The sequence below is a fragment of the Sphingobium fuliginis genome (genome assembly GCF_004152845.1).
GTDB classification, from domain to species: domain Bacteria; phylum Pseudomonadota; class Alphaproteobacteria; order Sphingomonadales; family Sphingomonadaceae; genus Sphingobium; species Sphingobium fuliginis.
In genome coordinates, this window is the sequence record NZ_SEON01000001.1 from 274,363 (window position 1) to 330,043 (window position 55,681).

Here is a 55,681-nt window from a genome sequence, read left to right on the forward strand (position 1 = left end):
AAGCATATATAAGAAAAGGGCGAGCTTCGCAGCCCGCCCTTCCCTGTTTCCCGCCGTTCGCGCGGCTTAGTAAACGCGCGCCTTGGGCTTGATATATTCCGCCTCGTCCGTGAGCGTGTAATCGTGCACCGGACGGTAGTCGAGCGTCACCTTGCCGCCCTTGCCGCCCCAGCCCTCGAACCAGCTTACGGTGTGCTTCATCCATTCGGCGTCGTCGCGGTTCGGGAAGTCCTCATGCGCATGGGCGCCGCGGCTTTCCTTGCGGTTTTCCGCGCTGACCATGGTGCAGACAGCCTGGGACATCAGATTGTCCAGTTCCAGCGTCTCGATCAGGTCGGTGTTCCAGATCAGCGAGCGGTCCGAAACCGCGACGTCCTGCAAGCGGCCATTGACCTCTGCCATCTTCGCGACGCCCTCCGCCAGCAGCGCGCTGTCGCGGAACACGGCGGCGTGCTTCTGCATGGTGTGCTGCATTTCCAGGCGGATCTTCGCCGTGGGCGAACCGCCCTTTGCATTGCGATAGTGATCGAGGCGGCCCAGCGCCAAGTCGGCCGCGTCCTTGGGCAGCGGACGATGCGAGCCGTTGGGCTTGATCGTTTCCTTGAGGTGCAAGCCGGTCGCGCGGCCGAAGACGACGAGATCGATCAACGAGTTGGAACCCAGGCGGTTCGCGCCATGGACCGAAACGCAGGCCGCTTCACCCACGGCATAGAGGCCCGGCACCACGACTTCGGGATCGTCACCGACCTTCGTCACCACCTGCCCATGATAATTGCAGGGAATGCCGCCCATATTATAGTGGACGGTCGGCGTCACCGGCAGCGGCTGGCGGGTCAGGTCGACACCGGCGAAGATCTTGCCGCTTTCGGTGATGCCCGGCAAGCGTTCCGCCAGCACCTTGGGATCGATATGATCGAGGTGCAGGTAGATATGGTCCTTGTTAGGACCCACGCCGCGCCCTTCGCGCATTTCCATGGCCATGGAGCGCGACACGACGTCGCGCGACGCCAGATCCTTCGCGGAAGGCGCATAGCGCTCCATGAAACGCTCGCCCTCGGAATTGGTGAGGTAACCGCCCTCGCCCCGCGCGCCTTCCGTGATGAGCACGCCCGCGCCGTAGATGCCGGTCGGGTGGAACTGCACGAATTCCAGATCCTGCAAAGGCAGGCCCGCGCGCAGCACCATGCCGCCGCCGTCGCCGGTGCAGCTATGCGCCGAAGTGGCGGAGAAGTAAGCGCGGCCGTAACCGCCCGTCGCCAGCACGACCGCCTTGCTGCGGAAGCGATGGATCGAACCGTCTTCCATGCAGATGGCGATGACGCCCCGGCATTCCTTGCCGTTCGGGCCGTCTTCCATGATCAGGTCGATGGCGAAATATTCGATGTAGAAGTCCGCGTCATACTTCAGGCTCTGCTGATAGAGCGCGTGCAGCATGGCGTGGCCGGTACGGTCGGCGGCGGCGCAGGTGCGCTGCACCGGCGGGCCGGCGCCCATATTCTGCATGTGGCCGCCGAAGGGACGCTGGTAGATGGTGCCATTGTCGTTACGGCTGAACGGAACGCCCGCATGCTCCAGCTCGATCACGGCGGCCGGCGCCTCGCGCACCATATATTCGATGGCGTCCTGGTCGCCCAGCCAGTCCGACCCCTTGACGGTGTCGTACATGTGCCAGGTCCAGTGGTCGGGCGAGTTGTTGCCAAGGCTCGCCGCGATGCCGCCCTGCGCCGCCACCGTATGGCTGCGGGTCGGGAACAGCTTGGTGATGCAGGCGGTCTTCAGGCCCGCTTCCGCGCTGCCCATGGTGGCGCGCAGGCCGGAGCCGCCGGCACCCACGACGACCGTGTCATAGGTGTGGTCGATGATCTTGTAGGCTTCGCTCATTATTTGACGATCCCCGTGAAGGCGATCTTGGCGATCGCGAAGATGCCCGCGGCCGCGCCGCCAATGGCATAGAAGTTCAGCAGCAGGATGCAGAAGAAGTTGAGGCCCTTGTCGTGGACATAGTCCTCCAGCATGATCTGCATGCCCAGGCGCAGGTGATAGAAGATGCTGACCAGCATCAGCATCAGCGGCACCGCCACCAGGGGCTGCGCGATCCAGTTATGGACGCTCTGATAGTCGAGGCCGGGCAGGGCGATCAGGCTGAACAGCAGCCACAGGACCAGCAACAGGTTGCCGACGGCGGTATAGCGCTGCGCCAGCCAGTGATGCGCGCCATGCCTCGCCGATCCAAGACCGCGGACGCGGCCGATTCCGGTTCCGGTTCCCATCAGAATTTCCCCGTGCAGATGGCGGCCCAGAAGGCGATGGTGAGGAGCATCGAGAAGACGAAGGTCAGCAGCGACCAGATCTTGTTGTTCTTGAGCTCATAGCCCGCGCCCAGATCGAGCACGAAGTGGCGAAGACCGGAGCAGAGATGCTGGAAGAAGAACCAGCTAAGGCCGGCCATCACCAGATAGCCGATGGGCGAAGTCGCGCATTTGACGAAGGTTGCATAGGCATCCGGCCCCATGGCGGCGGCCATCAGCCACCAGACCAGTCCCATCGCGCCGACCGTCGCAAGACCGTTGCCGGTCACGCGGTGCATGATGGAGACGGCCATGGCTGGCCCCCATTTCCAGATCGTCAAATGCGGCGAGAGCGGCCGGCTCGTGGTTCGCGCCATATCTTCCCTACGTCCCTGATGTTTGTCCCTCGAGTCCCGTCCCCTTAGGAGCGATACGCCAAGAGGGCAAGCCGCCCTGACCACGCGACGGGGCGATCCCCGCCAGGCCGGCGGAACATTTCCGGGATGAGGAACCATGCAGGCCGGTTTTCGGCGGTCGATGACGGGTAAAGCGCCAAAGGATCGGGATCGGGGCCGAATGTCCGCCGATCCTAAGAAGTGATTAACCAAATGGCGCTATCACCCGACGGGACAATGAGACCAATCTGGGGTTTTGCCGCACATGAATTCCGCCGCCACGCCCAAAAGCACCGTCCTTGCGATGATGAGGGAGGTCGACCCGCATGGCGAGCTGGCGCAGGGGTTGCGCCAGATTCGCGACCTGCTGGGCGAACAGGTGACCCTGGCGGCGCGCACTTTCTACGATGCCTATGTCGAGCAGACGGGGCTGCGGTCGAAGCTCAACCCCTCCACGCTCGCCAAGATCGAGACGGAAGCGCATGAATATGTGCGCCAGAAACTCGGCTATTACGATGCGGGCGAATGGGCGATTTCCTCCATCGCCTGCGTACGCCACGCCCGCAAGCACGGCTCCCCGCTGCGTGCGGTGCTGATGCCGGTGGCTGCGGCCAACGAGAAGCTGATCGACCTTATCTGGCATCGGATGGAGGATGAAACGGGGCGTCGCCGTCTGGTGCATGTCATGATGCAGGTCGGCATGGTCGACGCCGGGCTGATGGCGAACGTCATCGCAGGCGACGAGGCGGAGGCGCAGCGCAACGAGCGCCAACGCTTCGGCACGATGTTCGAACAGCGGATCATGGGAGAGATCGACGGCGCGTCGCAATTGGGCGAATCGCTGCGCGAACAGGCGAAGGACGCATCGGCCGCGACACGCGGCATGCTGGGCAAGGCGTCGGAAGTCGCCGCCGCCGCCGAACAGTCCGCCCTTGCGATGCGCGAAGCCGCCCGCACCTCCGCCGGCCTCATTCGCGCTATCGAGGATGCGCGGACGGAGGTGGAAAGCGCGGCCGACGTCGCCCAGCGGGCGGCCCGCCAGTCGGGCGACGCGGTGGCCATGTCGACCACCCTGTCCGACCATGCGAAATCCATCGAATCGATCCTGGGCCTGATCCGCGACATTGCCGGCCAGACCAACCTGCTTGCGCTCAACGCCACGATCGAGGCGGCCCGCGCGGGCGATGCCGGCCGCGGCTTCGCGGTGGTCGCGCAGGAGGTGAAGAGCCTCGCCAACCAGACCGCCCGCGCCACCGATGAGATCGCGGGCAAGATCGCGGACATCCAGGCATCCACCCGCCAGTCGGTGGAGACCAACGAGCGCATTCGCGACACGGTGGGCGAGGTCCAGGCCAGCGCCGAACGCATCCGCCACGCCATGGATGCCCAGGCGCAGACGGTGACGATGATCACCGCCGCTGTCGACGAAACCGCGCTGGCCGCCGACTCCATGTCGTCGACCATCAGCGCCATCCGCCAGGATACCGAGGTGGTCGCATCCGAAATCGACCAGCTCGAACGCGGCTTCATGAGCGTGGAAGGCAAGCTTTCCAGCCTGCGCGCGGCGTCATCGGACTTCGGACGCCAGGTGGCCTGAGGAAGAGCGGCGGCCGGCGGGGCGGAACTGCCCGCCCCGCCCCCCTTACCGCCAGTCGAAGGTCAGCGGCGCTTCCCTGAAGGCGAAGCGGTCGAGATGGTCCGCCACCACCTGCTTGAAGCGTTCGACATCGGTCCCCTCCCCCGGTTCGATCGTGACGGTCAGGGCGTCAGCCCCGGCCGCCATCCGGATCGGCCCCATGGGAAAGGCGATGCTTCCCTGCCGCGCGTCGAAATCGGTTTCGAACTTGTGCCCCCAATGCTTGCACAGCTGCTGGAGATAGCGGCTGGCGCTGGCGGTCGGCACATGCGCCGTCAAAGCCATGGTCAAAGCCTTTCGATCCTGCTGGCCGCCTCGTCGATCAGCGCGGCGACGTCGAACATGGTCTGCGCATCCGCCCCCTCCTTTTCAAGCCGCGCCCGGACCGCCATGCCCAGATTGTGCATGGCCCGCCGGATCGGCGCGCCGTCGGTGCGCTCCGCCTTGCGCGCCAGCGAGCCCAGCCGGTCCATGACCAGCGCCACGCCTTGTTCATGGTCGGCAAGATAGGCCGTGCCCGCCTCCGTGATCGCGAACAGCTTGCGGCTGCTTTCGCCCGGCTGCTCCGCGATCAGATCCATGTCCGCAAGCAAGGTCAGCGTCGGATAGACGACGCCCGGACTTGGCACATAAACCTCGCCCGACAGGGTTTCGATCTCGCGGATCAGATCATAGCCATGGCGGGGCGCGTCGGAGATGAGCTTGAGCAGGATGAGCCTGAGCGCGTCATTGCCGAACAGGCGGCGACGGCCGCCACCCCGCCCGCCGCCAAAATGCCCGCCCCGGCCGCCGCCGAACGGACCATCCCCGAAGCGACCGCCAAAGCCGCCGGGTTCGCGGCCGTCCGGTCCGAACATGCGGTCATGGCCAAAACCGTGGTGCCCGCGAGCGCGATGATGAAAATGCATGGATGATTCTCTCAACTGTTTCTTGATAGTTTGAGATATATCTTAAAAAGATCGAACGTCAAGAGTTGCGATATATCTTTATCGCGGATCAGGGCTATTGCGGGAACTCCCCAAAAATCTGGGCCGGCCTTCCGCCCCACCAGTGCCTGAATCCGGCTCAAGCATGACCCGGCCATCCCGGCGCGGTTCTGCCGGCGGACCGCGCGGGCCCGTGAACGAAAAAGGCCCGCCGGACGGTGGTCCAGCGAGCCCTTGCATGCTTCAGGTGCAACCGATCAGTCCGGTTTCTTCGCCACGCTGACCAGCGCCGGGCGCAGCAACCGGTCCTTGATCGTATAGCCTGCCTGCATCTCCACCAGCACCGTACCCGGCTCGGCATCGGCGGAGGGTACTTCCATCATCGCCTGATGCTTGTTGGGGTCAAGCGGCTGGCCGACCGACACCAGCTTCTCAATGCCGTTGCGGCCGAACACCGCCTCCAGTTCCCGCCCGGTGGCTTCAAGCCCGGCGACCAGGCCCTTGAACTTCTCATCCTCGCGCAGGTCGGCGGGGATCGCCTGAAGCGCGCGGCCCAGATTGTCCGCCACCGACAGCATGTCGCGGGCAAAGGCCGTCGCGGCATAGGCGCGTGCGTCGGCCAGTTCCTTTTCCAGCCGCCGCCGCACATTCTGCGCTTCGGCATGGGCGTAGAGCACCTCCTGCTTCGCGGTCGCCAGCTCGTTTTCAAGGCTCGCGATCCGTTCCGCCGCCGCGTCGCCGGCGGGCGACGCATCCTCGGGCAGTTCATCCACGACTTCGGTATTTTCGATATTCTGCTTATCTTCGCTCATCTCATCAATCTCGACAGCGTCTGTGCGGTGAAGTCCACCATGGGGATCACCCGCGCATAGTTCAAGCGCGTGGGGCCGATTACCCCGACCACGCCCACCACCCGGCCGTCACCGCTGCGGTAAGGCGCGGCTATGACCGAAGAACCCGACAGGGAAAAGAGCTTGTTTTCCGAACCGATGAAGATTTTGGTCGCGCTGCCCGCCAGCGCACTTTCCAGCAGCCGGGAAATCTCCTGCTTGCCTTCAAGCTGTTCCAGCAATTGCCTCACCCGCTCCAGATCGGCGGCGGTGCCGTCATCCAGCAGATGCGCCTGACCGCGCACGATCAGCACCGGGCGGTCATCGGCATCCTGCGACCACAGGGCGATACCCCTCGCCACCAGTTCCCCCGCCGCGCCCTGAAGCGCGTTCCGGTCCCCCTCCACCTCGCGCCGGAGGGCCTCGCGCGCCTGCGCCAGCGTCATGCCGCCGAAGCGCGCCGACATGAAGTTGGCAGCTTCGTTCAGCATCATCGGCGTCACGCCCACCGGAAGGTCCACGACGCGATTCTCGATGGAACCGTCCTGCCCCACCAGCACAGCCAGCGCCTGCCGTTCATTCAGGGGCACGAAGCCGAACTGCCGCAGCACCGGCTCCCGCTTGGGCACCATCACGATGCCGGCGCAGGCCGAGAGGCCGGACAGCGCAGCGGTCGCGGCCGACAGCGCCTCCTCTATCGGGCCGCCTTCGCTGATCCCGGCCTCGATCGCGCGCCGTTCCTCGACCGAAGGCTCCGCGGCCTGCATCATGCCGTCGACGAACAGCCTGAGGCCGGTTTCCGTCGGCATCCGTCCGGCGGAGGTGTGCGGCGCGGCAAGCAGGCCCAGTTCCTCCAGATCCTGCATCACATTGCGGATGGAGGCGGGCGACAAGCTGAGCGACGCCATCTTGCTGATCGTGCGCGAGCCAACGGGCAGCCCGGTGCCGAGATAGCTCTCGACCACCAGACGGAAAACGTCACGCGCACGTTCGTTAAGTTCGGTGATCGGGGTGACCGCCATGGCCTTTATCTAGGCAAGCATCGGTCCCGGCTCAAGCCCGTCGTCACCGGCCCTTCGCCGTCGTCGGCTTCACCATGGCGGCGACGTCGAGCATGCTGGGGATCGACGCGATGGTGGCGCGCAGCTTGCCATAGCCCGCATCCATGCAGCCCGACTGGAACTCCAGCCGGGTGGGCGGCGCTTCGCCCCGGGTCCATTCTATCACATAGCCGGGCATGTCCGTGGCGAAGCGGACGCAATTTTCCCCCTGGCCGATTCGCCTGACCGTGCCCTGCGCGGGCCGAAACTGCGCCAGCGCGGCGCGGAAGCGGCGATATTGCGCCGGCGTCACCGTGAAACGGGTCGGGCCGGGAATGGCGGTGAAACGCTGCGGCTCGATCAGCCCGGACCCGTCCGGCGTCACGCGCAGGCTGTAGCTGGGGCAGGCGCCGAAACAGGGACCGGCGGAAAATCTGATGGTATCGCCGGCCAGGGTCGGCTTTTCCAGCTCCGCCTGTTCCATGGCACAGCCGCCCAGCAGGACAGTGGCCGCCAAAATCGATAGTGCTTTCGTCACCATAGGCCGCTCTCTAGCATCTTTCGGGTTCATCGCCACTGGCATGATGGGCCGCCCGACGCTAAGCCCGCTCGACACAACGCTTCGGAGTAGAATATTTATGCGTCCTTCCGGCCGTGCGCCCGACCAGATGCGCGACATCACCATGGAACCCGGCTTCACCATCCATGCCGAGGGGAGCTGCCTGGTCAGCTTCGGTGACACGCGGGTCCTCTGCACCGCCTCGATCGAGGAGAAGGTGCCCCCCTTCCTACGCGGCAAGGGGTCGGGCTGGGTCACGGCGGAATATGGCATGCTGCCCCGCGCCACCCACACCCGCGGCAGCCGGGAGGCCGCCAAGGGCAAGCAGTCGGGCCGCACCCAGGAAATCCAGCGCCTCATCGGCCGGTCGCTGCGCGCCGTGGTCGACCTCCAGAAACTGGGCGAGCGGCAGATCGTCGTCGACTGCGACGTGATCCAGGCCGATGGCGGCACCCGCACCGCCGCCATTTCGGGAAGCTGGGTGGCGCTGCGCATCGCCATCGACAAGCTGCTGGCATCGGGCGCCCTCACCGAAGACCCCATCGTGCAGAAGGTCGCGGCGATAAGCTGCGGCATCTATAACGGCACCCCGGTGCTGGATCTGGACTATGCCGAGGACAGCAATGCGGAGGCGGACGCCAACCTGATCCTGACGGGCGACGGCAAGTTCGCGGAGGTGCAGGCGACCGCCGAGGGCGCGACCTATGACGAGGAGGAACTGCTGCGCCTGCTGCGCCTTGCCCGCATAGGCTGCGCGCGGATTTTCGCGGCACAGGACAAGGCGACCGGGAGATAATTCTTCCTTCCGTTCGTTTTTGGGGCGCGTGGGATATGGGATGACGGAATGAGCGATGAATTCGGGCAGGAACAGGCGATCCGCAAGCTGGGTCCGGGACGACTGGTGATCGCCAGCCATAATCCCGGCAAGGTGCGGGAAATCGGCGAATTGCTGGCGCCCTATGGCATAGAGACGGTATCCGCAGCGGCGCTGGACCTGCCCGAGCCGGAGGAGACCGGCACGACCTTCATCGCCAATGCGGAACTGAAGGCGATGCAGGCGGCGGATCTTTCCGGCCTGCCCGCGCTGGCCGACGACAGCGGCCTGTGCGTGGAGGCGCTGAACGGCGATCCGGGTATCTTCTCCGCCCGCTGGGCCGGCCCGACCAAGGATTTCGGCCTCGCCATGCAGCTCGTCTGGGACAATATCCAGGCGAAGGGGCCGGAAGCGGGTCATGACGCGCATTTCGTCTGCGCCCTGGCGCTGGCCTGGCCCGACGGCCATGTGGAGGCATTCGAAGGCCGCGTCGACGGCACGATCACCTGGCCGCCCCGGGGCGACAGGGGCTTCGGCTATGATCCGATCTTCCAGCCGCATGGTCATGGCATCAGCTTCGGCGAGATGGACCCGGAGAAGAAGCATGGCATGAGCCACCGCGCCGATGCGTTCGCGCAATTGGTGGCGGCGGTTTTTTAAGGAGCGCCTTCCGCCCGATTCGGCTGCCATGCTGCCGCGAAGGCTGCTGGACGAGGTGGGCGGCTCTTGGAAGCCCGGGGCCGGGCCCTGTGGATGATCTCATCGCCTTGACCGTGCTCCCGCCATCGCAGGAGCACGGCATGCATGAAGCCGGCGATCGGCCAGTAGCGGCCGATCCCGGCTTGTCCGTCATCCCGTGTAGAGGTTCGTCGGCAACCCCCGGACGCCGGGAAAGACTTCGAAAAACGCACCGTCATAGTCGCTTTCCGGCAGACCGGTCGCCGCCGAACTGACGAACATCCGGTCCAGCTCGTCCCCGGCGAAGCAGATGTTCGTCACCTGCCTGGCGGGCAGCGCGATCGAGCGGTCGAGCTTGCCCCCGGGCGTGAAGCGGCTGATCCGCCCGCCGCCCCAATGGGCTACCCACAGATGCCCATCCGCATCGACGGTCATGCCGTCGGGATAGCCATCCTCCTCGGCAAGGCGGATGAAGGGCCGGCGATCCGCCAGGCCGCCTTCGGCCGTGCGGGCGAAGCGATATATCTGCCGCCTGGCCGTATCGCTGTGATAAAGCCAGTGCCCGCAGGCGGAAAAGGCCGGGCCGTTGGGCACGCGATAGCCCCCGTCCATCACCGCCCAGCGTCCATCGGGATCGAGCCAGTAGAGCGCGCCCACGTCCTGCTCCTCCGCCATGTCCATCGTGCCGCACCAGATGGCGCCGCTCGCATCGGCCTTGCCATCGTTCATGCGGCTGCCGGGCAGATGCGGTTCGGGATCGCCCATCGGATCGATGACCAGCGGATCGAGCGAGAACCGGGCGAAGCCGCTCTGGAAGCCGCCGATGAAGCCCCCGCCCGCCCGCTCGGCCACCCAGCCGATCGGTTCGGGCATGGCCCAGCGCTGGATGGCGCCGTCGTCCAGCGACAGGCGGTTGAGCGCGGGCGCGAGTATGTCGGTCCAATAGACCGCATTCTCACGGGCGGACCATAGCGTCCCCTCCCCCAGCGCATCGCTTATGTCGCGGTCGACCTTGCGCCATTCACCCATGCCGGATGTTCCTTCAGCGCTTGACGGACAGGCGGTAGATCATCTGGTGATGATAGGGCTTGCCGGGGTCCACCCGCGCCGACAGGAATTTCGGCTGGTTGGGCGAGTCGGGGAATTTCTGCGGCTCCAGCGCGATGCCGTCGCCCATGCGGTAGAGATGTCCCTGCTTGCCGATCAGCGTCCCGTCCAGGAAATTGCCGGTGTAGAATTGCACGCCGGGCTCCGTCGTCAGCACGTCGAGCACGCGGCCCGACGCCGGGTCTTCCAGGCGCGCGGCCAGTTCGGGGGCCCTGGTCGCACCCTTGTCCAGCGCGAAATTATGGTCGTAGCCGCGCCCGGCGACGATCTGCGCGTCGCGGCCGTCGCGAATGCCATCCGCCACGCGGCGCGGCATGCGGAAATCGAACACCGTGCCTTCCACCGGCTTGAGTTCGCCGGTCGGGATCAGATTGGCGTCCACGGGCGTGAAGGCCCTGGCCGGAATGGTCAGCAGATGCCCCAGTGCGCTGTCGGCCGCTCCCTCGCCCGCCAGGTTGAAGATCGCATGGTTGGTCATGTTGACGATGGTCGGCCTGCTGGTCTTCGCGTCGAAGGCAATGCCCAGATTGCCTGCCTCGTCCAGCGTATAGGTGACGGTGGTGTCGAGCTTGCCGGGATAACCGGCGTCGCCGTCCGGGCTGGTGAGGGACAGGACCAGCGTGGCGGTCGGCCCGCTCTTCAGCGAAACGACGTTCCACGCCTGCTTATCGAAGCCCTTGCCCCCGCCATGCAGCGAATTGACCTTGTCATTGAGCGGCAATTGATAGCTCTTGCCGTCCAGCGTGAATTTGCCGCCCGCGATCCTGTTTGCGTAGCGGCCCACGGTCACGCCGAAATAATTGGGACGGTCGACATAGCCGGCAAGATCGTCATAGCCGAGCAGCACGTCCGCGATCTTGCCGTTGCGGTCCGGCCCCTCCAGCTTCTGCAAGGTCGCGCCATAGGTCAGGATGGTGGCCGACACGCCTTGTGCGTTCTTCAGCGTGATCGCCTCGATCGCCGTGCCGTCGGCCAGCGTGCCGGCGGGGGCGCGACTGGCCTCCGCCGCCAGTGCCGCCGTGCTTGTCATCATCAGGACGGCACCGTATGACAACGTTGCCAAAACCGTTCTGTTCATAAAGGCCTTTCGCATGCAGTTCCTCCCGGACGCCATTGACGCGTCGTTGGAGGGGATATACTCCTACAAAATAATCGGGCGCAACCCTGTTCCGGCGGCGCTCCTTTTCGACTCTTCCGGAGAAGGATGAATGGCAGGACCCATTTCCTCAACCGCGGCGCCCGCCGCGGCCCATAATCCGGGCACGCGCTACGGCCCTGCCCTGACGTTGCTGGCCAGCCTCTTTTTCATGTGGGGCTTCATCACCGTCATCAACAATACGCTGCTGCCGCATCTGCGCAGCGTGTTCGAGCTGAGCTACACCCAGACGACGCTGATCGAATCGGTGTGGTTCATCGCCTATTTCGTCGCTTCCATCCCCTCGGCCAAGCTGATCGAACGCATCGGCTACCAGAAGTCGCTGGTGACGGGGCTGCTGATCATGGCGGCGGGCGCGCTGGGCATGATGCTGGCGGCGTCCATCCCCTCCTATGGCGTGACGCTGCTCATGCTGTTCGTGATCGCCAGCGGCATCACCCTGCTCCAGGTCGCGGCCAATCCCTATGTCGCGGTGGTCGGCAAGCCGGAAACCGCCTCCTCGCGCCTGAACCTGGTGCAGGCGATGAACTCGGCGGGCACGATGCTGGCGCCGATGTTCGGGGCCTATCTGATCCTCGGCCGGTCGAAGGGCGGCACCGCCCAGGGCGATGTCGTGCTGACGCAGGCGGAACGGCTGGCCGATGCCCAGTCGGTGATCCTGCCCTATGGCCTGGTGGCCGTGGTGCTGGTGGTGCTGGCCGTCGTGATCGCGCGCTTCCCGCTGCCCGCTATGGGCGCATCGGCCACCCGCCTCGCCAAGGAGGAGCGGAAGAAGCATTCGCTGTGGGCGCATCGCAACCTGGTGTTCGGCGTTCCCGCGATCTTCATCTACCTGATTGCGGAAATCGGCGTCGCCAACCTGTTCGTGAACTTCGTCAGCCAGCCCCACATCGCCAACCTCACCCATGAACAGGCGGGCCGTTACCTGACCTTCCTCTGGGGCGGCATGATGGTCGGCCGGTTCGCGGGCTCCGCGATCATGCAGCGGTTCGACGCGGGCAAGGTGCTGGCCGCCTTCTCCATCGGCGCCTTTATCGTGATGATGATCACCGTCTTCGCCCATGGGGAGGTGGCGATGTGGTCGCTGATCCTGGTGGGCCTGTTCCACTCGATCATGTTCCCGACCATCTTCACCCTCGGCATCAAGGGGCTGGGGCCGCTGACCGAAGAAGGATCGGGCCTGCTGATCATGGCGATCGCGGGTGGCGCGCTGGTGGTGGTGCAGGGCTATCTGGCCGACCGTTTCGGTTTGCAGACCAGCTTCCTGCTGACTGCGGTCTGCGAACTTTACATCCTGTTCTATGCGCTATGGGGATCAAAGCCGACCCATGCGCTGCCCGATCAGCAGATCGGGTGACGGAGCCGAGGGTCGCAAGCCTCGAAACCGGAAAAGGCCGGAGCGGGACGTCCCGTTCCGGCCTTTTTTTCATCCTCGCCATCGGGATTGGAAGGGAAGCCGGCCAAAGGCTGGCGCAAGCGAAAATGGCACGACCTGCGCGTCCTTCCCGTCCACCACCGCTTCGCGCAGGTGAGGATGCGAATCACCGCGTCATCGCGCTCGCCGTATCCTCCAGCGCCAGATCGACAAGCACGCCCATCGCCTCCGCCGCCGCGGCCGCATCGCCTGCCGCAATGGCGTCGAACACCCGCACATGGTCCGGAATCGGGTTGCGCGGCAAGGCGCGCGCCCGCTGCTTGAACTGGGTGGTCCAGTTGACCGCCGCGCCGATGCTGGCAGACAGCGTCTGCAGCGCATCGTTGCGCGTCGAATTCAGGATCGCATTATGGAAATCGCGATCCGCCGCGCGCCCGGCCTCTGTCGCCAGCGTGTGGCGGCGCATCGCGGCCAGCGCGTCCTTCATCAGCTTGATGTCCTCCCTGGTCCGCCGCTGCGCCGCCAGCCGCGCCGCCGCGGGCTCGACGATGGCGCGCAGTTCGAACAGGTCGCGCACGAACTGAACGTCGGGCTCCCCGGCGAAGGCCCAGGCCAGCACCTCGGGATCGAGCAGGTTCCAGCGGTTGCGCGGCAGCACGCGCGTCCCCGCCTTGGGCCGGCTTTCCACCAGCCCCTTGGCGGTCAGCACCTGTATCGCCTCGCGATAGGCGCTGCGCGACACTTCCAGCTCCTCGGCAAAGGCGACTTCGCCGGACAGGACGTCGCCCGGCGCATATTGGCCGGACAAGATCGCCGTTCCCAGCTTGTGCGCGATGGCGCCATGCAGACGCCTTCCGGGACCCCGCGCCTCTTTCGATGCGCCCCCTTCGCCCTCTTCAGCCCCCTTCAAGAGCCGCCTTTCTTCAGCCATTCATGCTCCTCCGGCTCCTTCCTTAGCAGTCCATCAGCCAAGGCGAAACACAATCATTGCCTTCTACGACTAGCTGTAATATGTCGGAGTAATAAGGAGATTCACATGGCGGATAAAGCCCCGACTTTCGAACTTCAGGGCAGCTAGGCCGCCACGCGCCAGTCTCGCGCCGATGAAATGACTGACAATTCGACCTTTAGATGACGTTTGCGAGCGCCGGGAAAGGCGCGCGGGAGGAGATCGTTCATGAATTTGCGCCTGTTGCAACACCGCTCGGGCAATGGGCGGCGTTCGGTTATCGCCGCGCAGGACAGCGAGGCGCATTTCCTCCTCGGGGTGGGGAGCATCCGCGCCCTGGCGCTGGACGCCATCGCCAAGGGTCTTTCGCTGGCGCAGATCGTCGCCGCGGCGCCGAAGGGCGATGCCGTCGACATCGCCGCCGAGTTCGAGGCCGGCCGCCTGATCGCGCCGATCGACCATGAGGACGCGGCCCATGTGCAACTGACCGGCACGGGCCTCACCCATCTCGGTTCCGCCGAAGGCCGCGACAAGATGCACCGCGAAGCCGCCGCCGCCGAAAAGCAGACGGACAGCATGCGCATGTTCCTGGAAGGGCTGGAAGGCGGGAAGCCCGCCCCCGGCGCGGTCGGGCAGCAGCCTGAATGGTTCTACAAGGGCGACGGGTCCCAACTGGTGGGGCCGACCGATCCGCTGACCATGCCCGCCTTCGCACGGGATGGCGGCGAGGAGCCGGAGATCGCCGGCATCTACATCATCGGCCCCGACGGCCGGCCCTATCGCCTCGGCCTCGCGCTCGCCAACGAGTTCAGCGACCATGTGACCGAGCGGCACAATTATCTCTGGCTCGCCCATAGCAAGCTGCGCCAGGCGTCGCTCGGCCCGGAACTGCTGGTCGGCCCCGCGCCGGAACATATCGAAGGCAGCAGCCGCATCCTGCGGAACGGCGAGGTGCTGTGGGAAAAGCCCTTCCTCTCGGGCGAAGGCAATATGTCGCACAGTCTGGCCAATCTCGAACATCATCATTTCAAATATGACCTGTTTCGTCGCCCCGGCGACGTGCATGTCCACTTTTTCGGCACGGCCACGCTTTCCTTCGCCGACGGCGTGCAGACGCAGGAAGGCGATGTGTTCGAGATCATCGCCGCGCCCTTCACCCTGCCCGTGCGCAACCCGCTGAAGCGCGCGGCACCGGTCGAGGTGACGGTGAAGGTCCTCTAGGCCCATGGACCCCATTCGCATCGCCATCGTCGGCATCGGCAAGATCGCGCGGGACCAGCATGTCCCCGCGATCCGGGGCAATGGCGCCTTCAGCCTGGCCGCGACGGTCAGCCCGCAGGATGCGGGACTTGAGGGCGTGCCGCATCATGCCAGCCTCGACGCCCTGCTGGCGGAGGGGCCGGCGGTCGATGCGATCGCCCTCTGCACCCCGCCGCAGGTCCGCCATGCGCTGGCGTCGCAGGCGATCGGCAGGGGCATCCATCTGTTCCTTGAGAAGCCGCCCGGCGCGACATTGGCCGAAGTCGCCGCACTCGAAGCGGAGGCGGACAAGGCCGGCGTCAGCCTGTTCGCGGCCTGGCATTCGCGCTTTGCCGCCGGGGTGGCTCCGGCCCGCGCTTGGCTGGCCGAGCGACGGATCGACAAGGTGTCCATCGTCTGGCGCGAAGATGTGCGCGTCTGGCATCCAGGTCAGGCGTGGATCTGGGAACCGGGCGGGCTTGGCGTGTTCGATCCGGGGATCAACGCACTCTCCATCGTCACCCATATCCTGCCGCGCCCCTTCTTCCTGAAGGACGCCACACTGGTGCTGCCGGAAAACCGCGCCGCGCCGATTGCCGCCGACATCGCCTTTCGGGACACCGGCGGCGCGGCGATCCACATGGACCTCGACTGGCGCCAGACCGGCCCGCAAAGCTGGGACATCATGGTCGAAACCGACGCGGGCATGCTGAAGCTCAGCCAGGGCGGCGCCGTGCTGCACCTGCCCGGCGGTACGGAGCATGGCGAGGACATCGAATATGCGGGCCTCTACCGCCGCTTCGCCGCGCTGATCCGGGGCGGACGCAGCGATGTGGACACCGCGCCCTTGCGGCTGGTTGCCGACGCCTTCCTGCGCGGCAAGCGTCAGACCACCGCAGCATTTCACGACTGAACACATGCCTGGACATAGGGAGAGAGGAATGATCAAGGCCCTGCGCCGCACCACTGCCGCGCTTCTGCTCTGCGCCACAGCGCTCGCCGGCGCGCATGCGCAGACCGGCGGCAGGCCGACCATGGCGACCATCCATGCCGACAAGCCCGGCGCGACCTATGACAAGGCGATCTTCACCCAGTTCGCGGAGCATCTGGGCAATGGCATCTATGGCGGCCTGTGGGTCGGCAAAGACAGGTCCATCCCCAACACCAACGGCTTCCGCAACGATGTGGTGGCCGCGCTGCGCAACCTGTCGGTGCCGATCATCCGCTGGCCCGGCGGCTGCTTTGCCGACGAATATCATTGGCGGGAGGGGATCGGGCCGAAGAAGGACCGCCCGGTCAAGGTCAATACCCATTGGGGCGGCGTGACCGAGCCCAATTCGGTCGGCACGCATGAATTTTTCGAACTGCTGCGGCAGGTCGGCGCACAGGCCTATATCGCCGGCAATGTCGGCAATGGCAGCCCGCAGGAAATGGCCGAGTGGGTGGAATATATGACTGCGCCCGCCGGCAGCCTGGCCGATCTGCGCGCGAAGAACGGGCATAAGGAGCCATGGTCGGTGCCCTATTTCGGCGTGGGCAACGAACTGTGGGGTTGCGGCGGCAATATGCGGCCTGAATTCGCGGCGGACGAGACGCGCCGCTACGCCACCTTCATCAAGGCGCCGGCGGGCACCCGGATCCTGAAGGTCGCGGCCGGGGCCAATGTCGACGATTACAACTGGACCGAGACGATGATGCGGGTGGCGGCCGATCGTCTGGACGGCCTTTCGCTGCATTATTATGTCCACCCCGCGGGCGGCTGGCCGCCCCGCGCTCCCGCCGTCGACTTCGACGAGACCGGCTGGGCCGACGCGCTGGCCGGCGCGATGCGCATGGACGAGCTGATCACGAAGCACAGCGCGATCATGGACAAATATGATCCTAAGAAGCGCGTCTTCCTGGCGGTAGACGAATGGGGCGCCTGGTACGCGCAGGACCCCGGCACGCATCCCGGTTTCCTGCGGCAGCAGAATACGCTGCGCGATGCGCTGATCGCGTCGATCCATCTCGACATCTTCGCCAAACATGCCGACCGCGTGCGCATGAGCGCCATCGCGCAGATGGTGAATGTGTTGCAGGCGATGATCCTGACCGAAGGGAAGAAGATGGTGCTCACCCCCACCTATCATGTCTTCGAAATGTACAAGCCCTGGCAGGATGCGACGGTGCTGCCGATCGACATCGACACGCCCTGGTACAACAAGGACAGGTTCGTCATGCCGGCGGTCAGCGGATCGGCGGTGCGGGCTAGGGACGGCAAGGTCCATGTCGGCCTTTCCAACCTCGATCCCAGCCAGACCAATATGGTGACGGTGAAGCTGGACGGGCTGAACGCCGCCAATGTGTCGGGCCGCATCCTGACAGCCCCCGCGATCAATTCGCACAACAGCTTCGACGCGCCGGAGGTGGTGAAGCCCGCCGCCTTCACCGGCGCGCAGGTGAGCGGCGGCACGCTGACGGTGGCGCTGCCGCCCCGGTCCGTGGTCGTGCTCGACCTGCAATGAAGCCCTTGGAGCGGACGGAGGGTGGAATCGCCGTCCGCTCCATCCTTTTTAGCTGTGCCGTGTTCCTGCGCAGAAGCACGTTGCGCCCGGAACCATTATCGGAGAGAGCCTATATGGCGCGGCAGACTATCATGAAACTCATGGGCCTCGCGCTGCTGGCGGCTGCTGGCCAGGCCTTGGCCCAGCAACCCGCCGCCACCCTCAACAGCCGCCTGACCGGCGACCTGACGCCGACCCACGATCCGGTCATCATCCGCGAAGGCGACAGCTATCATGTCTTCAGCACCGGCCACGGCCAGCGCCTGATAGAAACGCGCACGTCGAAGGACCTGGTCCACTGGACCGCCGGCGATCCCGTCTTCACCGCCCTGCCCGGCTGGGCGACGAAGGCGATCCCCGGCAGCAACGGCATGTGGGCGCCCGACATCAGCTTCGTGAACGGCCGCTACCGGCTTTATTATTCCGTCTCCACCTTCGGCTCCAACCGCTCGGCCATCGGGCTGGCGACCAGCCCGACGCTCGATCCCAAGGCGAAGAATTACGGCTGGCGCGACGAAGGGCTGGTGGTGCTGTCGACCAGCACGGACGACTTCAACGCCATCGATCCCAATTTCATCGTTGACCGGGAGGGTCGCCACTGGCTGGCGCTGGGCAGCTTCTGGACAGGCATCAAGCTGTTCGCGCTGGACCCGAAAACCGGCAAACCCAAAGACCCCAAGGCGAAACCCCATGCCATCGCCCGCCGCCCCGCGCCCACAGGCGGCCCGGCCCCGGTGGAGGCGCCCTTCATCGTCGACCATGGCGGCTATTACTGGCTGATGGCGTCCTATGATTATTGCTGCAAGGGCGTGAACAGCACCTATTATACGGTGATCGGCCGGTCCAGGGCGATCACCGGCCCCTATCTGGGCAAGGACGGCAGTTCGATGATGCAGGGCGGCGGCACCATCTTCCTGCGCGCCGACCTTCAAGAGCAGCAACGCTGGCGCGGGCCGGGCCATGCGGGCTGGCTGCACGACCGGGACGGTACGGACTATGTCGTCTATCATGCCTATGACAAGCAGGCGAACGGCGCCCCCACCCTGCGGATCGCGCCGGTCCGCTGGGGCGCGGACGGCTGGCCGGTGGCTGAATATTGACCCCGTCGCCCTCCCCCCTTCCGGCGCTTCGCGTCTCCCTCCCTCTCCCGCCGGGAGAGAGGGGGTCCGCCCCCAAGGGCGGCGGGAAGGGCAAGGGCGACCCAAGAGGAGAGCTTTTCATGAATCCAATCGATCGCCGCCTATTCCTCGCCGGGACAGCCGCACTGTCGGCAACGCCGCTGATCGCGCGCACCAGGGTCGAAGTCCCCACCCCCGCCGCCGTCAACCCGTTGGTCAAGCAACGCGCGGACGCGCAGGTCTTCCGTCATGAAGACGGCCATTATTACCTCACCGGTTCCGTCCCCGAATATGACCGGCTGGTCCTGCGCCGATCGAAGACGCTCGCGGGCCTCGCCACTGCGGAGGAAGCCGTCCTTTGGCGGCATGAGAAGACAGGCCCGCTGTCCGGCTTCATCTGGGCGCCCGAACTGCACCAGATCGACGGGCGCTGGACCATGTATTTCGCCGCAGGCCCCAGCGGCGGCGGCGAGGACGTATTCCGCATCCGCACCTATGCCATCGTCTGCGACGGTCCCGATCCGATGACCGGCCGATGGAAGCTGCTCGGCCAGTTCCAGGCGCCGTGGGACAGCTTCAACCTCGATTCCACCAGCTTCGTGCACAAGGGCAGGCGCTACTTCGCTTGGGCCCAGCGCGAACCGGGGATCGAGACCAATTCCAACCTCTATATCGCCCCGCTGGCGTCGCCGCTGAAGCTGGCGGCCAGGGCGACGCGCCTCACGATCCCGACGCTCGACTGGGAAACAGGCGGCTACAAGGTGGCGGAGGCGCCCGCCGTCCTTCACCGCAACGGCCGGCTGTTCATGACCTATTCGGCCAGCGCCACCGACGCGCGCTATTGCCTGGGCCTGCTGACCGCGCCGGAGGATGCGGACATCATGGACCCCGATGCCTGGGTGAAATCGCAGCAGCCGGTCTTCACCAGCTGCCCGGAGACCAGGGTGTACGGGCCGGGCCACAACAGCTTCACCGTGGATGAGAAGGGCCGCGACATATTGGTCTATCATGGCCGCGACTATGAAGCGATCAAGGGCGACCCGCTGTTCAATCCGGACCGCCATACGCGCGTCCAGCGCCTCTATTACAAGGCGGACGGCACGCCCGACTTCGGCGTGCCCGTCGGCAACGGCCCGCTGCCCGAGCGTTTCGCCTCCGCCGTCGATCCCAGGGCGCTGCTGGCCCATGACGGCACCCGCCTGATCGCCGGCAATCCTTCGCTGCCCGCGACCCAGTTCCGCCAGACCGCCGGACGCGCCGGGCCGCAGAGCATCATGCTTTCCCCCATTCTGCTGCCAGACCATTATCTTTTGGCCGGCAAGGACGGCTCCGTCACCCTCGCCCGCAATGATCGCAGCGCCGATTTCGCCATGCGCAGCCAGTTCGTCCGATTCTCCGACGACAGGTCGAACACGGTCCGCTTCGTGTCCATCGCGGTCACGGGCAAGGCGCTTGCGGCGGTCGGGAAGGAGATCCGCCTTGCGGGCAGCCGCGACGCTACGGCACGGTGGATCGCGGACTGAAACCCAGCCTCCAAGTCCGACAAATAAAAGGATAAAAGCCGCCTCCCCATTTCGGAGGCGGCTTTTTCTTTTCGCCGGAAACGCAGAAAAGCGCCGTTTTTTCGGATGAGACATATTTGTCACTAGGGAAAATTTTTTCGTGAACGGCAGTGCAAATTCCCTCTTGCCTTCTATTACTCCGAGAAATAATTAGTCCGAGTAATTCATGGCGCCCAAGGCGCTCGCATCTCCAAGGGGAGGATCAAACATGGCTTTGAAGCCGCTCGCTTTCACGTCTGCATCCCTGCTCGCGCTCATGTTGGCGGGCACGGCCCATGCCCAATCCGCAGCAGCGCCGCAGGATGAAGAGGCCAACGACATCATCGTCACGGGCGTCCGCGCCTCGATCGTGGGCGCGCTCAACGTCCGCAAGGAATCGACCCAGATCGTCGACTCGATCGTCGCGGAGGATGTCGGCAAGCTGCCGGACAACAACGTCGTCGAAGCGCTCCAGCGCGTCACCGGCATCCAGGTGACCAACCGCACCGGCGGCGAAGCGGCGGCGATCTCCATCCGCGGGCTGCCCGATGCGCTTACCACGCTCAACGGACGCAACATCTTCACCGCCGCCGGCCAGGCTTTCGCGTTGCAGGACGTGTCCGCCAACCTCGTGAAGCGCGTCGATGTGTTCAAGACCCGCTCCGCCGACCAGATCGAGACCGGCCTTGCCGGACAGGTCAATGTCGAAACCCGTCGTCCCTTCGACTTCGACGGCTTCGCCATTTCCGGCCTTGCCCGCGGCATCTACAATGAACAGGCCGACAGCTATAACCCGAACGTCGCGCTGCTGGTCAGCGACCGCTGGGAAACGGGCATCGGCGACATCGGCCTGCTGGTGAACGGCAGCTACAGCCGCACCAAATATCGCGACCAGACCGTGACGGCGGGCGCCTTCGTGCCGTTCGCGACGATGGACCCGGCGACGGGCACCGGCCTGACGCCGTTCCAGCGCATCTTCCCCGCCGGGCGCGATCCGATCACCGGCCAGTTCGTCGTCGCCCCCGCCCTCGGTGCGTGGGACCCCGGCCTGGACCGCGGCCTGCCCACGGCGACCGGCTCCACCATGCTCGTCAACGGCGTCGAAACCCCCTATTATCTGTCGCGCGACGCGGTGTTCAGCTCCGACCTTTACGGCGAGCGGGAACGTCCGTCCTTCAATGTCGCGCTGCAATGGGCGCCCAACAGCAGTTCGGTCTATACGGCCGAGGTCTTCTACGCCGGCTTCCGGGGCGAGACCTTCAACAGCCTGCAGTTCAGCTTCGTCGACTTCTGGGACAATCCGCAGGCGCCGACGCTCTATGACGGCACCAACATCGTCAAGTCGCGCGTCGCCAACAATGTCTACGGCTTCAACAGCGGCGACTTCACCAAGACCTCGACCGACAGCTTCGTCTATGCGCTGAACGGCAAGTGGGATCTGGGCGACCGCGGCAAGATCGTCGGCGACATCGCCTATCAGACCAGCAAGGTGAAGACCTCCTTCATCGCGATGCGCACGGACCGCGTCGCCAGCCAGATCACCACGGATTTCAATGCCGGGGGCGGCATACCGTCCTATCATTTCAGTGACGACAGCCTGCTGAACGACACCGGCATCTGGAACGTCGCACAGCTCTACGACAATGCGAACCGGGACAAGGGCAGCGCCATCACCGGCACGCTCGACGGCTATTACACCTGGGACGAGGGCTTCCTGCGCCAGATCAAGGCAGGCATCCGCATCGACCAGCGCAAGGCGTCGACCGCCGTGCGCACCCAGGACGCCGGCGCGCCGCTGGCCGCGACCACGCTGGCGGGGCTGGGCGAAGGCGCAGCCTTCACCAATTCGGACTTCTACCAGGGCCGCGCCGACGTGCCGACGAGCTGGACGCTCGCGAACGGCTACTGGCTTCACGACAATGCGGACACGGTGCGCGGCCTCTACGGCCTCAGGACATCCGACCAGCTCTCGCTCCAGAGGGTGTTCGACATCGATGAAAGCACCATCGCCGCCTATGTGCAGGCCGATGGCGAACTGTCGATCTTCGGCCGCCCGCTGAAGCTGCAGGCCGGTGTCCGCTACGTCACGGTCGACACCGACTATAATTTCTTCGACCGCTACAATGGCGGCGCGCAGACCCGCGTCTCTTCGGGTTCGGATCGCTTCCTGCCCAGCTTCACCGCGCGCTACGAGATTTTCGACAATCTGCGCCTGCGCTTCAACTATGGCGAAACGCTGCGACGCCCGAACTTCAGCGACATCAACCCCAATTATTCGCTGACCGGCGACCTCACCAATGTCGGCTATGGCAGCGGCACGGCGGGCACGGCGACGCTGAAGCCCACCCATTCGAAGAATTTCGACGCCGCGATCGAATGGTATTTCGAACGCAACAGCGCGATCACGCTGACGGGCTTCCGCCGCGAGATCAACGGGCTGGTGGTGCCGCTGACGGTGATGGAATTCATCCCCAACAACGGCATCGTCGCGGGCGCGACCAACAATTTCGCCATCACCCGGCCGGTCAACGCCTCCAACGGCGTGCTCAAGGGCCTGGAACTGGGGCTCACCTATTTCCCGAGCTATCTGCCGGGTCCGCTGGACGGGCTGGGCTTCGTGGGCAGCGTGACGGTGCTGGATTCCAAGCAGAACATTCCGCAGACGGATGCTGCGGGCAATGTCACCGGTCAGGCGACCTCGTCCTTCTTCGGCGTGTCGGACCTCAGCTACAACGCCACGCTCGCCTATGACAACGGCCCGATCGGCGCGCGCCTGTCCTATATCTGGCGCAAGGAGTTCCTGGCGAACAACGAAGCCCGCCTGTTCGCCAACCCGATCGGCGTTTGGCGCAACCCGGAAAAGAGCCTGGACTTCCAGCTCACCTGGAACGTCAACGACCGTCTGGGCGTGACTTTCGACGCGGTGAACCTCACCAAGTCCAAGCAGCAGACCTATTACAAGTTCGAGGATGTCGGCGGTCCCGAGCAATATAATCTTGGCACGACCCTGCTGGCGCGCACCTTCGCGCTCGGCGTCCGCTACACCTTCAAGTGAGTGCCCGATGGGATGCGGTGTCTCCTCACCGCATCCCATTTCCATGGCGGCCGGTCCGGGACCCCTCTCCATTCCCGGGCCGGCCGCCATATCCTTTGCGGTCATGGGCGGGTGAGAGATGCATGCTTCGATGAAGGTCCTGCTGGCGGGCGCGACGCTGTTGGGGGCCGCTGCGGCTTCCCAGCCCCCGTCGCGGCCGGGGATGGACAGGCACCGCATCGCCGTGCAGCGCTTCGGCAACGATGCCCCCTGGTACGAGCAGCGCATTCCCTTCTTCGAGTCCGCCGATCCCCGGATAGACGCCGTCTATTATTATCGCTGGTCCCTCTTCCGCGCGCATCAGCGCGATCTGGGGGAAGAAGGCTTCATCTCCACCGAATTCCTGGACGATGTCGACTGGCAGCGGCACCCTATGCCAGCCTGAACGACGCCACCGGCTTTCATCTGGCGGAGGGGCGCTGGCTGAACGACCGGCGCTATGCCGACGATTATCTGAACTTCATGTATGCCAGCGGCGGCAATGACCGCCACTTCACCGACTATATGGCCGACAGCGTCTGGGGGCGTTATCTAGGCTCAGGACCTATTACTGGCGGGGTCGAGGTTTGAGGCAAAATGGCTCAGGGCAAGAAGGCGAGGCGCAGGAATATGTCGATATTTCCAGCCTGCCGACGCAGCACTGGGCCATTTTGGTCAAATTCCCGCGGGACGCCGAAATGGCGCCTCGACCCCGCCAGTAATGGGTCCCGAGCCTAAAGGGGCTGTAAAGGCGCGACATGCAATGTTGCGGTCGCCCCTGCGAACCGGGCCCGCGCCATGGCGTTCAAGAGCGCTGGCCGCGTCCGGCTCTGTCGCGCCTGCTCCACAAGGAAGCCGTTACACAAGCATGCGTCTTTCCATCGGCGGCCGATCGGCATAGTGCTTCAAGGCCGTTTCCTTCTTTCCGGCTTCCACAACCAGAATGTGCGCCATTCAGCCGGCCCCGGAAGCAGCACAAGTTGCACGATGACCCCATTTCCAGAAAGGAACGGCATAGTGACCGTCGATCGTCGTACATTCATGCAGACCGCTTTCATCGCCGGAGCCGTCGCCGCCTCCGCCAACGCATTCGCCCAGACCGTCGCAAAGACGAAGGCGCGCAACGTCGTGCTGGTGCACGGCCTGTTCGCCGATGGCTCGTCCTGGTCGGAGGTGATCCCCCTGTTGCAGGCCCACGGGCTCAACGTCACCGCAGTCCAGAACCCGCTGACGACATTGCCCGATGCGGTGGCTGCGGCGCGGCGCGTGCTGGATCGTCAGGACGGGCCGACCGTCCTCGCCGGGCACAGCTTTTCCGGGATGATCGTCACCGAAGCGGGCATGCACCCCCATGTCTCCGCCCTCGTCTATGTCGCCGCCCGCGCGCCCGATGCGGGCGAGGATTATGGCGCGCTGGCGAAGACATTTCCGACGCCGCCGGCCAGCGCCGGCATCGTCTTCGACGGGGATGAGGGGCGATTGACCGAAGCGGCCTTCCTCCGCGATTTCGCGGGCGACCTTCCGGAGGCCAGGGCGCGGGCGCTCTTTGCCGTCCAGTGGCCGTTCCACAGGGAACTGCTCGCGGGCCGCACGACGAACGCGGCTTGGCGCAGCAAGCCCAGCTATTATGCGGTCTCGACGGAAGATCGCACGATCGACCCCAACCTCCAGCGCTTCATGGCGAAGCGCATGAACGCAAAGACGATCGAGCTGAAGTCGAGCCATGTGTCGCTGATCTCCCACCCCCGCGCCGTTGCGGATCTGATCCGCGAGGCGGCGGGGCCGGCCTGACCCGGGTGCCGGCGGGCATGGGAAAGCCTAAGGCTCAAGGCAATAGGCGCACAGCTTATTGCCATCGAGGTCGCGGCAGTAGGCGAAGTACCATCCCGGACCGCGCACATCGGGTCCGCCTTCGGTGGCGCCACCCAATGCGAGCGCGCGCTGATGAAAAGCGTCCACCTCCTCGCGCCGATCAAAGCAGAAGGCGACCATCGATCCATTCCCCACCGTTGCTGGCTGTCCGTCATAGGGCCCAAGGACCGCGAAGCTGAAGGAACCATCTCGCCCGTACACACGACCTCCAGATGGATGCTCGAACAAAGGCGCAAGCCCGACCACCGCAAGCAGCGCGTCATAGAAGGCCTTTGCACCGGCGAGATCGTTCGAACCAACTGTGCAATATGCTAAGACGCCCATGCCGAAGCCTCCCGTTCGCTGAACCTCCATCCATCCGGGGAAGAGCGATGATGCGCAACCGGTCTTTGGCGGAGCCCTGGATTCGGACGCACCGCTTCAGCCAAGCGCCCTCATAACGGTCATGATGCTCACCCTGTGGCGAACGCGAAGGCAGCGTCACGCCGCCGGCTGCACGCGAATGAGTGGATGACGCCGGCTACCCGCCGCCCGAAACGGATGAAAGTTCCAATATGAACATGGCAGTACCAGCAGGTCGAGCATACCGGGGCGCCCTGCCAGTTCGGTCATCGACCCCAGATCGGTCGTTTAGCGCCCCTGTCGGATCTTCATGACCGGCATGTCTATGCCAAGGCGCCCTGACTGGCGGCCACGAGATAGGCGTGGCAAGCTCGGGGCAATTCACAGCGCAGCCGGGCGAAATTCTCTTCCGATGGCTCAGCCTCCATGACGACCCGCACCGAGCCGCCCAGAAGGGCCGCGAGCATGAAGGCGGCAGAAGATCGGTCGGCGAACCGCGCATCCGGGACATTGGCGAGCAGCGTATCGATCACCTGCGTCATGCGTTGCGCCGCCCGGCTCATCATTTCCGACAGGTCGAACTCGGCGGCGATGCCATAGATGGCGCGGGAGGCGACCATGTCAGCCATCTTCGCGTCCAGCCATGCCGTGGCCACCCCGTGCGCGACCGTCCCAAGGTCCGATCCCGCCAGCCGCGCCGCCGCATCCCGCATCGCCGTATCGATCAGGTCGAACTGCCGCTGAACGAGGGCGAAGAGCAGCGCCTGCTTGTGCGGATAATATTGGTACATCGTCCCCACGGAGACGCCGGCGCGCGCCGCCACACGGGTGGTGGTGAGCCGCCCCACGCCGCCGGCAAGCAAAACCTGAATGGTCGCGACGTGAATCGCCTCGATAGTCACGGCGGAGCGCGCCTGTTGCGGCGCTTTGCGAGGTTTCAGCAAGGCTGGCGGTGGGCGGTTCATATGCGAATACCGAAACTGAAGGATCATTCATATCTATAATGCTCCAATGATCGCCCGCAAGGAGCTTCACGATGAACACTGTCCTCATCACCGGCTGTTCGACCGGCTTCGGCCGTGACACCGCCCTCCATTTCCTGAACCAGGGCTGGAATGTCGTCGCCACCATGCGCGATCCCGCAGCCAGCACCCTGCCCGCCTCCGACCGGTTGCGCATATTGCCGCTCGACGTCACGGATATGAGCAGCATCGCCGCGGCGGTCGCGGAGGCGGGGCCGGTCGACGTGCTGGTGAACAATGCCGGGGTGGGCTGGCTAAATGCCGTAGAGGGCACCCCCCTGGAAACGGTGCGCGCCATCTTCGAGACCAACCTGTTCGGCGCGATCGCGATGATGCAGGCGGTGTTGCCGGGAATGCGGGCGCGGCGCACGGGCGTGATCGTGAACGTCAGCTCCAGTTCGCTCTACAAGCCTTTGCCGCTGCTCTCGGTCTATCGCGCCAGCAAGGCGGCCATGAATGCGCTCACCGAGTCCGCCGCGCACGAACTTGCGCCGTTCGGCATCAGGGTGCGGATCGTCATGCCCGGCATGGCGCCTTCGACCAGCTTTGGTGACACGGCGCGGGGCCAGGTGATGAAAGATGGCGGCTTCCCCGCGGCCTATGCCGATTATGCACAGCAGACGCTGGCCGCGCTCATGGAGGCCGCCAACGGTCCGGTCACGGTCGGACAGGATGTGGCGGACGCTGTCTATCGCGCGGCGACCGATCCGGAGTGCCCGGCAGTGCTGCCGGCCGGCGCCGACGCCGTCGCCTGGGCAAGAGACGCCTGATCTGTCAGGAACGATCCTCGATGCGATCCCGCAATCGCTATTATGCAGGGCCCGTCTCGTCCCGTGTCGACGGGGGTCGCTTCCTGAACCCGCCGGGGAGAGCATCGTGCAGAAAAGTGGGAACCGGTTTTCGGTTTAAGCGATGCGACAACAGAAAGCTGGAGCGCGCGGCTAGCGCCTGATTTAACGCAGCGCGCTCTGGAAGCTTGTGGGATTTGGACTTCCTATTTTGCCGGAGAAGCGTTTCATGCCTTGGATGGAACGTTTGTACTGACGGAGGCCCAATGGAGCACGGATGTGATTGCCGATGTAAAAACGCCACCTTCTGCAATTTGCAGAAAGTGGCGGTTTTCCTTGGTGCACCCGGCGGGATTCGAACCCACGGCCCTCAGATTAGGAATCTGATGCTCTATCCTGCTGAGCTACGGGTGCCCGGTGACGGCTCTATTGCGAGAGAGCGGCGCGGTCAATTCTTCGCGTCGGGGGGAATGACCGGAAAAGGCAGCGGCGCAACCTCCACGCCCTCCGCGATCAAGGCCCGGGCCTCGCTCAGGGCCACTTCGCCATGGATGCTGGTGCGATCCTGCTCGCCATAATGCATGGCGCGCGCCTGTTCCGCGAAGTCGCGCCCGACCCAGGTCGAATCCTCCAGCGCCTTCTGCTGCGCCTTCGCCAGCGCAAGCACCAGTTCGCGCATTTTCGCTTCCTCGCCCGCACCCATGGTGATCGAAGCATCGCCCGAAGAAGCGATCTGCGGCATGGTTTCCGGCCGGCTGTTCCCCTTGGCAGCGACGGCGGGAGCCATCACCGCCTTGCCGACATGCCCGTCGCCGCAAAGCGGGCAGGCGAGCAGCCCACGCGCCTTCTGATCCTCATAATCGGCGCTGGAACCGAACCACGCCTCGAACACATGGCCTTGGGATTCGCATTTGAGGTCGAAAACGATCACGATAGCGTCACATCCATGGGCAGGGATCGCCGGTTGGCGAGCGCGGGCACCCGCCCGCGCACGTCCTCTATGCGCGACAGGTCGATCTCCGCAAGAGCAAGGCCCGCCTGCTCGCCCATGTCGAGCACCATGTCCCCCCATGGGTCGACGATCAGGCTATGCCCATAGGTGTCGCGGCCATCCGCATGATGGCCCGTCTGCGCGGCGGCGATGACGAAGCAGCCCGCCTCTATGGCGCGCGCCCGCAGCAATATGTGCCAGTGCGCCTTCCCTGTCGGCACGGTGAAGGCAGCCGGCATCAGCAGCACCGTCGCGCCTGCGTTGGTGAGCGCCCGGTAGAGATCGGGAAAGCGCATGTCGTAACAGACCGACAATCCCATGCGGGCCCAGGGCGTGTCGACCGCCACGACCCGCTCGCCCGGCCCATAGACCGACGATTCGCGCCAGCTTTCGCCCGTCGCCAGATCGACGTCGAACAGATGGATCTTGTCGTAGCGGGCCCGGATCGCGCCGCCATCGTCGATCATGAAGCTGCGATTGGCCCAGCGCCCGTCGCTCCGCTCATCCTTCAGCGGGGTTGAGCCCAGATGCACCCACAGCCCCTGCTTCGCCGCCGCATTGCGCACCACGGCGAGGACAGGGTCGTCCGCCTCCGAATGCAGGGTCGCCGCCGCCCTTTGCCGGTCGCGGTCCAGATAGCCCGCCATTTCGGGTGTGAAGAGAATATCCGCCCCCTCCCCCTTGGCACGCGCAGCCATGTCCGCGATGGCGGTGGCATTGGCGGCGGGATCGATCCCGCTGGTCATCTGGAAGATGGCGGCGCGCATCCGGCCTATGCCCCCAGCAGGGCGTCGAGCTTGCCCTGCCGCTCAAGCATCGCCATGTCGTCGCTGCCGCCGATATGCCGGCCGTCGATGAAAATCTGGGGCACGGTCGTCCCGCCATTGGCGCGGTCCAGCATTTCCTGCTGCCTGGGCCCGCCCATGGTGATGTCATATTCCTCGAACGCCACGCCCTTTCCGTTCAGCAGCGCCTTCGCCCGGGCGCAATAGCCGCACCAGGCCTTGGTATAGATTTCGACCTTCGCCATGTCTTACTCCTTGATCGTCGAAATTGTGGTTCGGCGGCTGTTTGTCAATCGGCGCCGTCCGGCAGCACCCGCGCCCAGCACAGCAGATGAACGCTTGCCGCTCCGCCGCGTTTCAGCGCCCGGGCGCAGGCGGCCGCCGTTGCGCCGCTGGTCTGCACGTCGTCGATCAGCAGAACGGCGCGTCCTTTGAGCATATGACCCGGGGCCAGGGCGAAGGCGCCGCGAACCGCCTTCGCCCGCGTCTTCGGACTCATGCCGCGCAGGGGCCGGGTCCGGCGGGTGCGGAGCAGCGCATGATTGTCGACCGGCAAGCCGGTCAGCCGCGCCAGATGGCGGGCGATCAGCGCCGACTGGTTGAAGCCCCGCCACCACAAGCGCCAGCGGTGCAGCGGCACCGGCACGATGACGGCATCGCGCACCGCCGGAACCTGCCGCGCCATCTGCCTCGCAATCAGCCGCGCAAGACCGATCCGCCGCCCATATTTCAGCCGCAGCGCCACGGTGCGGGCGACATCGCCATAGGCCAGCACCGCCCGCGCGCTGTCATAGGGCGGCGGATCGGCCAGACAGGCTCCGCATTCCGCGCCATCCCCGCGGTCATAGTCGAAGGGAAGCCCGCAACGCGCGCAGCAGGGCGCGCCCAGGAACCGCATCCCGCTCCAGCAGGCGAGGCAGAAGGCATCATCCGCAGCCACGATCTCGCCGCAGCCCGGGCAGCGTGGCGGCAGGGCATAATCGACCAGCGGGCCGAGCGTGGTTTTGAGGAGCGGGACGCTCTTGTGAAGCAGGGCAAGGGACATCATCTCCCTTGTTCCCGCTCCTTCGCCCATGCACAAGGCCCCGATGACCAATCCCGACATCTTCGACCGAGCCCTGCGCGCCAAAAGGCGCGACCGGATGATGGCGCGCTTTGCCGAGCATGACTTCCTCTATCGCATGATGCTGGACGAACTGCTGGACCGGCTGGGCGACGTGCAGCGCGAGCTGAAGGAAGTGCTGGTGATCGGCTGCCCCGATGGCAGCGCGAGGGCCGCGCTGGAGGCGATGGGCAAGAGCGTCGTCTGCGCCGACCCCGGCTTTGCGGCGGCGAAGGCGCAGGGCGGCGTGCAGGCCGATGAAGACGCCCTGCCCTTTGCCGATGAAAGTTTCGACCTGGTGATCGCCTGCGGCACGCTGGACAGCGTCAACGACCTGCCCGGCGCGCTGATCCTGATGCGGCGGATATTGCGCCCCGACGGGCTGATGCTGGCTGCTTTCGCGGGCGCAGGCTCGCTGCAGCTACTCCGCGCCGCGTTGATGACGGGCGAAGGGGACCGGGCGGGGCAGCATATCCATCCGCAGGTCGACGTTCGCTCGGCGGGTGATCTGCTGGCGCGGGCAGGCTTTACCATGCCGGTTGCGGACGGCGAAGTGCTGACGGTGCGCTACGGCGATATATTGCGGCTGATGCGCGACTTGCGGGGCATGGGGGCCGGCAATGTGCTGGCTTCGCGGCCGCCCGCGTTGCGGCGGGACGTTCTGATCGGGGCCACGGAGCATTTCGCGGCGGCGGCCGACATCGATGGGCGGACGGCGGAGCAGATGGCCGTCATCTATCTTAGCGGATGGAAGGCCGATCCCAGCCAGGCGCAGCCCGCGCGACGGGGCAGCGCGACCGTTTCCCTGGCGGAGGCGCTGAAGCCGAAGCATTGACGGCGGTGAAAATGCAGCAAGGGGACTGTTCAATATGCCGCACCCATGCCCGCGTCCCTTTCCGAAATCCCCCATAATTCCGCCATTTTACCGATTGGCACACGTCTTGCGATTTTCCCCGGGCAACAACCGGAGACTTGCCAGCCGTGCCGACCCTATCCGACAGCGCCCCCACAAAGGCCAAGCAGCCCGATGAGATCTGGTTCACCCGCTGCCCCGTTCCGACTGCCACCGGCATCGCCTACAAGCTGGGCTGGCTGACCGAGAGCTTCGAGGGCGACGGCATTGCGCTGCGCACCTTGCAGGAGTCGGGATCGGAACTCGGCCGCCATCATTATGACCACCGCCTGCCCACGCTGATCCGCGAGGGCGGCAACATGCTGGCCATCGCCGCCCGCGCCCAGGGCGAGCCGACGAAGCTGATCGGCCTCACCTGGATCGAGGAGAGCCAGCTCATCCTAGCGCGGCCGGATTCCGGCATCCGCTCCGCCGCCGATCTCAAGGGCAAGCGGCTGGCCCTGCCCGGCTGGAGCCACAACGACATCCCCAGCCATGTGCGCGGCACCAGCATCGCGCGCGGCATGTCGCTCGCGGGCTATAAGGGCGCCCTGGCGTCGGCGGGGCTGAGCTTCGACGATGTAGAGCTGATCGAGACGCCCGACCGGCTGCGCAATATCGGCGGCAGCGGGCGCGACCTGCAACCACGCGGGTCGGGCCAGCGCAGCGGCGTCGGGCGGCTCTGGCCGATCGAGGCGCTGGTCGAGGGGAAGGTCGACGCCATCTATGTGAAGGGCGCCGCCGCGCTGGATCAGGCGCGGGAGAACGGTCTGGTCGTCGCCATCGATCTCGACGCCCTGCCCGACCCACGCTTTCGCGTGAACAACGGCACGCCGCGACCGATCACGGTCCATCAGAGCCTGATCGACGATCATTTCGACCTGCTGGTCCGCTTCCTGGCCGTCACCCTGCGCGCAGCCGATTGGGTCGCGGAGCAGCCCGACCGGCTGCGCGACATCCTCGAATATGAAACGGAGGGCAGCGCGCAGGCCGTCGACCAGGCCTATGCCCGGCTGCACGAAGGGCTGCACCCGACATTGGACGACGAACGGCTCGCCCTGTTCGACCTTCAGAAGAAGTTCCTGTTCACCCACGGCTTCCTCGATGCGGATTTCGCCCTGTCCGACTGGGTCGATCCCCGGCCGCTGGAGGCCGCCCGCGCCCTCAACGCCCAGCGTCCCCAACCTGTCGCCATTCCAGCCTGAAAGGAAATAAGCATGTCTGACACCAACGGACTTTCAAGGGAAACGATCGGCTTCGTGCTGCAGACGGAGAAGGACGCCCGCCGCGCCTTCCGCGTCCTGCGCGAGACCCATACCATCTCGGCCAGCGGCACCCTGTTCTTCGCGGTCCGCATCCCCGGCGAAGACAAGATCATCACGCTGAACTATGCCGGTCTGTGGGAAGACGATCCCGATCAGGCCGTCACCAGCGTCATCGGCTTCGACGGCACGCTCCATTGGGGCAACGCACCGGGCGGCGCGGCGCGCTACCTCAAGATCTTCAAGAAATATCCGGACTTCCAGGCGATCAGCCACGTCCACACGCCGCATCTGGGCGCCTATTCGCAGGCGCATTCGGAACTGCCGCTGCTGTACGTGCCCAACCGCCGCTTCCGCTTCACCGCGCAGCTTCCGGTCTATATCAACCGCCGCCAGCCTGAGCCCGACTTCATCCTGGAAGCGATCGAGCAGGATAGCGAAGTCCCCGGCATCGTGGAGGCCAATGGCGGCGCGACCATCTGGAGCTGGAAGGGGCTTCGCGACCTCACCAACACCATCGTGCTGCTGGAGGAAGGCGCGCAGTTCCAGATATTGGGGCAGGCGCTCGGCGGGTCAAAGCCCTTCGGCCCCGGCGTGCTGGAGCAGCAGTGGAAGATGGGCAAGCTGGTGCCGCCCGACGCCCGCGTCGATGATGACGGCACGATCCATCTGCCTGAAACCGCGCAAGCCGCCGAATGATGTTTGAAGTCCGGCGCCGTTGCTGACGCATTTGCGCGGTTAATCGGACCAGACCCCTCCCGTTCGGCTGAGCCTGTCGAAGGGCCCTCCTTCTCCTGAAGAAGTGAAGGGCTTCGACAAGCTCAGCCCGAACGGAGGTGAGGTGGTTCCGGTCAACCGCGCCATGCTCCAGCAGCGGCGTCGCTTTCCGGAGCGATCCCATGTCCCAGAAGAAGCGCCAGCTTGCGCTCGCCGTTTTCCTGACCCGCCACGGCCATCATCCCGGCGCCTGGCGCCAACCGGGCACCGCCGATACCGGCAAGCCCGATTTCCGCTATTGGGCCGGCCTCGTCCGCACCGCGGAGCGCGGCAAGCTGGACGCCGCCTTCTTCGCGGATTTCGTGGGACAGAGCGGCGACAGCACCAAGGGGATCGCCCGGCGGCATGCTTTCCTCGATTTCGAACCGCTGACCGCAACGGCGGCGCTGGCCAGCATCACCAGCCATATCGGGCTGGTCGCGACGGTGAACACCAATTTCGAACAGCCCTATGCGCTGGCGCGGCGCTTCGCCTCGCTCGACCATATCAGCGGCGGACGGATCGGCTGGAACATCGTGTCCTCGCTGGCGGACGGCGCGGCGAAAAGCTTCGGCATCGACCAGCCCGCCAGCCATGCCGAACGCTATGCCCGCGCCCATGACTTTGTGGAGCTGGCCAAGGCGCTGTGGGACAGTTGGGAAGACGACGCCTTCGAGGGCGCGGACAAGGACAGCGGCATCTACCTCAATGCCGACGCCGTGCATCCGGTCCATTATCGCGGGCCCTATTACGGCATCGACAGCGTGCTCGACATGCCGCGCCCGATCCAGGGCTATCCGGTCTTCGCGCAGGCCGGCAATTCGGAGGTCGGCCGCGATTTCGCCGCCCGCCATGCCGAGATGATCTATGCCGCCGCCCAGTTCATCGAGGATGCGCAGGCCTTCTACAAGGATGTGAAGACGCGGGTCGCCGGTTACGGCCGCGATCCCGATACGCTGAAGGTGATGCCGGGCCTGTCCTTCACCATCGGCTCCAGTCTTCAGGAGGCGCAGGACAAGTTCGGCGCGCTGGAGGAGAAGGTCGATTTTTCAGGCGACCTCAATTTGATGGGGCATGACGTCAGCGCCTATCCGCTCGACGGGCCGCTACCCGACCTGCCGGAGCCGGAGAACGGCAAGGGCCGCTGGCGGCAGCTCACCGCGCTGGCGCGGCGCGAGAATCTCAACATCCGCCAGCTTTTCCTGCGCTTCAACGCGGTGCGCGGGCATCGGGTGGTGCTGGGCACGCCGGTCGACATTGCCGACCAGATACAGGACTGGTTCGAGCGCGACGCCGCAGACGGTTTCAACCTGATCCCGCCGCTGTTGCCAAGTTCGCTGGAGGATTTCGTGGACCTTGTGGTGCCGGAACTCCAGCGGCGCGGGCTGTTCCGGACGGAATATGAGGGCACGACGCTGCGCGAGCATCTGAACCTGCCGCGTCCGGAGAATCCGAATGAGCGGCACGCTCCCGCCGAAGCCGTTCTGGAGTCCGCCGCCTAGGACTGTCCTGCTCCTGCCGGCGCAGGAGCATATCCTACCAACATCGAAAGGATTGCCGAATGAGCAACACACTCGACACGCTCTGGTACACGCGCTGCCCGGTGCCGACCGGCCTTGGCATCGCCATCCAGCAGGGCTGGCTGGAGGAAGCCTTCCGCGCGCAGGGCACCAGCCTGTCCTCGCTGCTCGAATCCAGCGATTTTTCCAAGCGGGAGTCGCATTTCTCGCACACCGTCCAGAACAGCGTGCGCCATGGCGGCAATATCCCGGCGATCAGCGCGAAGGCGCGGGGCCGCGACACGCGGGTCATCGGCCTGTCCTGGGCGGACGAGACGCAGTTGATCCTGGCCAGCCCGGAGTCCGGCATAGAGACGGTGCGCGACCTGAAGGGCCGCCGCTTCGGCCTGCCCAACTGGAAGAATGTCGAGATCGACTTCACCCGCGCCCAGGCCATTCGCGGCCTTGAGAATGCCTTGCGGCTGGAGGGACTGGAAGTCTCCGACGTCGAGATCGTCGATCAGGACATCGAGACTCATTATAGCGACGGGCAGGCACAGACGGTCGGCGGCACGCTTGCCTGGAACGGGCGCAGCACCAGCCGGGCGCGGGCCAATAATCTGGAACTGATCGCCCTGCTGCGCGGCGAGGTCGACGCGATCTTCCTGAAGGGCGCGAGCGGCGCCCAGATCGCGCATCAATTCGGGCTCAAGACGGTGATCGACACCGGCATCCATCCCGATCCGCTGGTGCGCTCCAACAACGGCACGCCGCGCACGCTGGCGGTGGACGGGCATCTGATCGACCATCATTTCGACGCCGCCGTCACCATCGTCGAGCAGGTGCTGCGCGCCGAACGTTGGGCGCAGTCCCACCCGTCCGACGTCCGCCGTTATCTCGCCCGCGAAACCAACAGCAGCGAATATTGGGTCAGCATCGCCTATGGCGAGGACGCGCAGACGAAGCTGAAGACCGACCTTGCCGAACAGTCGGTCACGGCAATCCAGGACTTCACCAACTTCCTTCACCGCTGGAACTTCATCCCGCAAAGCTTCGACGTGCGCGACTGGATCGACGCCCGTCCGCTGGAAGCGGCGCAGTCGCTCGCGCTCGCAAGCTGAACGGAACCATGGGGGAGAGAGGATTTCCGCAAGGCAGCCCGTTGCTGCGCTGCCTTGCCATCTATGGCGAGATGCCGGGCCGGTTTGCGCTGACCGCGGTGCTGCTGGCCGCCGTCAACGTCGCGCTGGTCGGCCAGCAGGTGATGGTCGGCCATGCCGTGCAGGAAGCGCAGCATGGCAGGCTGGTCGCTGCCGGTCCGGACGGGGTGCTGCATTATGACCGCGCCTGGTTCTGGGTCGCGCTGCTGATCGGCCTCTCGCTGGCGCGGGCGGCGGTGCAATATGGCGCGGGCCTCCTCTCCCTCTCCATCGGCCAGCGGCTGCTGACCATCCTGCGCGGGCGGATATTGACGCAGATACAGCGCCTCGACCTTGCCTATCACTGGCGCCATGGCGTGGGCGAGATGGTGACGCGCATGACCCGCGACGCGGACAAGGTGCGCGACGCGCTGATCAATTTCTGGCGGCAGATATTCGAAACCGGGCTGATCGTCGCCATCTCGCTTGGCCTGCTGGCGCTCTATTCGCCCTGGCTCGCTCTGGGTCCGCTGGTCCTGCTGGCGATCGGCATCGGCCTGCTCTGGTCGGAAGCCGACACGCTGGTGGCGCTCGACCGGCGGATCGGGGATGCCTATGACGCGGTGACGCAGGACCTGTCGGAAGGCGTCAACGGCGTCCGCGTCATCAAGGCTTTCTCGTTGGGCGAGGCGCGCGCCGAGCGCTTCCGCCGCCATGTCGACCTGTTCCGGGTGGAGGCGCGGGCGGCGATCCGCCACGCCTGCCGCAGCATTCCCCTGCCCCAGACGATCATCGCCCTGTCCCATGCCTGGGTGCTGGGCCTGGGCGCCTGGATGGTGGCGCATGGCGCGCTTGGCCTGGGCGCGCTGGTGGCGGCGATGCTGGTCGTCAACACGCTGGTCCTGCGGATCGAGAGCATCGGCCGCCTGCTGCAAGTGATCGCGGACGCCCGCGCTTCGGCGGCGCGCATCTGGGAAGTGCTGGACGCGGAGCCGGTCATCAATTCGGGCAGTGCGCCGCTGCCCGAAGGCCCGATCGGTTTCCGCCTGTCGCATGCCGCCGCCTCGCCCTTGGGCGACGGGGCGACCGTGCTGCGCGACCTCAGCCTTGCCGTGCAGCCGGGCGAGGTGGTGGCGCTGGTCGGCGCGACCGGATCGGGCAAGAGCATCCTCACCGCCCTGCTCCCCCGGCTGGTGGAGGTGGACGAGGGCCGCGTCGAACTGGGGTCGGCGGAAACCGGCTGGCGGGACGTGCGGACGAGCGACCTGCATGCGTTGCGCCGCCGCGTCCATGTGCTGCCGCAGGAAAGCTTCCTCTTTTCCGACACGCTGGCCGCCAATCTGCGCCTCTGCGCGCCCGATGCGACCGACGACGAGTTGCGCGCGGCGCTGGACAAGGCGGCGGCTGGCGAATTGCTGGCCCGCCTTGAGGACGGGCTGGAAACGCGGGTGGGCGACCGGGGCGCGACCCTTTCGGGCGGCCAGCGCCAGCGTGTGTGCCTGGCCCGCGCATTGCTGGCGGACGCGGACATATTGGTCCTGGACGACGCCACCAGCGCCCTCGACGCCCAGACCGAAAGGCGGGCCATCGACAATATCCGCAAGCTCCGCGCCGAACGCCCGGTCACCCTGCTGATCGTCGCCAGCCGCCTGTCGACCGCGCTCGCCGCCGACCGGGTGGCGGTGCTGAGCGGCGGCCGGATCGTCGCGGAGGGCACGCATGAGCAATTGTCGCAGGACAGCGCCGCCTATCGCGACCTGATGGGACTGTAAGACAGATGAACGCATTCAGAGGCGACAGCGCCCTGTCCGACATCGAGCTGGAGGAGAAATTCTCCCAGCGCAGCCTGAACCAGAGCGTGGTCGAACGGCTGATCCCGCTGCTCGCGCCGATCTGGCGCCCCATCGCGGCGGTCATCGGCATAGAGATGGTGCAGGTGCTGGCGATCTTCGCCCGGCCGCTGCTGATCGGCCTCGTCATCGACCAGGGGCTGCGCCATGCCGAGACCAAGGCCGGAGGCGGCATCGACGCGCCGCTGATCGCCTGGGCCTGCGCCGGGCTGGCGGCAAGCTGGGCCGTGCGTTTCGCGCTGGGCGGCCTGTCGCAATATTGCGCCGGGATCGCGGCGATCCGCCTGCTCAACGACCTGCGCACCCGCGTCTTCGCCCATGTTCAGACGCTGAGCGTCGGCTATTTCGACCGCACCAAGGCGGGCCGCATCATCGCCCGCGCAGACCGCGACGTCGACACGCTGGAACCGCTGCTGATCCAGGGACCGCCGGAATTCCTCTCCGCCCTGTTGCGGCTGTGCCTGTCCGGCTTCCTGCTGTGGCTGATCGCGCCGGTGCTGCTCGCGGGGCTGGTGGCGGTGGTGCCTGTCCTGATCGCCGCCACCTTCCTCTTCAAGCGGGTGGCGCAGCGCAGTTGGGCCAAGGTGGCCGAAAACCGCAGCCGCTTCACCGCCCATCTGGTCGAGACCGTGGCTGCCGTCCGTCTGATCAAGCAATCGGGCCGCGAGCAGGAAAATCTGACCAAATATCAAAGGCTGCTGGAGGACTTCAATTCCTCCCTGATCTACGGCTCCGTCCGCTCGGGCTGGTTCGCGCCCTTTACCGGCCTGCTCACCACGGCGGGCCTGGCGCTGACGCTGGTCGTTGGCGGACGCGGCATCGCGCTCGGCACGCTCACACTGGGCGAACTGACGCAAAGCCTGTTCTACGTTTTCCTCTTCCTTGCGCCCTTGCAGGAATTCAGCGACCTTTTCGAACGTTTCGCCAACGGCACCGCCTGCGCCCAGCGCGTCTTCCTGCTGCTCGATACGCAACCCGACATCGTGGACCGGACCGATGCCGCCGTCCTCGACGCGGTGGAGGGCCGGATCGAGTTCCGCAATGTCCGTTTCGGCTATCGTCCCGGCCAGCCTGTCATTCGCGACCTCAGCCTGGATATAGAAGCGGGCGAGCTATTGGCGATCGTCGGTCCGACCGGCCATGGCAAAAGCACGCTGGTCCAGTTACTGACCCGTTTCTACGATGTGGACGAAGGGTCGATCCTCCTGGACGGGCAGGATATTCGCGCCGTTTCCGAACGCAGCCTGCGCCGCCATATCGGCGTCGTGCTTCAGGACAATGTCCTTTTCGGCGGAACGGTGCTGGAAAATCTCCGTCTCGCGAGGCCCGAGGCCAGCGACGAAGAACTGATCGCGGCATCGAAACGCATAGGCGCGGATGAAGTGCTCGATGCTTTGCCCCACGGCTATGCGACCCATGTCGGTCCGCTCGGCAGCCAGCTCAGTCAGGGACAGCGGCAACTGGTTTGCCTTGTACGCGCCTATCTCGCCGATCCATCAGTGCTGATCCTGGATGAGGCGACCTCCGCCATCGACGTCAGCACCGAAAGGCGCATCCAGCGGGCCTTGCGGGTGCTGTGCGAGGGGCGAACCTCCATCGTCATCGCCCATCGCCTGGAAACCATCCGATCGGCGCACCGCATCGCCGTCATCGAAAATGGCGGGGTGCGGGAAATCGGATCGCACCGCTCGCTGCTGGAAAGCGGCAGACGTTACGCCGCCATCTATCGGGCGCATGAGGAAACAGCGGTCTTGATGGAGCAGCCAATGGCGGCTGCCCTGCCCTGATGCACGATCAGGGCGTGGAATCGCGCCTGTCCTTTTCCGGATAATCCTCCGGCTTCACCTGCCCGACCACCGGACGATCCTCTACCCGTTCCTGATCCTGCCCACCGGTCGTCCGGGGGTCTTCCTCTTCGCGCCCGGGCAGGGCGTCGCCCAGCGGTCCCTTGGGCGTCCGCGCCTTTTCGGGCGCATGATCGCTGTCATTCCGATCCATCGCTCGCCTCCACTTTTTCGGCAGTGCCGGGTTCGGCCATCTTGCGATGCCGCTCCGCCAGTACGCCCGCCGGCGTGACATGCGCGGCGGCAGCCTGCAGCTTGTTCTTCCAGCCGGACACGATATGCGCCTTCCCGTCCATCAGCGCGTCCCAGCCGTCCCTGGCGACCTTGGCCGGATCGTCCTTCTCGTCCGCGCCGACCTTGGTGTCCAGCATCTCGGCGCGGTCGAAGAACTCGGTCTCCGTCGGGCCGGGCATCAGGTTGGTGATGGTGACGCCATCGGCATCCTTGATCTCGTTCCGGACCGCATCGGCGAAACTGTCGATGAAGGCCTTTGTGCCATTATAGACCGCCTGGAAGGAGCCGGGCATGAAGCCGGCGATCGATCCGGTGACCAGCACCTTGCCCGCATTCCGGGCGACCATCGGCCGCAATATCTGCTGGAGCAGGTAAACGGTGCCCGTGATGTTGGTGTCGATCACCCGGCGCCAGTCTGCCACGTCCTGCTCCAGAAAGGCATGGCCCAAACCCCGCCCCGCATTGGCGCAAAGCAGGTCGACCCGCCGCCCGCCGGTACAGGTGATCAGGCGGTCCACCCCTTCCATGGTGGAAAGGTCGGACTCCACCGCCTGCACGTCGACGCCATGACGCCGAAAGTCGTCCGCCGCCGCATGGATCAGCGGTTCGTTGGCCACCACCAGCAGATCATAGCCGTCCTGCGCGGCGAGATGCGCAAGTTCGAAGCCGATGCCGGTCGACGCACCGGTCACGATCGCGAATTTCTGCGAAGCCATATGCTTCTCCTTTCAGGCGTCCCGGGCGGGCTGCATGCCCCGCTTCAGGACGATCTTGGTCACTTCGTTCTGCCTGTCGTGGAACATGCGATAGCCCTCCGCCGCCTGCTCCAGCGGCAGGCGGTGGCTGATCAGGAAGGTCGTATCGATCTTGTCCTCCATGATCGCGTTCAGCAGGCCGGGCATATAATGCTGCACATGGGTCTGGCCGGTCTTCAGCGTCAGCCCCTTCTCCATGAAGGCGCCCAGCGGGAATTTGTCGACGAAGCCGCCATAGACCGCCGGCATGGAAACCCGCCCGCCCTTGCGGCAGGCGAGGATCGCCTGCCGGATCGAATGGGCGCGGTCGGTTCCCATGAAGGTCGCCACCTTGATCTGGTCCCAGACATTGTCCGCGAAGAAGCCATGCGCCTCCAGCCCGACGGCATCGATGCAGGCGTCGGGGCCGATGCCGCCGGTCATCTCCATCAGCGCTTCATAGGTCTTGCTTTCCTCATAATTGATCGTCTCCGCGCCGAAGCGGCGGGCGAGTTCCAGCCGGTGGGGGAAATGGTCGATGGCGATCACCCGCTCCGCCCCCATGAGGAAGGCGGACTGCACCGCGAACAGGCCGACGGGGCCGCAGCCCCAGACGGCGACGGTGTCACCCGGCTCGATCTGCGCATTTTCGGCGGCCATCCAGCCGGTCGGCAGGATGTCGGACAGGAACAGGACCTTGTCGTCGTCCACCCCATCCGGGACGACGATGGGACCGACATCGGAAAAGGGGACGCGAACATATTCCGCCTGTCCCCCCGCATAGCCGCCCGTCATGTGGCTGTATCCGAACAGGCCCGCCATGGGCTGTCCGTAGATCGCCTGGGCGATGTCCTGATTGTCGGCGGGCAGGCCGTTGTCGCAGGCCGAATATTGATGCTTGCCGCAATGGAAGCAGCTTCCACAGGATATGGTGAAGGGCACGACCACCCGCTGCCCCTTCTTCAGCGTCGAACCCGGCCCTGTCTCCACCACTTCGCCCATGAATTCGTGGCCCAATATGTCCCCCGCCTTCATCGTCGGGATATAGCCGTCATAGAGATGCAGGTCCGATCCGCAGATCGCGGTGGAAGTGATGCGGATGATCGCGTCGCGGGGATTGACGATTTCGGGATCGTCCACGGTTTCGACCCGGACATCATGCTTGCCATGCCATGTGAGCGCGCGCATCAGGTGCCTTCCTCTTCATATTCACGGCGGTTGCGCGCGCTGGTCGCGATCTCGCCGGTTTCCATCAGTTGCTTGAAGCGCCGCAGGTCGCGGCGCGCCTGGATGGCCGGTTCGCGCTGGAACATCTTGGCGATGGCCTTGCCGATGAAGCCGCCGGGCGGATCATAGAGGATCGTCGCCGTCACCCAGCACCCCCGGCCGCCCGGCGCGTCGCGAAAATCCACGCGGCCGCTATTGGGCACGTCCGCGCCCTCCTCGGAAGCCCAGGCGATGGTTTCGCCCGGACGATCCTCCGTAATGGCGGATACCCATTCGACGGTGCTTCCGGCGGGCGCCTTCACCACCCAGCGGGAACGGCGATCGTCCAGAGGTTCGACAGCGACGACATTTTCCAGAAACAGCGGAAGATTGCCGACGTCGCGCCAGAAGGCATATAGCTCCTCCCGCGGCCGGTCGATCGTCACCGTCTTGCCGATCAGATCGTCGCCCTTCGCTTCCACCAGGCTGTCGGCGGCCTGCGCCGCCGCATCATCCTGTTTCGCCGTGGTGAGCGGTGCGTCATCACTCATGCTGACCCTCCTTGAAAGGTCAGACAGCAACCAGTTCATCCGCTCCGCCGTTCCGCCCGACCCCGGCCGAAAAGCGGCAAAACGCCGGTTTGTTAACATGGGTAAGTCCTGCCGCAAGCCGGGGAACAGGGGCTGACGGCCCCTCGTTGTCACGGGCAGGAGACCCGGAGGAGAAGATCATGAAGCAGACGCATTTCAGAAGCGGCGGGACATTGATCGGGGCCGGCATCGGCGCCAGCCTGGCGCTGCTCGGCATGGTCGGAAGAAAGCTGGCGGTTCAGGCTCCGACAGCACTGGCCGGCGATTGGGACCGGGCGCTGGCGGCGGAACATGCCATGACGCTCGTGCTGTTCGACAAGCTGGGCGAGACACAGCCGGGCGGCAAGCGCAGGATGCTGTTGATGCAGCTCAAGCATGCGCTCGGCAAGCATGCGCTGGAGGAGGAGAACGCCGTCTATCCCGCCATGCGCGCGGCGGGCCTTAAGGAAGAGGCCGACGCGCTGAACGGCGACCATGGCTATGTGAAGCAATATCTCTACGACCTGAGCGATCTCATACAGGATGACGCGGGGTTCCGGAGCAAGCTGGCGGCGTTCCGCGCCGACATCCAGGACCATATGCGCAAGGAGGAGGATGAGCTTTTCCCCCGGCTGAAACAGGCGCTCGATCCGCAAGCCGTGAGCCGCCTGACCCGGCGGATGAACCAGGAGGGGCTGAAACTGGCCTGAGGAAACTGGCCTGAAAAGGAGAGCATCATGGACGAGCCCCGAAAGACGCGTTCCCTGCCCACCGAACATACGCGCGATCCGAACATCTCTACGGAGAACCAGCCCGAAGGCGCAGCCCGCCGCCCCAGCGACTCGTTGGACCGGGAGCCGGATCGCGATCCGCTGAGCGGCGGCGCCATCCCATCCAATTACGACCCGCGCACCATGACGCGGCGGGGCGAGGAAGAGGACAGCCGCGCCGGGCGGGAGGACGCCGGCGCGAAAAGCCGGCGGGAGGAAGGGAGCGGATCACCGGCCGGCAGACGTTCCGACTGACCCTTTTCGCGATCCGGACGGGCAGATTCCGCTCTTGCGAACGGTTCGCTTGGAACCGACGCATGGCTGGCGACTTCCACCGGAAGCAACGCCCACGGAGGAGGAAGACCATGGCCAATCAGCAGTTCACCGACGCGATCGCCCTTCTGAAAGCCGACCACCGCAAGGTGGAGGATCTGTTCGAGCAGTTCGAAAAGGCCGGATCGCCCGCGCGCAAGAAGACGCTGGCGCGGCAGATCTGCCTGGAACTCAAGATCCACACGCTGATCGAGGAGGAAATCTTCTACCCCGCCTTCCGCGGCAAGATAGAGGACGATACGCTGGACGAGGCCTATGTCGAGCATGACGGAGCCAAGCTGCTCGTCAACGACATAGAGGAAGGCGATCCTTCCGACGATTTCTTCGACGCCAAGGTCAAGGTGCTGTCCGAAGAGATCAAGCACCATGTGCATGAGGAGGAAATGCGTGGCGAGGGCATGTTCGCCCAATGCCGGAAGACCGATGTGGACCTGATCCGGCTCCGCGACGCGATGCTGGCGCGCAAGGAAGAATTGTTGAAGGAGGCGGGGAATGGCGGCCTTCCGCCGGCCAAGCCGCGCGTCATCCAACTCGTGCCGGCCTGACGGCTGCGGACCGCCGGCCGAAGACTCCCCCCTTCGGCCGGCCTGTTTCCGGCAGCGCCTGTCCACGGCGCATGCCAGCTTCGAAACGCCGATTCCGACTAACCTGAGTGATGGGCGGCCCCGCCCGCTCCAGCTATGATCGCCTGGCAATGACAAGGAGAGAGCCCGTGTCCCGCCATGATGATGCGTCCTATTTCGAAGCCCGGGCCAGGGAAGAAATCCGCAAGGCGAGCGAAGCCAAGCAGCGCGGCGACAAGGGCGTGATGATCGCCGTCCATGCCGAACTGGCCGTGCGGTACCAGGCCAAGGCCCTGCAATTGCAACGCCACTGATCCATTTCCCCGATCCTGCTTTCCCCTCATTTAGGGGAAGGCAGGGCGGCAGGCCTTGAAAGCTGTCCCCTGTCCCGCCATCTGGCGGTCGGATTCCACTGGGGAGAGATTTCGATACTGCCATGACCACCACGACCGGCACCGCACCCGAAACCCGTTCCTTCGAGGCCGACGTCGCCCGCCTGCTGCACATGATGGTGCACTCGGTCTATTCGGACAAGGACGTCTTCCTGCGCGAGTTGATCTCGAACGCGGCCGACGCCTGCGAAAAGCTGCGCTACGAACTGCTGAGCGATCCCGCGCTTGCCGGGGACGACGGCCAGCCGCGCATCACCGTCACGCTCGATCCCGAAGCGCGGCAGCTCATCGTCGAGGATAATGGCATCGGCATGAGCGAGGTGGAGCTGGCCGAAGCGCTCGGCACCATCGCCCGATCCGGCACGCGCGCTTTCATGGAGCGCGTCGCGGCGGTCAGGGAAGGCGCCAAGGAAGGGGAAGGCGCGCAACTGATCGGTCAGTTCGGCGTCGGCTTCTATTCCGCCTTCATGGTCGCGGACAGGGTGGATGTCTTTTCCCGCCGCGCCGGGGCCGATGTCGCCGCGCATTGGGCGTCGGACGGCCTTGGCAGCTACACCATCCAGCTTGTCGACATCGCTGACGCGCCCGCTCGCGGCACCCGCATCGTCCTCCATCTGAAGGAAGACGCCGCCAGCTATACCGAGCCATTCACCGCCCAGCGCATCGTCACCGCGCAGTCGGGCCACGTCCCCGTCCCCATCTTCCTCAAGGAAAAGCCGGATGCGGAGGAAAAGCAGATCGCGGACGGCGCGGCGCTCTGGACCCGCCCCAGGTCCGACATCACGGCGGAGGAATATGCCGACTTCTACCGCAGCACCGCCGGACAGTTCGATGAGCCCGCGCTGACGCTCCATTATCGCGCGGAGGGGCTGCACGAATATTCGGTTCTCGCCTTTCTCCCCTCCATGCGCCCCTTCGACCTGTTCGATCCGGACCGCGCCGGGCGGATGAAGCTCTATGTCCGCCGGGTCTTCATCACCGACGAGGCGCAGATATTGCCGCGCTACCTGCGCTTCGTGCGCGGGCTGGTCGACAGCAACGACCTGCCGCTCAACGTCTCGCGCGAGATGATCCAGGAAAGCCCGGTCCTCGCCGCGGTCCAGAAGGGCGTCGCGAACCGCATCCTTTCCGAACTGGACAAGCTGGCCCAGAAGGATGGTGAAGCCTATCTCAAATTCTGGGACAATTTCGGCGCGGTGCTGAAGGAAGGGCTGTACGAGGATTTCGCCCGGCGGGAGGCGCTGCTCGGCCTCGCCCGTTTCAAAAGCACGGCGTCGGGGGAAGGCTGGCGCTCGCTCAAGGACTATGTCGAGGCGATCAAGGACAATCAGACCGCGATCTACTATGCCACCGGCGCCGATCTCGACCGGCTCGCCTCCTCTCCCCAGCTCGAAGGCTTCCGCGCCCGCGGGATCGAGGTGCTGCTGCTCACCGACCAGGTCGACAGCTTCTGGGTCACGGCCGGCGTCGACTATCAGGGCAAGCCGTTCAAGTCGGTGACGCAGGGCCTGGCCGACCTCAGCCTGATCCCGCTGGCAGAGGGCGAGACGCCCGCCGCAGAGGCATCGGCGGAGGTGGACGGCTTCATCGCCTATGCCAGGGACGTGCTGGGCGAGGCGGTCTCCGACGTCCGCGCATCGGAACGGCTGACGGAAAGCGCCGTCTGCCTGGTCGCGCCGGACAATGCGATGGACCGCCAGCTTGAAAAGCTGCTGGCCGGGGCCGGACGGATCGACAATGCGGCCAGGCCGGTGCTGGAGATCAATCCCCGCCATGACCTCATCGTCAAACTCGGCACGCTGCCCGACGGCAGCGATCTGCGCGAGGACGCCGCATGGCTGCTGCTTGACGAGGCGCGGATCGCGGATGGCGAATTGCCGGCCGACCCGCGCGCCTTTTCCGCCCGCCTCGCCCGCATGATCGGCGGCGCGATCGAATAGGATGACGGGTGGCCGGGACCGCGCCCGGCCACTCCCATATCGGGGCGGCATCGAACGACAATCCGCTTGCCAGCCCCGCGAAAGCGCGCCAAGCACGCGGCAACAGGAAAATGAGGGGATAGCGCGTCGATGAGCTATTATGACGTTCTGATCGTAGGTGCCGGCCATGCCGGGGCGCAGGCGGGCATTTCGCTGCGCCAGCTCGGCTTCGAAGGGTCCATCGCGATGATAGGCGATGAAAAGGACCCGCCCTATGAGCGTCCGCCCCTCTCCAAGGAATATTTTGCCGGCGACAAGAGCTTCGACCGCATCCTGATCCGCCCGGCCAGCTTCTGGGAAGAACGCAAGATCGACATGCTGCTCGGCCTGCGCGTGAAGGCTGTCGATCCGGCGGGCAGGTTCGTGACGGCGGGCGACCGCGAAATCGGCTATGGCAAGCTGATCTGGTGCACCGGCGGCTCCCCGCGCATGCTGACCTGCAACGGGGCCGACGCGCCCAATGTCCATGCCGTGCGCCGCCGCGACGATGTGGACGCGATGATGGCGAAGCTCGACCGGATCGATCATGTGACCGTGATCGGCGGCGGCTATATCGGGCTGGAAGCGGCGGCCGTGCTCAGCAAGTTCGGCAAGAAGGTGGTGCTGCTCGAAGCACTGGACCGCGTGCTGGCGCGCGTGGCGGGAGAGGAATTGTCGCGCTTCTACGAGGCCGAGCATCGCGCCCATGGCGTCGACCTGCGCACCGGGGCGCGGATGGACTGCATCGAAGTCACCGACGGAGAGGATGGTCCTCGGGCGACCGCCGTGCTGATGGAGGATGGCGAGCGGATCGAAACCGACATGGTGATCGTCGGCATCGGCATCGTCCCCGAAACGGGCCCGCTGATCGCGGCGGGCGCGGTCGGGGGGAATGGGGTGGACGTGGACGAATATTGCCGCACCAGCCTGCCCGACATCTATGCGGTGGGCGATTGCGCCGCCCATGCCAACGGCTTTGCACGCGGCGCGCAAATCCGGCTCGAATCGGTTCAGAACGCCAATGATCAGGCGAAGACGGCGGTCAGCCACATCATGGGCAAGGAAGAACCCTATCACGCCGTGCCCTGGTTCTGGTCGAACCAATATGATCTGAAGCTTCAGACCGTGGGCCTGTCGATCGGGCACGACCAGACGATCCTGCGCGGCGATCCGGCGACCCGTAGCTTCTCCGTCCTGTATCTGAAGGGCGGCAAGCTGATAGCGCTCGACTGCGTCAATGCGGTCAAGGATTATGTGCAAGGCCGCGCCCATGTCATTTCGGGCGCGGTGCTGGACCAGGCGCAGCTTGCCGATGCCAACGTGCCGCTCAAGGAAGTCGGCCTCGCCTGACCGGAAGGATGAAGGTCAGCCCCAAAAGCTGGCCTTCATCGCCAATTCCCAGGGTCCGCCGCGATAATGCCAGGCAGCAAGGCCGACGATGGCAAGCGGCCTTGGGTGGAAGCCCCGCCGCAATTCGGTGGCCAGCGCCTTTGCCTCAGCCGGTTCGGCCTTGTTCTGCACGGTGACGTGAAAGCGCGGCCGCCCCCGATCCTGCGACGACAACAATCCTGCGAAGGCTTCCGCCAGTTCCTCCCGCATCGCCATCAGCTCCGGACTTTCCACCCTATAGGCGACCCCCCGCCCCAGCAGCATGACCTCCGCCAACCTCGCGCCCGGCGGCGGACCCGCGCAGAGCCGCTTCAGCCGCAGCGCCACTTCTGCCAGGGCGGAGGGCGGCAGATGATGGAACAGCGTGATATGCGCCGGCACCAGATTGCGCTCCGCCGGAAAATGCGCGCGGCGCAAACCGTCCGCCCAGGCGAAATCCGCCGCGCCCATCAAAGCCGTCACGACGATCGGCGCCGCCAAGGACTCACTCGCCAAAATCCGGCATCTCCTTTCGCAAAATCCCGTCAGCCGCTATGATCCATCCAGGCGGTCCCGACAGGGAGACCGCCGATATAGGGGGAACCGCCATGACAGCGCCACGATCCTTTCGAGCCATCGGAATCCTGTTGCTGCTCTGGAACCTGATGGGGGTAGCCGCCTTCATCATGCAATATGGCGCGGACCTCGGCCAACTGGCGAAGACCGATCCCTATAGCGCCAGGATCTTCGCCTCCATGCCCGGCTGGGCCTGGACCGCTTATGCAGTCGCGGTCGGCGCGGGCACGCTGGGCGCGATCCTGCTGCTGCTCCGCAAAGCCGCCGCCGCGCCCTTGTTCCTGCTCTCGATCCTCGCCGTGGTCGTGCAGTTCGGCTACAGCTTCATCCACACCGACCTGCTGGCGGTGAAGGGCCCCACGGCCGCGATCTTTCCGGCCATGATCCTGATCATCGCCCTCTTCCAATGGCGCTATGCCCGCAACCTGATTGCAAAGGGCGTTCTCCGCTAGAGTAGCGTGCGGAAAAGCCTGTCCTGAGCCTACGGAAACTTGGAAAGCGCGGCTCGCGCCGATGTAACGCAGCGCGCTCTCGCATGTGGAGCGTTCAGCCTGCTTGCGGTATCGGTACGCCCTCTCCGGGCTCCATTCGCGCGAAGAGCGCCTTAAGCCGCCGACAACACCGGCGCCTGCCCGACAGCATTCAGATCGAAGGGCACGGTCTGGTACATTTCGTCGATCCAGTTGCCGAACAGCAGATGCGCGTGGCTGCGCCAGTGATTTTGCGGCGCCTGCGCAGGATCGTCGTCAGGGAAATAATGGGCGGGCAACTGCCTTGCCCCATCGCGCGCATATTCCTCCGCCAGCGTCATCGTGTCATATTCGAGATGGTTGAACATGTGCAGGAAGCCGCGCCCCGGATCGCCGATCAGGCAAAGCCCCGATTCGTCGCTCTCCGCCAAGATCTGCAATCCCCGCCCCTCCGGAATATCCTCCCGCCGCACCTCCGACCAGCGCGACACGGGAACGCGGAAATCGTCCGAAAAACCCCGCATCCAGGGCGATGACGGCACATGAACATGATGGCGGAACACACCGAACGCCTTGCGCTCCAGCCCATGTTTCTCCACGCCATGGAAGTGATGCAGCGCCGCCTGCGCCGCCCAGCAGATGCTGAGCGAGCGATGCACATGGGTCTGCGTCCAGTCGAATATGGCGCGCAGTTCGTCCCAATAGCTCACCGCTTCGAAAGGGAGCTGCTCCACGGGCGCTCCGGTGATGATGAAGCCGTCGAACCGCTCGTCCCGGACGTCGCTCCATGGGCGGTAGAAGGATGCCATATGGTCGGCGGAGGTGTTGCGCGACACATGGTCGCTGATCCGCACCAGCGTCAGTTCGACCTGCAACGGCGTCGCGCCGAGCAGCCGGGCAAGCTGCGTCTCCGTGCTGATCTTGTCGGGCATGAGGTTGAGCAGCGCGATGCGAAGCGGGCGAATGTCCTGCCGGACGGCGTCGGCTTCACGCATGACGACCACGCCCTCGGCCTCCAATGTGCGGCGGGCGGGCAGGTCGTCGGCTATCTTGATCGGCACTTCACGTCATTCCTTGTTCCGGAGCGACGCTTCACGATGTGGCTTGGGTCCGCTTGGTTGCCGGATCGGCCACATCCTCCTTCACGGAGTGCCACCTTGCCCGGATCGGCAGGTTGGCGTTGGGCGTCGTCCCAACTCTTGATGCTGTGCGCTCAATAGGCGGACGACAGGCGTTTGGCAATCGCTGCTTTCGGGAAGAAAAGGAAAACTTTGAGGCGTGCCCTTCAATTTCGGCGGGAAATCCTTCCCAACGCGCCATGCAGGGAGGATGCGCCATGACGGCCAACCAGCGTTCACGCCGCTTCTAGGCCGCCAACCTCAAGAAAGGCACCGGCTCTGTCGAGCGCAGGACGATGGGCTTGCCTTCCGACGCCTCGAACAGTTCGCCGTCCAGAATGACGCTGCTATGGTCGCCCTCGATGCGGATGACATCGCCCTGTTCCAGATGGATGCCCTGCATCTGCGATTTGCCGACCCGTCTGGTGATGCTCGCCCAGAACAGGCGCAGCAGGGCGGACAGGCTCTGGTCCACCGCCATCAGCTTCATATTGCCGCGCCGGCTGTCCCCCGGCTGCACGCCAAGCAGCAATCGTTCCAATGTCGTCACGATCAGCACGGCGAAACGCCCCGCCAATTGCCCGTCGCGGATCAGGGAAATCCGCACCGGGCGGCTGGATTGCGGCAGGAATCGGGCGCGGATGCCGAAGATCAGCGACACCAGCACCGCGATCACGGTCAGGAAATGGCTGAGGCCGTTGGACAGGCCCAGCGGATAGATCTGGTTGCGGCAATAGAGCATGTAGTCGGCCAGCCCCGCTCCGCCCAGGAACATGCCCAGCACCGGCCGGCTTTCCGCCTGCCCGTCCGACAGGGCGATCAGCTCGCGCGCCACCACATGGTCGTCGACGCCCGCCTTGGCGATCTGCACGATCCGCTCCAGCGCCTTGATCGGATCGCCATGGATGCCGAGGTCCAGCGCGATCAGATTGGTCTTGCCGTTGGGCAGCACCGCGATGGGCGGCACGCGGCCCTTGAAATGCTCGCCCTGATACAGTTCCGTCAACGCCGCCTGCACCGTGCCGTCCCCGCCGTTGATGACGATGACGACGGGATCGACGCGGGCGATGGTCTGGAGCGCCCGGCCGATCTGGTCGACATGCTCCACCTCATAATGGAAGATGTCTGGATTGCTGGCGCAATAGCTGCGCACGCGCGGAAGCGTCTGCCGGTTGCCCGTGGATTTGGGGTTGGACAAAAGGGCGACGCGGACCATGGTCGGGGATCACATATATTTGAGGTTGATGGTGATCTTCGTCACGCCCGGCCCTGCATAGAAGGCGGCCTTTTCGACCCCCGGCTTGCCCAGGTTGAAGATGCTGATCGACGGATTGTTCGAAAATCCGCCGCCGTCCCGCGAAATGTCCGTCTTGCCGTTGCCGTCGCGGTCGTGGCGCACGGCGATGCCATATTTGCCGGGTTGCGGCACAGGCATGCAGAAACGCATTGCGCCGTTGCTGGCCTTCACCGGAACGTCGATACGGCCCAGCCATTCGCCCTTGGCGAGCCAGGCCGCCTTCGTCGCGGGATAGGATTGCACGCGCACCTTGCCGGTCGAGGCAGCGAAGCCGCGCACGTCGACCAGAACCGCCGGGCCCTTGGCGTCCGTGGAGCAGCGTTCCAGGTCGTTGCCGATCTCCATACCATGGGCGATGGCCGGGGCGGCGGCGAACAATGCCCCTACCGACATCAGACCCACTGCAACTTTGAACATGACCATCCAACTCCGTGAAGCTATAGCCGCCCAGTGACACCGGACGGCGAGCCCCTGTTCGCCCCGCAACTTACCTGACTCGCATATGGGGGGGGTTTGCGGCCAAATCATGGTGATGGGACGACCACATAGAGAAATGCTGACCGCCACCGACAGATACCTCGCCCGCCTGATCGCCCTGCCCATGCTGGGGACGCTGGTGATCTCGGCCATGCTGCTGGTGCTCGACAAGATGCTGAGCCTGTTCGACTTCGTCGCGGCGGAGGGCGGGCCGGTCAGCGTCGTGTGGCGGATGCTGGCGAACATGATGCCCGAATATCTGTCGCTGGGCATTCCCATCGGCCTGATGCTGGGCATCCTGCTCGCCTTCCGGAAGCTGGCCCTGTCGTCGGAACTGGACGTGATGCGGGCCGTCGGCCTGTCCTATGGCCGGCTGCTGCGCGTGCCCTATCTGTTTGCGATCGCGCTGGCGCTGCTGAATTTCGGCATTGTCGGCTTCGTCCAGCCGCTGTCCCGCCATGCCTATGAGGCGCTGCGCTTCGAACTGCGGTCGGGCGCGCTGGGGGCGTCGATCAAGGTGGGCGAATTCACCAATCTGGGCAAGCGCATGACCCTGCGGATCGAACGCAGCCTGGACGAGGGCCGCAACCTGCAAGGGATTTTCGTGCGCGCCGTCGGCAAGGACGGCCAGACCGTGGCGGTGACGGCGGCGCAGGGCAGTTTCCTCGCCACCGACGATCCCGACACCATCATCTTCCGCCTGCGCGATGGCGTGCTGGTGAACGACGCGCCCAAATACAAGTCGCCGCGAATCCTGTCCTTCTCCAGCCACGACCTGCCCATCGACCTGCCGCAGATCGAGAAATTCCGCGGCCGCGACGTCGACCGGGAAAAGACCATCCCCGAACTGGTGGTGATCGGCCATGATCCGGGGACGCCCGACAAGCTGCGCAACGAGATCCGCGCCAATTTCCATTTCCGCATGGTGGAGGTGGCGATGATGCTGCTGCTGCCGCTGGCCGCGCTCGCCTTCGCGATTCCGCCGAAACGGTCCACATCGGCGCTCGGCGTGTTCCTCTCCATCGTGTTCATCGTGACCTATCACAAGGTCAACGAATATGGTCAGGGCGTGGGATCGCTGGGCAGGATCGACCCGATCATCGCGCTGTGGGGACCGTTCCTGCTGTTCGCGGGCCTGATCCTGTGGATGTACCATGTGATCGCGCACCGGCCCGGCGGCCAGCCGATCGCCGCGCTGGAATATGCCTTCGCCAAGATCGCCAAGCAGTTCCTGCGGCTTATCGGCCTCGTCCGGCGGCGGCCAAGGGCGGAAACCCCGGCGGAAGGAGCCGCCTGACCCATGCATCAGCTCAACTTCTTTCCGTCGCGCCAGCTTAGCTGGTACATGGCCCGGCTGTTCCTGACCCGGACCTTCGCGGTGCTGGCGATGCTGGTCGCGGTGCTCCAGACCCTCGACCTGCTGGGCGAATCGGGCGACATCCTTGCCTATGCCGGCAATGGCGATGCGCAATTATGGCATTATGTGGCGCTGCGGGCGCCGCAGATCGTCGCCCGCTTCCTGCCCTTTTCGGTGCTGCTCGGCACGCTGATCATGCTCGCCAGCCTCAACCAGAACAGCGAGATCATCTCGATGAAGGCGGCGGGGCTGTCGGCGCACCAGATATTGGCGCCGTTGCTGGCTGCGGCGCTGGGCGTGGCGCTCATCAGCTATGCCTTCAACGAGCGGATCGTGGCGCGGTCCACCGCCCGCCTTTCCGCTTGGCAGGCCGTCGACTATGGCCCCCTGCCCCCCGACAGCGGGGTCAAGACCAGCCCATGGGTGCGCGACGGCAACAATCTGGTCACGGCCGCCATCGTCGCCGGACGGGGCACGGCGGTCCAGCTCCGCAAGGTGGAGATATTCAACCGGATCAACAACACGCTGACCACCATCGTCCAGGCGCCCAGGGGCCATTATGACGCTTCGGCCAGAAGCTGGGTGCTGGAGGACGCGCGGCAGTTCGACGTCGCGCGTGGGACGGAGCGGCAGATCGGCACGGTGCGCTTTGGCCACGACATACGGCCCGATCAGTTCACCTTGGCGAAGGTCGACCCGGATGCGCTGACCTTCGGCCAGTTGCAGGCGGCGATCAGCGACCTGCATGATGCGGGGCGGCCGACGGCGGAGCTGGAGGGCAGCCTCTGGCACAAGCTGTCGGGACCTTTGTCGGCGCTGCTGATGCCGATTCTGGGGTCGGTGGCCGCTTTCGGGCTGGCTCGATCGGGACAGTTGTTCGTGCGCGCGGTGATGGGGATGGCGCTCGGCTTCGCCTATTTCGTGGCGGACAATTTCTCGCTCGCCATGGGGAACCTCGGGGCCTATCCGCCCTTTCTGGCAGCCTGGGCGCCGTTTCTGCTATTCCTGCTGGTGGGCGAGACGGTACTGTTCCGGACGGAGGAATAATCCTCGCCCCCGGAGATGACATGCTCCTGCCCTCTCGGGAGCACCAGCGGGGGCGGTGGAGTTAACGCTTGCCCATCGTCGAGCGCGCGATCTTCCCCACCAGCGGCCACATGCCGGGATAGTTGCCCTTGTGATAGGGCGAATCGCTCGCCAGCGTCGCCACCAACCGCTTATGGGCCTCCCCCAGCGCGTGATAGGGCACGCTCGGCAGCAGATGATGCAGCGCATGGTAGCGCAGCCCCACCGGCGCCCAGATCGCGGCGAAGGGCGACGGCGGCGGCACATTCACCGAGTCCAGATATTGCGCGGTGACGGTCATCGCCTCGCCCTCATTTTCCCACAGATGCGCGACCAGCGTGCGGAGCTGGTTGATGACGGTCATGCCGGAATGCACCGCCATATAGGTGAGCAGCGGCTTCCATCCGAAGGCGAAGATGCTGCCGACCAGCGCCAGCGCGAAGAGACACGCGCCCGCCTCCTGCCACATCCACTGGCGGGCAAAGTCTCCCTCCGGCGCGCGGCGGCGATAGGCGGGGTTGATCGAGAGCGCGGAAAATTCCGCCACCACCCTTCGCCGCAGCGGCGGGACCATCAGGCTGAGCGGCGTCAGCACGGCGAAACGCAGGATGAGGCCCAACGGCGCCAGCGCCGCCACCAGGATGAACAGCGGCAGCGACCAGGGCTTCATCAGCGCCAGCGGCAGATATTCCGGATCATTCGCCGTGCCGTAGCGGGTGCGGGCATGATGCTGCGTATGCACCTCTTCATACATGAATGACGGGATCATCAGGGGGATGCCGACGATCAGGTTCCAGCCAAGGCGGAAACCCGGCAGCGCGCCCTTGCGGATGTGGGTCAGCTCATGGATGAAACTGGCCGCGCGATAAAGCGCCAGCATCGCCGCCAGGCCGAACGCCAGCATGAGAGCGGCATCGCCGGTCAGGATCGCCCCGGCCAGCGCGGCATAGCCGACAAGAGCCGATGCCAGCATGTCGGGCCAATAGATGGCGGGCCGGGCCGTCGACAGTTCGCGGGTCAGGTCGGCCGCCGCGCGCAGCATCGCCGCATCGTCGGGGATCGCGCTTTTCGTCCGCGACGCGGCTGCAATAAGGGGATCGTGCACAGTCATGCCGTGGTTCCTAAAGGGTAAATGCGCTGCAATTGGGGCAGCAACATGACGATTTGGTCATGATGATCCCATCCGCTCATGTCCCGATTGACATTCCCGGAACAAGCGCCGAACTGCTCTGCCCAAACCTCTCCAGCGAAAGCGTCCTGCGCCGTGGCCAATCAAGAACTGGTGATTACCCCCGTAACTTCCAAGGCCGACCGCAAGGCTTTCGTCGATCTGCCCTGGCGGCTCTATGCCGGCGATCCCAACTGGGTGCCGCCGCTGAAGGATGAGGTCTACAGCCTGATCACGCCGGGCAAGAACCCCTTTTTCGGCCATGCCGAGGCGCAATATTTCCTGGCCCGCCGCGGCGACAGGGTCGTGGGACGGGTGTCGGCGCATCTCGATCATCTGGCGCTGGCCCAGCCCGCCGAGCAGGGCATGGGGCCGGGCACCGGCAATTTCGGTCTGTTCGAGGCGGAGGATGCCGAAACCGGCGCAGCCCTGATCGCGACGGCGGAGGGGTGGCTGCGGGCCAAGGGCATGACCCGCGTGCTGGGGCCGATCTCACTGTCGATCTGGGAGGAGCCGGGGCTGCTGATCGAAGGCTTCGACCACAGGCCGACGGTGATGATGGGCCATGCGAAGCCGGAATATCGCGCCATGGTGGAGGATGCGGGCTATCGGCCG

The 55,681-nt window shown here is 65.3% G+C and carries 56 protein-coding genes, 1 tRNA gene and 1 riboswitch (1 of these 58 cut by a window edge); of the genes, 30 read left to right on the plus strand and 27 right to left on the minus strand.

Annotated features, from left to right (window positions below):
- Positions 1 to 66 precede the first annotated feature (66 nt).
- The 3 genes from sdhA to sdhC are packed head-to-tail and all read right to left on the minus strand — an operon-like array spanning position 67 to position 2,602.
- Positions 67 to 1,881: a succinate dehydrogenase flavoprotein subunit gene (gene sdhA, locus EWH10_RS01500; RefSeq protein ID WP_025547629.1), complete on the minus strand. Its 1,815-nt coding sequence runs from the start codon at positions 1,879 to 1,881 to the stop codon at positions 67 to 69.
- Positions 1,881 to 2,270 carry a succinate dehydrogenase, hydrophobic membrane anchor protein gene (gene sdhD, locus EWH10_RS01505; protein ID WP_044662728.1) on the minus strand — a complete coding sequence of 130 codons (390 nt, stop codon included), beginning with the start codon at positions 2,268 to 2,270 and terminating at the stop codon, positions 1,881 to 1,883. The genes sdhA and sdhD overlap by 1 nt, the downstream gene beginning before the upstream one ends.
- On the minus strand, positions 2,270 to 2,602 hold the full coding sequence (sdhC, locus tag EWH10_RS01510) for a succinate dehydrogenase, cytochrome b556 subunit (protein ID WP_371873063.1): 333 nt from the start codon (positions 2,600 to 2,602) through the stop codon (positions 2,270 to 2,272). The genes sdhD and sdhC overlap by 1 nt, the downstream gene beginning before the upstream one ends.
- Positions 2,603 to 2,948: 346 nt before the next feature.
- Here sdhC and EWH10_RS01515 point away from each other — a divergent pair, with 346 nt between their 5' ends.
- Positions 2,949 to 4,280: a methyl-accepting chemotaxis protein gene (locus tag EWH10_RS01515; protein WP_025547635.1), complete on the plus strand. Its 1,332-nt coding sequence runs from the start codon at positions 2,949 to 2,951 to the stop codon at positions 4,278 to 4,280.
- A gap of 45 nt (positions 4,281 to 4,325) precedes the next feature.
- On the opposite strand, the gene EWH10_RS01520 is transcribed toward EWH10_RS01515, so the two are convergent.
- The 5 genes from EWH10_RS01520 to EWH10_RS01540 all read right to left on the minus strand — a co-directional run bounded on the left by EWH10_RS01520 (position 4,326) and on the right by EWH10_RS01540 (position 7,656).
- Entirely contained in the window at positions 4,326 to 4,604 is a 279-nt protein-coding gene (locus EWH10_RS01520) for a DUF2218 domain-containing protein (RefSeq protein ID WP_044662730.1), read from the minus strand.
- A gap of 2 nt (positions 4,605 to 4,606) precedes the next feature.
- Positions 4,607 to 5,227 (minus strand): PadR family transcriptional regulator, encoded by a 621-nt coding sequence (locus EWH10_RS01525; protein ID WP_025547637.1) that lies wholly within the window; start codon positions 5,225 to 5,227, stop codon positions 4,607 to 4,609.
- A gap of 275 nt (positions 5,228 to 5,502) precedes the next feature.
- Complete coding sequence (gene grpE / locus EWH10_RS01530) at positions 5,503 to 6,057, minus strand: nucleotide exchange factor GrpE (RefSeq protein ID WP_025547639.1); 555 nt, start codon at positions 6,055 to 6,057, stop codon at positions 5,503 to 5,505.
- A complete protein-coding gene (gene hrcA / locus EWH10_RS01535) occupies positions 6,054 to 7,097 on the minus strand; it encodes a heat-inducible transcriptional repressor HrcA (RefSeq protein WP_044662731.1) in 1,044 nt (347 codons plus the stop codon). The genes grpE and hrcA overlap by 4 nt, the downstream gene beginning before the upstream one ends.
- Positions 7,098 to 7,140: 43 nt before the next feature.
- Positions 7,141 to 7,656: a DUF6438 domain-containing protein gene (locus EWH10_RS01540; protein WP_044662732.1), complete on the minus strand. Its 516-nt coding sequence runs from the start codon at positions 7,654 to 7,656 to the stop codon at positions 7,141 to 7,143.
- Positions 7,657 to 7,753: 97 nt separating this feature from the next.
- On the opposite strand from EWH10_RS01540, the gene rph reads away from it, so the two are divergent.
- On the plus strand, positions 7,754 to 8,470 hold the full coding sequence (gene rph, locus EWH10_RS01545; protein WP_025550035.1) for a ribonuclease PH: 717 nt from the start codon (positions 7,754 to 7,756) through the stop codon (positions 8,468 to 8,470).
- 48 nt (positions 8,471 to 8,518) lie between these two features.
- Positions 8,519 to 9,148, plus strand: coding sequence for an RdgB/HAM1 family non-canonical purine NTP pyrophosphatase (rdgB, locus tag EWH10_RS01550; protein ID WP_025550034.1), 630 nt, complete (start codon positions 8,519 to 8,521; stop codon positions 9,146 to 9,148).
- Positions 9,149 to 9,337: 189 nt separating this feature from the next.
- Here the strand turns inward: rdgB and EWH10_RS01555 are convergent, their stop codons facing one another.
- Complete coding sequence (locus tag EWH10_RS01555) at positions 9,338 to 10,195, minus strand: SMP-30/gluconolactonase/LRE family protein (RefSeq protein ID WP_065846005.1); 858 nt, start codon at positions 10,193 to 10,195, stop codon at positions 9,338 to 9,340.
- A 13-nt stretch (positions 10,196 to 10,208) separates the two neighbouring features.
- The gene (locus EWH10_RS01560; protein ID WP_443096432.1) at positions 10,209 to 11,351 is read right to left on the minus strand and encodes an aldose epimerase family protein; all 1,143 of its coding nucleotides are present in this window, start codon (positions 11,349 to 11,351) and stop codon (positions 10,209 to 10,211) included.
- 130 nt (positions 11,352 to 11,481) lie between these two features.
- On the opposite strand from EWH10_RS01560, the gene EWH10_RS01565 reads away from it, so the two are divergent.
- On the plus strand, positions 11,482 to 12,786 hold the full coding sequence (locus tag EWH10_RS01565; protein ID WP_044662735.1) for a sugar MFS transporter: 1,305 nt from the start codon (positions 11,482 to 11,484) through the stop codon (positions 12,784 to 12,786).
- Positions 12,787 to 12,970: 184 nt separating this feature from the next.
- On the opposite strand, the gene EWH10_RS01570 is transcribed toward EWH10_RS01565, so the two are convergent.
- Positions 12,971 to 13,735, minus strand: coding sequence for a FadR/GntR family transcriptional regulator (locus EWH10_RS01570; RefSeq protein WP_044662736.1), 765 nt, complete (start codon positions 13,733 to 13,735; stop codon positions 12,971 to 12,973).
- Positions 13,736 to 13,981: 246 nt separating this feature from the next.
- Here EWH10_RS01570 and araD1 point away from each other — a divergent pair, with 246 nt between their 5' ends.
- The 8 genes from araD1 to EWH10_RS01610 all read left to right on the plus strand — a co-directional run bounded on the left by araD1 (position 13,982) and on the right by EWH10_RS01610 (position 25,058).
- Complete coding sequence (araD1, locus tag EWH10_RS01575; protein ID WP_044662737.1) at positions 13,982 to 14,974, plus strand: AraD1 family protein; 993 nt, start codon at positions 13,982 to 13,984, stop codon at positions 14,972 to 14,974.
- A 4-nt stretch (positions 14,975 to 14,978) separates the two neighbouring features.
- Entirely contained in the window at positions 14,979 to 15,905 is a 927-nt protein-coding gene (locus EWH10_RS01580) for a Gfo/Idh/MocA family protein (protein ID WP_025550028.1), read from the plus strand.
- Between the two features lie 28 nt (positions 15,906 to 15,933).
- Complete coding sequence (locus EWH10_RS01585) at positions 15,934 to 17,496, plus strand: alpha-N-arabinofuranosidase (protein WP_044660007.1); 1,563 nt, start codon at positions 15,934 to 15,936, stop codon at positions 17,494 to 17,496.
- A 113-nt stretch (positions 17,497 to 17,609) separates the two neighbouring features.
- Positions 17,610 to 18,635: an arabinan endo-1,5-alpha-L-arabinosidase gene (locus EWH10_RS01590; protein ID WP_044660008.1), complete on the plus strand. Its 1,026-nt coding sequence runs from the start codon at positions 17,610 to 17,612 to the stop codon at positions 18,633 to 18,635.
- A gap of 119 nt (positions 18,636 to 18,754) precedes the next feature.
- Positions 18,755 to 20,176: a family 43 glycosylhydrolase gene (locus tag EWH10_RS01595; protein ID WP_044660009.1), complete on the plus strand. Its 1,422-nt coding sequence runs from the start codon at positions 18,755 to 18,757 to the stop codon at positions 20,174 to 20,176.
- A 247-nt stretch (positions 20,177 to 20,423) separates the two neighbouring features.
- On the plus strand, positions 20,424 to 23,249 hold the full coding sequence (locus tag EWH10_RS01600; RefSeq protein WP_044660010.1) for a TonB-dependent receptor: 2,826 nt from the start codon (positions 20,424 to 20,426) through the stop codon (positions 23,247 to 23,249).
- A gap of 130 nt (positions 23,250 to 23,379) precedes the next feature.
- On the plus strand, positions 23,380 to 23,673 hold the full coding sequence (locus EWH10_RS21920) for a hypothetical protein (protein WP_229742406.1): 294 nt from the start codon (positions 23,380 to 23,382) through the stop codon (positions 23,671 to 23,673).
- A 611-nt stretch (positions 23,674 to 24,284) separates the two neighbouring features.
- On the plus strand, positions 24,285 to 25,058 hold the full coding sequence (locus EWH10_RS01610; protein ID WP_044660012.1) for an alpha/beta fold hydrolase: 774 nt from the start codon (positions 24,285 to 24,287) through the stop codon (positions 25,056 to 25,058).
- A gap of 27 nt (positions 25,059 to 25,085) precedes the next feature.
- Here EWH10_RS01610 and EWH10_RS01615 read toward each other — a convergent pair whose 3' ends face one another.
- Positions 25,086 to 25,463 carry a VOC family protein gene (locus EWH10_RS01615; protein ID WP_044662738.1) on the minus strand — a complete coding sequence of 126 codons (378 nt, stop codon included), beginning with the start codon at positions 25,461 to 25,463 and terminating at the stop codon, positions 25,086 to 25,088.
- A 341-nt stretch (positions 25,464 to 25,804) separates the two neighbouring features.
- Positions 25,805 to 26,383, minus strand: a complete 579-nt coding sequence (locus EWH10_RS01620; RefSeq protein WP_165363301.1) for a TetR/AcrR family transcriptional regulator — start codon at positions 26,381 to 26,383, stop codon at positions 25,805 to 25,807.
- Positions 26,384 to 26,517: 134 nt separating this feature from the next.
- On the opposite strand from EWH10_RS01620, the gene EWH10_RS01625 reads away from it, so the two are divergent.
- Complete coding sequence (locus tag EWH10_RS01625; RefSeq protein ID WP_044660014.1) at positions 26,518 to 27,273, plus strand: SDR family oxidoreductase; 756 nt, start codon at positions 26,518 to 26,520, stop codon at positions 27,271 to 27,273.
- A gap of 355 nt (positions 27,274 to 27,628) precedes the next feature.
- Here EWH10_RS01625 and EWH10_RS01630 read toward each other — a convergent pair.
- The 5 genes from EWH10_RS01630 to EWH10_RS01650 all read right to left on the minus strand — a co-directional run bounded on the left by EWH10_RS01630 (position 27,629) and on the right by EWH10_RS01650 (position 30,115).
- Positions 27,629 to 27,705: transfer RNA gene (locus tag EWH10_RS01630), tRNA-Arg, on the minus strand.
- Between the two features lie 34 nt (positions 27,706 to 27,739).
- Positions 27,740 to 28,222, minus strand: coding sequence for a DUF1178 family protein (locus tag EWH10_RS01635; RefSeq protein WP_025547733.1), 483 nt, complete (start codon positions 28,220 to 28,222; stop codon positions 27,740 to 27,742).
- Positions 28,219 to 29,049 carry a carbon-nitrogen hydrolase family protein gene (locus tag EWH10_RS01640; RefSeq protein ID WP_044660015.1) on the minus strand — a complete coding sequence of 277 codons (831 nt, stop codon included), beginning with the start codon at positions 29,047 to 29,049 and terminating at the stop codon, positions 28,219 to 28,221. The genes EWH10_RS01635 and EWH10_RS01640 overlap by 4 nt, the downstream gene beginning before the upstream one ends.
- Positions 29,050 to 29,054: 5 nt before the next feature.
- A complete protein-coding gene (gene grxC / locus EWH10_RS01645; protein ID WP_025547737.1) occupies positions 29,055 to 29,312 on the minus strand; it encodes a glutaredoxin 3 in 258 nt (85 codons plus the stop codon).
- Between the two features lie 44 nt (positions 29,313 to 29,356).
- Positions 29,357 to 30,115 (minus strand): ComF family protein, encoded by a 759-nt coding sequence (locus EWH10_RS01650; protein WP_025547738.1) that lies wholly within the window; start codon positions 30,113 to 30,115, stop codon positions 29,357 to 29,359.
- A 40-nt stretch (positions 30,116 to 30,155) separates the two neighbouring features.
- Here EWH10_RS01650 and EWH10_RS01655 point away from each other — a divergent pair, with 40 nt between their 5' ends.
- From EWH10_RS01655 to EWH10_RS01685, 7 genes are all read left to right on the plus strand, one after another.
- Complete coding sequence (locus EWH10_RS01655) at positions 30,156 to 31,004, plus strand: class I SAM-dependent methyltransferase (protein ID WP_044662739.1); 849 nt, start codon at positions 30,156 to 30,158, stop codon at positions 31,002 to 31,004.
- Positions 31,005 to 31,150: 146 nt separating this feature from the next.
- Positions 31,151 to 32,266 carry an ABC transporter substrate-binding protein gene (locus EWH10_RS01660; RefSeq protein ID WP_044660016.1) on the plus strand — a complete coding sequence of 372 codons (1,116 nt, stop codon included), beginning with the start codon at positions 31,151 to 31,153 and terminating at the stop codon, positions 32,264 to 32,266.
- 12 nt (positions 32,267 to 32,278) lie between these two features.
- The gene (locus tag EWH10_RS01665; RefSeq protein WP_044660017.1) at positions 32,279 to 33,022 is read left to right on the plus strand and encodes a class II aldolase/adducin family protein; all 744 of its coding nucleotides are present in this window, start codon (positions 32,279 to 32,281) and stop codon (positions 33,020 to 33,022) included.
- Positions 33,023 to 33,222: 200 nt separating this feature from the next.
- Positions 33,223 to 34,581 carry an LLM class flavin-dependent oxidoreductase gene (locus tag EWH10_RS01670; RefSeq protein ID WP_044660018.1) on the plus strand — a complete coding sequence of 453 codons (1,359 nt, stop codon included), beginning with the start codon at positions 33,223 to 33,225 and terminating at the stop codon, positions 34,579 to 34,581.
- 59 nt (positions 34,582 to 34,640) lie between these two features.
- Positions 34,641 to 35,699 (plus strand): ABC transporter substrate-binding protein, encoded by a 1,059-nt coding sequence (locus EWH10_RS01675; RefSeq protein WP_025547746.1) that lies wholly within the window; start codon positions 34,641 to 34,643, stop codon positions 35,697 to 35,699.
- A gap of 8 nt (positions 35,700 to 35,707) precedes the next feature.
- Positions 35,708 to 37,489, plus strand: a complete 1,782-nt coding sequence (locus tag EWH10_RS01680) for an ABC transporter ATP-binding protein (RefSeq protein ID WP_044660019.1) — start codon at positions 35,708 to 35,710, stop codon at positions 37,487 to 37,489.
- A 5-nt stretch (positions 37,490 to 37,494) separates the two neighbouring features.
- Complete coding sequence (locus EWH10_RS01685; RefSeq protein WP_044660020.1) at positions 37,495 to 39,354, plus strand: ABC transporter ATP-binding protein; 1,860 nt, start codon at positions 37,495 to 37,497, stop codon at positions 39,352 to 39,354.
- Positions 39,355 to 39,361: 7 nt separating this feature from the next.
- Here EWH10_RS01685 and EWH10_RS01690 read toward each other — a convergent pair whose 3' ends face one another.
- Genes EWH10_RS01690 through EWH10_RS01705 form a run of 4 tightly spaced genes read right to left on the minus strand, consistent with a single transcriptional unit; the run spans position 39,362 to position 42,136 of the window.
- Entirely contained in the window at positions 39,362 to 39,565 is a 204-nt protein-coding gene (locus tag EWH10_RS01690; RefSeq protein ID WP_044660021.1) for a hypothetical protein, read from the minus strand.
- The gene (locus tag EWH10_RS01695; protein WP_044660022.1) at positions 39,552 to 40,361 is read right to left on the minus strand and encodes an SDR family NAD(P)-dependent oxidoreductase; all 810 of its coding nucleotides are present in this window, start codon (positions 40,359 to 40,361) and stop codon (positions 39,552 to 39,554) included. Before EWH10_RS01695 ends, EWH10_RS01690 begins: the two co-directional genes overlap by 14 nt.
- A gap of 12 nt (positions 40,362 to 40,373) precedes the next feature.
- Entirely contained in the window at positions 40,374 to 41,567 is a 1,194-nt protein-coding gene (locus EWH10_RS01700) for a zinc-dependent alcohol dehydrogenase (protein WP_044660023.1), read from the minus strand.
- A complete protein-coding gene (locus tag EWH10_RS01705; RefSeq protein ID WP_025547755.1) occupies positions 41,567 to 42,136 on the minus strand; it encodes an SRPBCC family protein in 570 nt (189 codons plus the stop codon). Before EWH10_RS01705 ends, EWH10_RS01700 begins: the two co-directional genes overlap by 1 nt.
- A 179-nt stretch (positions 42,137 to 42,315) precedes the next feature.
- Here EWH10_RS01705 and EWH10_RS01710 point away from each other — a divergent pair, with 179 nt between their 5' ends.
- From EWH10_RS01710 to EWH10_RS01730, 6 genes are all read left to right on the plus strand, one after another.
- Positions 42,316 to 42,864, plus strand: coding sequence for a hemerythrin domain-containing protein (locus EWH10_RS01710; protein ID WP_044660024.1), 549 nt, complete (start codon positions 42,316 to 42,318; stop codon positions 42,862 to 42,864).
- Positions 42,865 to 42,891: 27 nt separating this feature from the next.
- On the plus strand, positions 42,892 to 43,179 hold the full coding sequence (locus EWH10_RS01715) for a hypothetical protein (protein WP_044660025.1): 288 nt from the start codon (positions 42,892 to 42,894) through the stop codon (positions 43,177 to 43,179).
- A 110-nt stretch (positions 43,180 to 43,289) separates the two neighbouring features.
- On the plus strand, positions 43,290 to 43,802 hold the full coding sequence (locus EWH10_RS01720) for a hemerythrin domain-containing protein (protein ID WP_025547760.1): 513 nt from the start codon (positions 43,290 to 43,292) through the stop codon (positions 43,800 to 43,802).
- A 167-nt stretch (positions 43,803 to 43,969) separates the two neighbouring features.
- Positions 43,970 to 44,134, plus strand: coding sequence for a hypothetical protein (locus EWH10_RS21630; protein WP_165363302.1), 165 nt, complete (start codon positions 43,970 to 43,972; stop codon positions 44,132 to 44,134).
- A 122-nt stretch (positions 44,135 to 44,256) separates the two neighbouring features.
- Entirely contained in the window at positions 44,257 to 46,152 is a 1,896-nt protein-coding gene (gene htpG, locus EWH10_RS01725) for a molecular chaperone HtpG (protein ID WP_044660026.1), read from the plus strand.
- Between the two features lie 129 nt (positions 46,153 to 46,281).
- Positions 46,282 to 47,520, plus strand: a complete 1,239-nt coding sequence (locus EWH10_RS01730) for an NAD(P)/FAD-dependent oxidoreductase (protein WP_044660027.1) — start codon at positions 46,282 to 46,284, stop codon at positions 47,518 to 47,520.
- 15 nt (positions 47,521 to 47,535) lie between these two features.
- Here the strand turns inward: EWH10_RS01730 and EWH10_RS01735 are convergent, their stop codons facing one another.
- A complete protein-coding gene (locus EWH10_RS01735; RefSeq protein WP_044660028.1) occupies positions 47,536 to 48,039 on the minus strand; it encodes a 2'-5' RNA ligase family protein in 504 nt (167 codons plus the stop codon).
- 107 nt (positions 48,040 to 48,146) lie between these two features.
- Between EWH10_RS01735 and EWH10_RS01740 the strand changes: the two genes are divergently transcribed.
- Positions 48,147 to 48,566, plus strand: coding sequence for a hypothetical protein (locus EWH10_RS01740; RefSeq protein WP_044660029.1), 420 nt, complete (start codon positions 48,147 to 48,149; stop codon positions 48,564 to 48,566).
- A 152-nt stretch (positions 48,567 to 48,718) separates the two neighbouring features.
- On the opposite strand, the gene EWH10_RS01745 is transcribed toward EWH10_RS01740, so the two are convergent.
- The 3 genes from EWH10_RS01745 to EWH10_RS01755 form a co-directional block, all read right to left on the minus strand.
- Positions 48,719 to 49,645, minus strand: a complete 927-nt coding sequence (locus EWH10_RS01745; protein WP_025549745.1) for a homoserine O-succinyltransferase — start codon at positions 49,643 to 49,645, stop codon at positions 48,719 to 48,721.
- A gap of 43 nt (positions 49,646 to 49,688) precedes the next feature.
- Positions 49,689 to 49,795: riboswitch (SAM-I-IV-variant riboswitch) on the minus strand.
- A gap of 154 nt (positions 49,796 to 49,949) precedes the next feature.
- Positions 49,950 to 50,918 carry a diacylglycerol/lipid kinase family protein gene (locus tag EWH10_RS01750; RefSeq protein ID WP_025549744.1) on the minus strand — a complete coding sequence of 323 codons (969 nt, stop codon included), beginning with the start codon at positions 50,916 to 50,918 and terminating at the stop codon, positions 49,950 to 49,952.
- A 9-nt stretch (positions 50,919 to 50,927) separates the two neighbouring features.
- Positions 50,928 to 51,422 carry a DUF2141 domain-containing protein gene (locus tag EWH10_RS01755; protein ID WP_025549743.1) on the minus strand — a complete coding sequence of 165 codons (495 nt, stop codon included), beginning with the start codon at positions 51,420 to 51,422 and terminating at the stop codon, positions 50,928 to 50,930.
- A gap of 130 nt (positions 51,423 to 51,552) precedes the next feature.
- On the opposite strand from EWH10_RS01755, the gene lptF reads away from it, so the two are divergent.
- Together lptF and lptG are read left to right on the plus strand one after the other, a co-directional pair.
- Positions 51,553 to 52,773 carry an LPS export ABC transporter permease LptF gene (gene lptF, locus EWH10_RS01760; protein WP_044660030.1) on the plus strand — a complete coding sequence of 407 codons (1,221 nt, stop codon included), beginning with the start codon at positions 51,553 to 51,555 and terminating at the stop codon, positions 52,771 to 52,773.
- Positions 52,774 to 52,776: 3 nt separating this feature from the next.
- Positions 52,777 to 53,880: an LPS export ABC transporter permease LptG gene (gene lptG / locus EWH10_RS01765; protein WP_025549741.1), complete on the plus strand. Its 1,104-nt coding sequence runs from the start codon at positions 52,777 to 52,779 to the stop codon at positions 53,878 to 53,880.
- A 61-nt stretch (positions 53,881 to 53,941) separates the two neighbouring features.
- On the opposite strand, the gene EWH10_RS01770 is transcribed toward lptG, so the two are convergent.
- On the minus strand, positions 53,942 to 55,009 hold the full coding sequence (locus EWH10_RS01770; RefSeq protein ID WP_044660031.1) for a fatty acid desaturase family protein: 1,068 nt from the start codon (positions 55,007 to 55,009) through the stop codon (positions 53,942 to 53,944).
- A gap of 153 nt (positions 55,010 to 55,162) precedes the next feature.
- Here EWH10_RS01770 and EWH10_RS01775 point away from each other — a divergent pair, with 153 nt between their 5' ends.
- On the plus strand, positions 55,163 to 55,681 hold the beginning of the coding sequence (locus EWH10_RS01775; RefSeq protein ID WP_044660032.1) for a hypothetical protein. The gene runs 639 nt beyond the window's last position; only the first 519 of its 1,158 coding nucleotides appear in the window; the start codon lies at positions 55,163 to 55,165; the stop codon falls past the right edge of the window.

Coding starts and splice junctions, on each gene's coding strand:
- EWH10_RS21920 (WP_229742406.1), top strand. CDS start 23,380: ATGAAGGTCCTGCTGGCGGGCGCGACGCTGTTGGGGGCCGCTGCGGCT.
- EWH10_RS01750 (WP_025549744.1), bottom strand. CDS start 50,918: ATGGTCCGCGTCGCCCTTTTGTCCAACCCCAAATCCACGGGCAACCGG.
- grpE (WP_025547639.1), bottom strand. CDS start 6,057: ATGAGCGAAGATAAGCAGAATATCGAAAATACCGAAGTCGTGGATGAA.
- sdhA (WP_025547629.1), bottom strand. CDS start 1,881: ATGAGCGAAGCCTACAAGATCATCGACCACACCTATGACACGGTCGTC.
- EWH10_RS01655 (WP_044662739.1), top strand. CDS start 30,156: ATGACCAATCCCGACATCTTCGACCGAGCCCTGCGCGCCAAAAGGCGC.
- EWH10_RS01580 (WP_025550028.1), top strand. CDS start 14,979: ATGGACCCCATTCGCATCGCCATCGTCGGCATCGGCAAGATCGCGCGG.
- lptF (WP_044660030.1), top strand. CDS start 51,553: ATGCTGACCGCCACCGACAGATACCTCGCCCGCCTGATCGCCCTGCCC.
- EWH10_RS01730 (WP_044660027.1), top strand. CDS start 46,282: ATGAGCTATTATGACGTTCTGATCGTAGGTGCCGGCCATGCCGGGGCG.
- EWH10_RS01670 (WP_044660018.1), top strand. CDS start 33,223: ATGTCCCAGAAGAAGCGCCAGCTTGCGCTCGCCGTTTTCCTGACCCGC.
- EWH10_RS01600 (WP_044660010.1), top strand. CDS start 20,424: ATGGCTTTGAAGCCGCTCGCTTTCACGTCTGCATCCCTGCTCGCGCTC.
- sdhD (WP_044662728.1), bottom strand. CDS start 2,270: ATGGGAACCGGAACCGGAATCGGCCGCGTCCGCGGTCTTGGATCGGCG.
- EWH10_RS01640 (WP_044660015.1), bottom strand. CDS start 29,049: ATGCGCGCCGCCATCTTCCAGATGACCAGCGGGATCGATCCCGCCGCC.
- araD1 (WP_044662737.1), top strand. CDS start 13,982: ATGAATTTGCGCCTGTTGCAACACCGCTCGGGCAATGGGCGGCGTTCG.
- EWH10_RS01680 (WP_044660019.1), top strand. CDS start 35,708: ATGGGGGAGAGAGGATTTCCGCAAGGCAGCCCGTTGCTGCGCTGCCTT.
- EWH10_RS01590 (WP_044660008.1), top strand. CDS start 17,610: ATGGCGCGGCAGACTATCATGAAACTCATGGGCCTCGCGCTGCTGGCG.
- EWH10_RS01565 (WP_044662735.1), top strand. CDS start 11,482: ATGGCAGGACCCATTTCCTCAACCGCGGCGCCCGCCGCGGCCCATAAT.
- EWH10_RS01685 (WP_044660020.1), top strand. CDS start 37,495: ATGAACGCATTCAGAGGCGACAGCGCCCTGTCCGACATCGAGCTGGAG.
- grxC (WP_025547737.1), bottom strand. CDS start 29,312: ATGGCGAAGGTCGAAATCTATACCAAGGCCTGGTGCGGCTATTGCGCC.
- EWH10_RS01560 (WP_443096432.1), bottom strand. CDS start 11,351: ATGAACAGAACGGTTTTGGCAACGTTGTCATACGGTGCCGTCCTGATG.
- EWH10_RS01740 (WP_044660029.1), top strand. CDS start 48,147: ATGACAGCGCCACGATCCTTTCGAGCCATCGGAATCCTGTTGCTGCTC.
- rph (WP_025550035.1), top strand. CDS start 7,754: ATGCGTCCTTCCGGCCGTGCGCCCGACCAGATGCGCGACATCACCATG.
- EWH10_RS01625 (WP_044660014.1), top strand. CDS start 26,518: ATGAACACTGTCCTCATCACCGGCTGTTCGACCGGCTTCGGCCGTGAC.
- EWH10_RS01720 (WP_025547760.1), top strand. CDS start 43,290: ATGGCCAATCAGCAGTTCACCGACGCGATCGCCCTTCTGAAAGCCGAC.
- hrcA (WP_044662731.1), bottom strand. CDS start 7,097: ATGGCGGTCACCCCGATCACCGAACTTAACGAACGTGCGCGTGACGTT.
- EWH10_RS01615 (WP_044662738.1), bottom strand. CDS start 25,463: ATGGGCGTCTTAGCATATTGCACAGTTGGTTCGAACGATCTCGCCGGT.
- EWH10_RS01525 (WP_025547637.1), bottom strand. CDS start 5,227: ATGCATTTTCATCATCGCGCTCGCGGGCACCACGGTTTTGGCCATGAC.
- EWH10_RS01675 (WP_025547746.1), top strand. CDS start 34,641: ATGAGCAACACACTCGACACGCTCTGGTACACGCGCTGCCCGGTGCCG.
- EWH10_RS01710 (WP_044660024.1), top strand. CDS start 42,316: ATGAAGCAGACGCATTTCAGAAGCGGCGGGACATTGATCGGGGCCGGC.
- sdhC (WP_371873063.1), bottom strand. CDS start 2,602: ATGGCCGTCTCCATCATGCACCGCGTGACCGGCAACGGTCTTGCGACG.
- EWH10_RS01695 (WP_044660022.1), bottom strand. CDS start 40,361: ATGGCTTCGCAGAAATTCGCGATCGTGACCGGTGCGTCGACCGGCATC.
- EWH10_RS01650 (WP_025547738.1), bottom strand. CDS start 30,115: ATGATGTCCCTTGCCCTGCTTCACAAGAGCGTCCCGCTCCTCAAAACC.
- EWH10_RS01770 (WP_044660031.1), bottom strand. CDS start 55,009: ATGACTGTGCACGATCCCCTTATTGCAGCCGCGTCGCGGACGAAAAGC.
- EWH10_RS01585 (WP_044660007.1), top strand. CDS start 15,934: ATGATCAAGGCCCTGCGCCGCACCACTGCCGCGCTTCTGCTCTGCGCC.
- EWH10_RS01520 (WP_044662730.1), bottom strand. CDS start 4,604: ATGGCTTTGACGGCGCATGTGCCGACCGCCAGCGCCAGCCGCTATCTC.
- EWH10_RS01570 (WP_044662736.1), bottom strand. CDS start 13,735: ATGGCTGAAGAAAGGCGGCTCTTGAAGGGGGCTGAAGAGGGCGAAGGG.
- EWH10_RS01715 (WP_044660025.1), top strand. CDS start 42,892: ATGGACGAGCCCCGAAAGACGCGTTCCCTGCCCACCGAACATACGCGC.
- EWH10_RS01555 (WP_065846005.1), bottom strand. CDS start 10,195: ATGGGTGAATGGCGCAAGGTCGACCGCGACATAAGCGATGCGCTGGGG.
- EWH10_RS01515 (WP_025547635.1), top strand. CDS start 2,949: ATGAATTCCGCCGCCACGCCCAAAAGCACCGTCCTTGCGATGATGAGG.
- rdgB (WP_025550034.1), top strand. CDS start 8,519: ATGAGCGATGAATTCGGGCAGGAACAGGCGATCCGCAAGCTGGGTCCG.
- EWH10_RS01705 (WP_025547755.1), bottom strand. CDS start 42,136: ATGAGTGATGACGCACCGCTCACCACGGCGAAACAGGATGATGCGGCG.
- EWH10_RS01665 (WP_044660017.1), top strand. CDS start 32,279: ATGTCTGACACCAACGGACTTTCAAGGGAAACGATCGGCTTCGTGCTG.
- EWH10_RS01690 (WP_044660021.1), bottom strand. CDS start 39,565: ATGGATCGGAATGACAGCGATCATGCGCCCGAAAAGGCGCGGACGCCC.
- EWH10_RS01540 (WP_044662732.1), bottom strand. CDS start 7,656: ATGGTGACGAAAGCACTATCGATTTTGGCGGCCACTGTCCTGCTGGGC.
- EWH10_RS01755 (WP_025549743.1), bottom strand. CDS start 51,422: ATGGTCATGTTCAAAGTTGCAGTGGGTCTGATGTCGGTAGGGGCATTG.
- EWH10_RS01700 (WP_044660023.1), bottom strand. CDS start 41,567: ATGCGCGCGCTCACATGGCATGGCAAGCATGATGTCCGGGTCGAAACC.
- htpG (WP_044660026.1), top strand. CDS start 44,257: ATGACCACCACGACCGGCACCGCACCCGAAACCCGTTCCTTCGAGGCC.
- lptG (WP_025549741.1), top strand. CDS start 52,777: ATGCATCAGCTCAACTTCTTTCCGTCGCGCCAGCTTAGCTGGTACATG.
- EWH10_RS01595 (WP_044660009.1), top strand. CDS start 18,755: ATGAATCCAATCGATCGCCGCCTATTCCTCGCCGGGACAGCCGCACTG.